General features: G+C 63.0%; 44 protein-coding genes and 1 pseudogene (1 of these 45 running past the window's edge). 19 read left to right on the top strand and 26 right to left on the bottom strand.

Features of this window, described 5'->3' with window-relative positions; all coding sequences use genetic code 11:
• Both AB6O04_RS05975 and AB6O04_RS05970 read left to right on the top strand, forming a co-directional pair.
• Window positions 1-583, top strand: partial view of a D-hexose-6-phosphate mutarotase gene (locus AB6O04_RS05975; RefSeq protein ID WP_368562920.1) — the 3' portion only. The gene continues 284 nt to the left of window position 1, outside the view; the window shows 583 of its 867 coding nt (coding positions 285-867); the start codon falls outside the window, past its left edge; the stop codon is at window positions 581-583.
• Window positions 584-652: 69 nt separating this feature from the next.
• The gene (locus tag AB6O04_RS05970) at window positions 653-1897 is read left to right on the top strand and encodes a TCR/Tet family MFS transporter (RefSeq protein ID WP_368562919.1); all 1245 of its coding nucleotides are present in this window, start codon (window positions 653-655) and stop codon (window positions 1895-1897) included.
• Between the two features lie 147 nt (window positions 1898-2044).
• Here AB6O04_RS05970 and AB6O04_RS05965 read toward each other — a convergent pair whose 3' ends face one another.
• The 7 genes from AB6O04_RS05965 to AB6O04_RS05935 all read right to left on the bottom strand — a co-directional run bounded on the left by AB6O04_RS05965 (window position 2045) and on the right by AB6O04_RS05935 (window position 13453).
• Window positions 2045-2491 carry a PepSY domain-containing protein gene (locus AB6O04_RS05965; protein ID WP_368562918.1) on the bottom strand — a complete coding sequence of 149 codons (447 nt, stop codon included), beginning with the start codon at window positions 2489-2491 and terminating at the stop codon, window positions 2045-2047.
• Between the two features lie 107 nt (window positions 2492-2598).
• Entirely contained in the window at window positions 2599-3780 is a 1182-nt protein-coding gene (locus tag AB6O04_RS05960) for a benzoate/H(+) symporter BenE family transporter (RefSeq protein ID WP_368562917.1), read from the bottom strand.
• A 371-nt stretch (window positions 3781-4151) separates the two neighbouring features.
• Complete coding sequence (locus AB6O04_RS05955) at window positions 4152-5036, bottom strand: methylglyoxal synthase (RefSeq protein WP_368562916.1); 885 nt, start codon at window positions 5034-5036, stop codon at window positions 4152-4154.
• Between the two features lie 279 nt (window positions 5037-5315).
• On the bottom strand, window positions 5316-6299 hold the full coding sequence (locus AB6O04_RS05950) for a glycoside hydrolase family 5 protein (protein WP_368562922.1): 984 nt from the start codon (window positions 6297-6299) through the stop codon (window positions 5316-5318).
• Between the two features lie 198 nt (window positions 6300-6497).
• Window positions 6498-7943 carry an FAD-dependent oxidoreductase gene (locus tag AB6O04_RS05945; RefSeq protein ID WP_368562915.1) on the bottom strand — a complete coding sequence of 482 codons (1446 nt, stop codon included), beginning with the start codon at window positions 7941-7943 and terminating at the stop codon, window positions 6498-6500.
• A gap of 178 nt (window positions 7944-8121) precedes the next feature.
• The gene (gene gltB, locus AB6O04_RS05940) at window positions 8122-12597 is read right to left on the bottom strand and encodes a glutamate synthase large subunit (protein ID WP_368562914.1); all 4476 of its coding nucleotides are present in this window, start codon (window positions 12595-12597) and stop codon (window positions 8122-8124) included.
• A gap of 490 nt (window positions 12598-13087) precedes the next feature.
• Window positions 13088-13453 (bottom strand): I78 family peptidase inhibitor, encoded by a 366-nt coding sequence (locus AB6O04_RS05935; RefSeq protein WP_368562913.1) that lies wholly within the window; start codon window positions 13451-13453, stop codon window positions 13088-13090.
• 88 nt (window positions 13454-13541) lie between these two features.
• Between AB6O04_RS05935 and AB6O04_RS05930 the strand changes: the two genes are divergently transcribed.
• Window positions 13542-14642 carry a DNA topoisomerase IB gene (locus AB6O04_RS05930; RefSeq protein WP_368562912.1) on the top strand — a complete coding sequence of 367 codons (1101 nt, stop codon included), beginning with the start codon at window positions 13542-13544 and terminating at the stop codon, window positions 14640-14642.
• 110 nt (window positions 14643-14752) lie between these two features.
• On the opposite strand, the gene AB6O04_RS05925 is transcribed toward AB6O04_RS05930, so the two are convergent.
• From AB6O04_RS05925 to AB6O04_RS05900, 6 genes are all read right to left on the bottom strand, one after another.
• The gene (locus AB6O04_RS05925; protein ID WP_368562911.1) at window positions 14753-15079 is read right to left on the bottom strand and encodes an I78 family peptidase inhibitor; all 327 of its coding nucleotides are present in this window, start codon (window positions 15077-15079) and stop codon (window positions 14753-14755) included.
• 191 nt (window positions 15080-15270) lie between these two features.
• A complete protein-coding gene (locus AB6O04_RS05920; RefSeq protein ID WP_368562910.1) occupies window positions 15271-17106 on the bottom strand; it encodes a carboxypeptidase regulatory-like domain-containing protein in 1836 nt (611 codons plus the stop codon).
• Window positions 17103-19346 carry a hypothetical protein gene (locus AB6O04_RS05915; protein WP_368562909.1) on the bottom strand — a complete coding sequence of 748 codons (2244 nt, stop codon included), beginning with the start codon at window positions 19344-19346 and terminating at the stop codon, window positions 17103-17105. Before AB6O04_RS05915 ends, AB6O04_RS05920 begins: the two co-directional genes overlap by 4 nt.
• A complete protein-coding gene (locus tag AB6O04_RS05910; RefSeq protein ID WP_368562908.1) occupies window positions 19343-20515 on the bottom strand; it encodes a BatA domain-containing protein in 1173 nt (390 codons plus the stop codon). The genes AB6O04_RS05915 and AB6O04_RS05910 overlap by 4 nt, the downstream gene beginning before the upstream one ends.
• On the bottom strand, window positions 20512-21414 hold the full coding sequence (locus tag AB6O04_RS05905) for a DUF58 domain-containing protein (RefSeq protein WP_368562907.1): 903 nt from the start codon (window positions 21412-21414) through the stop codon (window positions 20512-20514). The genes AB6O04_RS05910 and AB6O04_RS05905 overlap by 4 nt, the downstream gene beginning before the upstream one ends.
• A 13-nt stretch (window positions 21415-21427) precedes the next feature.
• A complete protein-coding gene (locus tag AB6O04_RS05900) occupies window positions 21428-22447 on the bottom strand; it encodes an AAA family ATPase (RefSeq protein WP_368562906.1) in 1020 nt (339 codons plus the stop codon).
• A gap of 107 nt (window positions 22448-22554) precedes the next feature.
• Between AB6O04_RS05900 and AB6O04_RS05895 the strand changes: the two genes are divergently transcribed.
• Window positions 22555-22902 carry a hypothetical protein gene (locus AB6O04_RS05895; protein WP_368562905.1) on the top strand — a complete coding sequence of 116 codons (348 nt, stop codon included), beginning with the start codon at window positions 22555-22557 and terminating at the stop codon, window positions 22900-22902.
• 85 nt (window positions 22903-22987) lie between these two features.
• On the opposite strand, the gene AB6O04_RS05890 is transcribed toward AB6O04_RS05895, so the two are convergent.
• The 4 genes from AB6O04_RS05890 to AB6O04_RS05875 form a co-directional block, all read right to left on the bottom strand.
• Window positions 22988-23695: a DUF4159 domain-containing protein gene (locus tag AB6O04_RS05890; RefSeq protein ID WP_368562904.1), complete on the bottom strand. Its 708-nt coding sequence runs from the start codon at window positions 23693-23695 to the stop codon at window positions 22988-22990.
• A gap of 115 nt (window positions 23696-23810) precedes the next feature.
• A complete protein-coding gene (locus AB6O04_RS05885) occupies window positions 23811-25145 on the bottom strand; it encodes a TldD/PmbA family protein (RefSeq protein WP_368562903.1) in 1335 nt (444 codons plus the stop codon).
• Between the two features lie 109 nt (window positions 25146-25254).
• A complete protein-coding gene (locus AB6O04_RS05880) occupies window positions 25255-26889 on the bottom strand; it encodes a TldD/PmbA family protein (protein WP_368562902.1) in 1635 nt (544 codons plus the stop codon).
• A 322-nt stretch (window positions 26890-27211) separates the two neighbouring features.
• Window positions 27212-28840, bottom strand: a complete 1629-nt coding sequence (locus AB6O04_RS05875; RefSeq protein ID WP_368562901.1) for a TldD/PmbA family protein — start codon at window positions 28838-28840, stop codon at window positions 27212-27214.
• 190 nt (window positions 28841-29030) lie between these two features.
• Between AB6O04_RS05875 and AB6O04_RS05870 the strand changes: the two genes are divergently transcribed.
• From AB6O04_RS05870 to egtD, 6 genes are all read left to right on the top strand, one after another.
• Entirely contained in the window at window positions 29031-29882 is an 852-nt protein-coding gene (locus tag AB6O04_RS05870; RefSeq protein ID WP_368562900.1) for an NYN domain-containing protein, read from the top strand.
• Window positions 29883-30027: 145 nt separating this feature from the next.
• Window positions 30028-30624 carry a DUF938 domain-containing protein gene (locus AB6O04_RS05865; RefSeq protein WP_368562899.1) on the top strand — a complete coding sequence of 199 codons (597 nt, stop codon included), beginning with the start codon at window positions 30028-30030 and terminating at the stop codon, window positions 30622-30624.
• 222 nt (window positions 30625-30846) lie between these two features.
• Entirely contained in the window at window positions 30847-31584 is a 738-nt protein-coding gene (locus tag AB6O04_RS05860; protein WP_368562898.1) for an ATP-binding cassette domain-containing protein, read from the top strand.
• Window positions 31581-33077 carry a glycine betaine ABC transporter substrate-binding protein gene (locus tag AB6O04_RS05855; RefSeq protein ID WP_368562897.1) on the top strand — a complete coding sequence of 499 codons (1497 nt, stop codon included), beginning with the start codon at window positions 31581-31583 and terminating at the stop codon, window positions 33075-33077. Before AB6O04_RS05860 ends, AB6O04_RS05855 begins: the two co-directional genes overlap by 4 nt.
• 74 nt (window positions 33078-33151) lie before the next feature.
• Complete coding sequence (egtB, locus tag AB6O04_RS05850; protein WP_368562896.1) at window positions 33152-34453, top strand: ergothioneine biosynthesis protein EgtB; 1302 nt, start codon at window positions 33152-33154, stop codon at window positions 34451-34453.
• Window positions 34450-35430, top strand: coding sequence for an L-histidine N(alpha)-methyltransferase (gene egtD, locus AB6O04_RS05845; RefSeq protein WP_368562895.1), 981 nt, complete (start codon window positions 34450-34452; stop codon window positions 35428-35430). The genes egtB and egtD overlap by 4 nt, the downstream gene beginning before the upstream one ends.
• A gap of 114 nt (window positions 35431-35544) precedes the next feature.
• On the opposite strand, the gene AB6O04_RS05840 is transcribed toward egtD, so the two are convergent.
• Complete coding sequence (locus AB6O04_RS05840; protein ID WP_368562894.1) at window positions 35545-35895, bottom strand: NirD/YgiW/YdeI family stress tolerance protein; 351 nt, start codon at window positions 35893-35895, stop codon at window positions 35545-35547.
• Window positions 35896-36199: 304 nt separating this feature from the next.
• Between AB6O04_RS05840 and AB6O04_RS05835 the strand changes: the two genes are divergently transcribed.
• A complete protein-coding gene (locus AB6O04_RS05835) occupies window positions 36200-36703 on the top strand; it encodes an MgtC/SapB family protein (protein WP_368562893.1) in 504 nt (167 codons plus the stop codon).
• A gap of 147 nt (window positions 36704-36850) precedes the next feature.
• Here AB6O04_RS05835 and AB6O04_RS05830 read toward each other — a convergent pair whose 3' ends face one another.
• Complete coding sequence (locus AB6O04_RS05830) at window positions 36851-37270, bottom strand: VOC family protein (RefSeq protein ID WP_368562892.1); 420 nt, start codon at window positions 37268-37270, stop codon at window positions 36851-36853.
• Window positions 37271-37278: 8 nt separating this feature from the next.
• Entirely contained in the window at window positions 37279-38001 is a 723-nt protein-coding gene (locus AB6O04_RS05825) for an iron-containing redox enzyme family protein (RefSeq protein ID WP_368562891.1), read from the bottom strand.
• Between the two features lie 506 nt (window positions 38002-38507).
• Between AB6O04_RS05825 and AB6O04_RS05820 the strand changes: the two genes are divergently transcribed.
• Entirely contained in the window at window positions 38508-39332 is an 825-nt protein-coding gene (locus AB6O04_RS05820) for a hypothetical protein (protein ID WP_368562890.1), read from the top strand.
• Between the two features lie 282 nt (window positions 39333-39614).
• Here AB6O04_RS05820 and AB6O04_RS05815 read toward each other — a convergent pair whose 3' ends face one another.
• Window positions 39615-43334 carry an indolepyruvate ferredoxin oxidoreductase family protein gene (locus tag AB6O04_RS05815; RefSeq protein WP_368562889.1) on the bottom strand — a complete coding sequence of 1240 codons (3720 nt, stop codon included), beginning with the start codon at window positions 43332-43334 and terminating at the stop codon, window positions 39615-39617.
• Between the two features lie 162 nt (window positions 43335-43496).
• On the opposite strand from AB6O04_RS05815, the gene AB6O04_RS05810 reads away from it, so the two are divergent.
• Window positions 43497-44129, top strand: a complete 633-nt coding sequence (locus AB6O04_RS05810; protein WP_368562888.1) for a tetratricopeptide repeat protein — start codon at window positions 43497-43499, stop codon at window positions 44127-44129.
• An 89-nt stretch (window positions 44130-44218) separates the two neighbouring features.
• A complete protein-coding gene (gene ggt, locus AB6O04_RS05805) occupies window positions 44219-45919 on the top strand; it encodes a gamma-glutamyltransferase (protein WP_368562887.1) in 1701 nt (566 codons plus the stop codon).
• A 204-nt stretch (window positions 45920-46123) separates the two neighbouring features.
• On the opposite strand, the gene AB6O04_RS05800 is transcribed toward ggt, so the two are convergent.
• The 4 genes from AB6O04_RS05800 to zwf all read right to left on the bottom strand — a co-directional run bounded on the left by AB6O04_RS05800 (window position 46124) and on the right by zwf (window position 51319).
• A complete protein-coding gene (locus AB6O04_RS05800) occupies window positions 46124-47863 on the bottom strand; it encodes an ExeM/NucH family extracellular endonuclease (protein WP_368562886.1) in 1740 nt (579 codons plus the stop codon).
• 306 nt (window positions 47864-48169) lie between these two features.
• The gene (locus tag AB6O04_RS05795; RefSeq protein WP_368562885.1) at window positions 48170-48688 is read right to left on the bottom strand and encodes a cytochrome c5 family protein; all 519 of its coding nucleotides are present in this window, start codon (window positions 48686-48688) and stop codon (window positions 48170-48172) included.
• A gap of 267 nt (window positions 48689-48955) precedes the next feature.
• Window positions 48956-49663: a 6-phosphogluconolactonase gene (pgl, locus tag AB6O04_RS05790; RefSeq protein WP_368562884.1), complete on the bottom strand. Its 708-nt coding sequence runs from the start codon at window positions 49661-49663 to the stop codon at window positions 48956-48958.
• Window positions 49664-49801: 138 nt separating this feature from the next.
• Complete coding sequence (gene zwf, locus AB6O04_RS05785) at window positions 49802-51319, bottom strand: glucose-6-phosphate dehydrogenase (RefSeq protein ID WP_368562883.1); 1518 nt, start codon at window positions 51317-51319, stop codon at window positions 49802-49804.
• 96 nt (window positions 51320-51415) lie between these two features.
• On the opposite strand from zwf, the gene AB6O04_RS05780 reads away from it, so the two are divergent.
• Entirely contained in the window at window positions 51416-52165 is a 750-nt protein-coding gene (locus AB6O04_RS05780) for a GntR family transcriptional regulator (RefSeq protein WP_368562882.1), read from the top strand.
• A gap of 241 nt (window positions 52166-52406) precedes the next feature.
• Here the strand turns inward: AB6O04_RS05780 and AB6O04_RS05775 are convergent, their stop codons facing one another.
• On the bottom strand, window positions 52407-53426 hold the full coding sequence (locus tag AB6O04_RS05775) for an NAD(P)-dependent alcohol dehydrogenase (protein WP_368562881.1): 1020 nt from the start codon (window positions 53424-53426) through the stop codon (window positions 52407-52409).
• Between the two features lie 150 nt (window positions 53427-53576).
• On the opposite strand from AB6O04_RS05775, the gene AB6O04_RS05770 reads away from it, so the two are divergent.
• The 4 genes and pseudogenes from AB6O04_RS05770 to AB6O04_RS05755 all read left to right on the top strand — a co-directional run.
• The gene (locus AB6O04_RS05770; RefSeq protein WP_368562880.1) at window positions 53577-54488 is read left to right on the top strand and encodes a LysR family transcriptional regulator; all 912 of its coding nucleotides are present in this window, start codon (window positions 53577-53579) and stop codon (window positions 54486-54488) included.
• 361 nt (window positions 54489-54849) lie between these two features.
• On the top strand, window positions 54850-55314 hold the full coding sequence (locus AB6O04_RS05765) for a DUF1772 domain-containing protein (protein WP_368562879.1): 465 nt from the start codon (window positions 54850-54852) through the stop codon (window positions 55312-55314).
• A 604-nt stretch (window positions 55315-55918) separates the two neighbouring features.
• Complete coding sequence (xylB, locus tag AB6O04_RS05760) at window positions 55919-57412, top strand: xylulokinase (RefSeq protein WP_368562878.1); 1494 nt, start codon at window positions 55919-55921, stop codon at window positions 57410-57412.
• Window positions 57413-57455: 43 nt separating this feature from the next.
• Window positions 57456-57671, top strand: a pseudogene (locus AB6O04_RS05755) (xylose isomerase); the annotation flags it as partial.

Below are 57671 nucleotides of genomic sequence, written 5' to 3'. Positions count from 1 at the left end.
AGCCGATGCGCAGCACGACGAAGACGGCACCGTGATGTTGGAGTTCGCATTGCCGAACGAAACCGGCGCTGCGCTCGACCTGTCCATGACCGTGCGCATCGGCCGCGCGCTGGAACAATCATTGACCACGCACAATCGCAGCGCAGAACCGCAGCGCCTTACCCAGGCGCTGCACACCTACTTTGCCGTCGCCGACGCCGCCCAGGCGCGCGCCATAGGGCTGGATGGCCTGACTTACGCCAACAAATACGACAGTCGCGACTACGTGCAAGAGGGAGAATGGAACCTGCACGATCCGCGCGACCCGGGCCGTAGCGACCGCATCTATGCCGATACCGGCAATCACTTCGAACTGCTCGATCCCGCCGCCCGCCGCCGGATCACGCTGCGGACTTCGGGCAGCCGCACGCTGGTGGTGTGGAACCCCGGCGCGGAAGGCGCCCGCACATTCACCGACATGCCGCCCGAAGGCTGGCGCCGTTTCGTTTGCCTGGAAGTCGCCAATGCCGGCACCGATGTGATCGAGCTGGCACCCGGTGCCCAGCACACACTCGGTCAAACGATCACCGTCTCAGGCCTGTAACCGCGTGGCCTACCCGAGCACGGGCGACAGGCCCTAAACTGCCGCACCTCTTATCGTCCGGTCACCTGCGTGAATTCAGAACCCCAGGCCGTCGGCGGACGCCGCGCGGCGCTCATCTTCATCTTCATCACCGTACTGATCGATATCCTGTCGTTCGGTGTGATCATTCCCGTGCTGCCCGGGTTGGTGCGCGAGTTCACCGGCGGCGATTTCGCGCAGGCGGCGTGGTGGGTGGGCACGTTCGGCATGTTGTTCGCCGCCATCCAATTCGTTTGCACGCCAATCCAGGGTGCGCTGTCGGATCGCTTCGGCCGGCGGCCGGTGATCCTGCTGTCCTGCCTGGGCTTGGGCGTCGACTTCATCCTGATGGCGCTGGCGCAATCACTGCCATGGCTGCTGATCGCACGCATCTTCTCCGGCATGTTCTCGGCCAGCTTTACCACGGCCAATGCCTATATCGCCGACATCACCCCGCCGGAAAAGCGCGCGCAGGCGTTCGGCATGATCGGTGCCGCGTTCGGTGTGGGCTTCATCATTGGTCCATTGTTGGGCGGGTTGTTGAGCAAGCACGTCGATCTGCGTGCGCCGTTCTGGTTCGCGGCTGGACTCGCGCTGCTCAATTTCCTCTATGGCTACTTCGTACTGCCGGAATCCTTGCCGAAGGAAAAGCGCTCGCCGCGGTTCGATTGGTCGCATGCCAATCCGGTGGGATCGATGGTGCTGCTGAAGCGCTACCCACAGGTGTTCGGATTGGCCGCCGTGGTGCTTATCGCCAATCTGGCGCATTACGTCTATCCCAGCGTCTTCGTGCTGTTCGCCGAATATCAGTATCGCTGGGATGAAGATCAGGTGGGCATGGTCTTGGCCGCCGTCGGTGTCTTCAGCGTGATTGTCCAAGCCGGCCTGATGGGCAAGATAGTGCCGAAATTAGGCGAACGCCGCACGCTGTTGTTCGGCCTGGCTTGCGGCGTGGTCGGCTTCATCATCTATGGCATGGCGGACGAGGGTTGGATGTTCCTGATTGGCCTGCCGATCAGTGCGTTATGGGGATTGGCGGGACCCGCGACACAGTCGCTGATCACACAGCAGGTCGGCGCCGATGTGCAGGGCCGCATCCAGGGCGCGCTGATGAGTCTGGTCAGTTTGGCGGGCATTGCCGGACCGATGATGTTCGCCGGCACATTCGCGTTGTTCATCGGCAAGAGCGCGCCCGCACATATACCCGGCGCGCCTTGGTTGCTGGCGTCGCTGTTATTGTTCATTGGATTGCTGGTGGGTTGGCGGTATGCCAGGCCGGCGCCGGTGCAGGCGTGAGCTATACCTTGCCTTTTGTAGAGCCGAGCTTGCCGGCTGCTCTTCGTGACACATCAAAAACAGCGGAGCAAGCTCCGCTCTACATAGTAAAAGAAGGCCGCATAGCGGCCTTCTTGTCTACAGGAAGCGGAAGATCATCAGCGCGAATCAATCATCCTCCTCGTAGACGATTCTTCCGGTCGAAGCATCCAGGTGGATTTCCCGATCGTCGCCATCCGCGCGCTCGGCTTCTGCTTTCCACATGCCGTCGTCAAAATCGACGTCGTGTATTTGCGAGTAGCCAGCAGCGGTCAGTTTCGCCTTCACGTCGTTTTCGGTCAGGTTCGATACCAGCCGGTCAGCCTTGATATCGCTGGTAGCGGGATTGACACGCACGTCGACCCGTTTGCCGTCCGCGCTGGTGGCGTCGGTTTCCCACATGCCGTCCTCGAAATCCAGATCGTCGATGTTGGTATAGCCCTTCTCCGTCAAAAGCGCACGGACCTGCGGTTCGGTGAGGGTGTCGGCTGCGGGTTGTTGCGACTGCGCCAGAGCGGCGGCGGAAGCCAGGAGCAAGCCAGTGACGACAAATAGCCTATTGCGGACAGTCTGCATGGAAATCTCCTGCAGTGGAGGTACCAAGATACTGCCTAGGTCCGCATCACTCGCCGATGAACTAACGGCGCTTCCACGCCCCCTTCACGCCAGAAGGGGCGTTCTGTTTATCGCCCGGTTCGCCACATCAACATCGTGATCACGCCCGCGACCAATCCCCAGAATGCGGAACCGATACCAGCCAGCGACAAACCCGAGGCGGTGACCAGGAAGGCGACCAATGCTGGTTCGCGATCGGCTTCTTCACGCAGGGCTGCTGCCAGACTGTTGCCGATGGTGCCCAGCAAAGCGATGCCGGCGATCGCCATCACCAGTTCCTTGGGAAACGCTGCGAACAGGGCTGCAACGGTCGCGCCGAACAGTCCGATCAACACATAGAAAAATCCTGCCGCCATCGCCGCGACATAGCGGCGGTTCGGATCCTCATGCGCTTCGCGACCCATGCAGATCGCCGCGGTGATCGCCGCCAGGTTCAGCGCGAACGCACCGAACGGCGCCAGCAGCAAGTTGGCGATGCCGGTCCAGCCCACGACGGGCGAGATGGGAATGGCGTAGCCGGAGGCACGGATGACCGCGACACCGGGGACGTTCTGCGACGTCATGGTGACGACGAACAGCGGCAACGCGATGCCGAATACCGCGGCCACCGACAGCGACGGCATGATGAAGATCGGACGCGCGAGTTGCAGCTGCAATCCGTCCGTATGCATCAGTCCCAAGCCGGCAACCAGGGCGATGCCAACCAGTAACGTGATGATGACCGCATAGCGCGGCATCGTTCGCCGCGCCAGCAGATACACCGCAAACATGCCCAATGCGACGGCAGGTTGTGTCTTCATGGCGACGAACACATCCAGGCCGAATCGCAGCAATACGCCAGCAAGCATGCCCGATGCCAGCGACACCGGAATGCGGCTGAGCATGCGTTCGAAGAAACCAGAGAACCCCACCAGCGCAATCAGCGCCGCCGACAGCACGAACGCGCCGATGGCATCGGACAGCGGCAAACCCGCCGCGCTGCTGATCAGCATGGCTGCGCCTGGCGTGGACCAGGCGGTCACCACCGGCATGCGGTAGCGCCACGACAGCGCGAAGCAGGTCAGCCCCATGCCCAGTCCCAGTGCCCACATCCACGAACTGATCTCAGCCGGAGAGGCGCCCAGCGCTTGCGCCGCCTGGAACACGATCACTGCGGAGCTGGCGAAGCCGACCAAGACCGTGACGAATCCGGCGGCTATGGCGGAGAGGGAAAGATCACGCAGCAGGTGGCGTGGCGTGGGGTTCTTCATGGACTAGCTGTTGTGGGAGCGACGTGAGTCGCGACCGTGAAAACAGGTAAAGCGTTGACACGGATTAACACGGATAAACACAGATAAACACAGATAAGGCATTGAATGTTTTCATCCGTGGCTATCCGCGTAACCAGCATCCTAGGTTCCTTTTAGCGAAGCGTTGGGTCGTTATGACTATGGGCGGCAAATCGTTCCGCTTACCTGTGGGAGTGGTGCTGTCATGCCAAAACCGGTGAGTCGCGACCGGAAAACTGATAAAGCTGGACACGGATCATCACGGAAAGAAGCGGATAAAGCATTGAATGTTCTTATCCGTGTTCATCCGCGTTGATCCGTGTCCAAGGTTTCTTTTAGCATCCGGTCGCGACTCACGTCGCTCCCACAAGGACACGCCGTTTCTCCACTGCCGCACACCACCGCTGGGCCACGGCAGGCGACGTCGTACAGACCGCATCATCGGTCACTGTGGTGACGGCGCGTTCCAGCAGTTGGATGTCGGCTTCGTGCTGGCGCGCCACGTGCGGATCCTCGAAGAAGATCACACGCTGACAGCGGCGCTCCAGTACGCAGTCGGCGATCTGCGCATCGCCGCCCATGGGGCCGCTTTGATAGCGCTCGGTCCACGAGCGGCCCTGTGGCCAACCGCGGCTCCAGGCCAGTTCGTTGAGTCGCTGACCGGTGGTGCCGGTGGCGACGCGTCGCCCAAAACGGGAAAGCACATCGAAGTGTTCCGCCGCGAACGACAGCATCTGCGGCTTCATTGCGTCATGCGCGATCAACGCCAGCGTCTGCGTCTCCAGTGCATGGAAGCGATCCGCACCAGGATCGGGCGCCAGGCCGGCGTGCACGCGTTCCATCTCGATCCAGTCGCGTGCCGAGGCCACGGTGGACAGGAAAGGTTTGCCATGGATAACGCATTGGCGCTTCAGCGCCGCTGCCTCTGGAAATATCGACGAAGGATCGACCGGGTTTATCAGGTAGATCGCCCCCTGCAAATTGCGCTCGGCGCCTTCCAGCCCCACCACTTCCGCCACCAATTTCATCAGGCCGCCATCGCGGCCATACGGATAACGGCACAGCTCTGGGTAGTTGGCCAGCATCCGAGCCGCCGCGATGGCATCGTAAGTACGGCCTACCGCATGCAGTCCGAGGTTCAATTCGCGAATACCGGATTCGCATGCGCGCAGCCAGCGAAATAGCCCGGCATCTTCGTTGCGGTGATGCAGTCGGTTGGCGGCAAGGCCCAGGCGCATGGGTGGGGTCTTCGGGGTGAAGGAGAAGACAGTCTAAAGCGGGTCGCGGCCTTTGGGATAACGGATTAAATCCTTGTGGGAGCGACGTACGTCGCGACCGGAAGAACAAAGCACTTGACACGGATTAACACGGAAAGAAGCGAATAAAGCATTGAGTATCTTTGTCCGTGTTCATCCGCGTTGATCCGTGTCCAAAGTCTCTTCTTAGCATCCGGTCGCGACTCACCGGTGCCAGCATGCCGGCACCACTCCCACAGGGGCAGTATTTCGCGCCAATCACTACTCGATGAACTGCTTCGCCATCGGCGTCAGGACCGACATCTGCGGCTTTTCGGTGCCGTCTTTGCCCGGTTGCACATTGAACGGATAGGTCGTTGGCCACCAAGCGCCGGCAGCCCAGTAGGTCCAGGCCAGCCAGACGTCGTCGTTGGCTTCCATGTGCTCCAGCATCTGTTTCAATGCTGCCATGCAGGTCGCATTGTCGCTGGCGCCGAACTCGCCAAGGAACCCACGCTTGCCATGCTCGCGCAGCCACGTGGTGAATACGTTCAACTTGCGTACGCCGATGTCTTCGCTGACGCATTCGCCCGAGGTGCCGGAAAAGTCCGCGTCCAAGTACTGATGCGCTTCGAACGCGATGCGGTTAGCGGGATCGGTGATCTTGAGCAGCGCGTCGGCGTTGGACGTGCCACCGTACCAAGTGCTAGTCCAGCTATGCGCACCGCTGTAGGCGGTACCGGGCACCAGCACCAGATTGTTGGCGCCAACGGCGCGGATCGCATTCAGCGCCGCCTGCGCGGCATCGGCCCACTCGGTGGCACCGATACCGTTGGGCTCATTCATTAACCCGAAGATCACGCTGTCGTCGTTCTTGAATTCATTGGACAGCCGCCGCCACAGATCGACAAAAACCGCGACCGGTACCTCGCTGCCGCCAATCCGCACGCCGTTGTATTTGGCGTAGTTGTGCACGTCCAGCACCACCACCATGTTCTTCGCCTTGGCCCGCTCTACGGCGGTACGCAGCAACGACAACTGCGTGGCGTCCAACTCGCCGCTCGCCTGCGGCTGCAAGCGCTCCCACAGGAACGGCAGCCGGATGATGTTCATGCTCTTGGAGGCGAAGTACGTGTAATCGGATTCGCTGGGATAGGTGTAGTCCTTGAACAGCGTTCCCGGCTTCTTCGACGAATTGAACTCGGCACCGGCTAGGTTGACGCCGGCATAGCGGACACCACGCGCGTCTTGCGCTACAGCCAGCATGGGCAGGACGCCCAGTAACAGACAAAGTGCGGTGATGACTATCGAGTGGCAGCGGTGAGAAACACGTGGGCGCATTCGAATCTCCATTTCTCCAAGATCCTGCTCAAACTCTGTCGCATGCGCCAGATGGCAAGCGCAGCAAGACGTTGAACAAGTTTTAGCAAAAGATCGGACACGCGTGATTCCACGCGTGTCCGATCAGTTTTGCAGCATCAGCGCGATGCTGTCGGCCGCGTCGCGGCCCTCGGCTACTGCGGTCACAACAAGATCGGCGCCGCGCACGGCATCGCCGCCGGCAAACAACTTGGCATGCGTGGTCTGGAATGGAAGACGACCATCGCCGCCGACCACGATGCGCCCGTTGGGGCTGCCTTCCACGCCCTGCGTGGCCAGCCATTCCGGCACCGTGGGCGAAAAGCCGAACGCAATGATGACCACGTCCGCTTCCAGCAGCGATTCGCTGCCGACAATCGGCACCGCCTGCTGGCGGCCACGCTCGTCCGGTTCGCCCAGCTGGGTTTCCACCACCTGCACACCGACCACATTACCGTCGGCATCGCCTTCGATCGCCTGTGGTTGGCGATTGAACAGGAAACGCACGCCTTCTTCGCGCGCATTGGCGACTTCGCGCGCCGAGCCCGGCATGTTGGCCTCGTCGCGGCGGTACGCACAGATCACCTTCGCGGCGCCCAAACGGATCGCACTGCGCACGCAATCCATGCCGGTATCGCCACCGCCCAGCACCACCACCCGCTTGCCGTGCAGATCCGGCACCGCCAGCTTGTCTTCCCAGCCGGCGATGGGCCGGCCCCACGGATCGTTGCCGCTGACGATGCGTCCGTTCTGTACCAGGAACGGCAGCGCCGGCAGCACGTTGGCCAGATCCTGGCCGGGCAAACCGCCATCGGTGTAGCGATAAGCGCCGGTACCCAGGAACACGGCGTCGTATTCTTCCAGCAGTTCGGCCAGCGTCACGTCCCGGCCGATCTCCACGCCCAGGCGGAACTCCACGCCCATGCCTTCCAGTACCTCGCGGCGGCGCGCGATGATGCTCTTCTCGAGCTTGAAGCTGGGAATGCCGAACTGCAGCAAACCGCCAATTTGTTCGTAGCGGTCGAACACCACCGGATGGATGCCGGCACGCGCCAGTCGATCCGCGCAGCCTATGCCAGCCGGCCCGGCGCCGATCACCGCCACACGCTTACCGGTGGGCTGCACATGGCTCAAATCAGGACGCCAGCCGTTTTCCAGCGCGGTGTCCACGATGTACTTCTCCACCGCGCCAATGGTGACCGCGCCGAACTCCTCCAGCGTGCAGGAACCTTCGCAAAGGCGGTCCTGCGGGCAGACGCGGCCGCAGACTTCCGGTAGCGGATTGGTGGTGTGGCACAGCGCCGCGGCTTCTTCGATGCGGTTTTCCTGCACCAGCTGCAGCCATTGCGGAATCGCGTTGTGCACCGGGCACTTCCAGCTGCAATACGGATTGCCGCAATCCAGGCAACGGCCAGACTGGTACTGCGCGTCGGCTTTGTCGAGCTTGCCGTACAACTCGCCCCAATCGCCGGACGTGCGCAATTCCAGCGGGATGCGTTGCGGCATCTGCCGGGGGAGTTCCAGGAATTGAAAGACTTGCTTCTTGCTCATGGCGAAGGTTCTGCAGTTCCTTCTCCCCCCGGGAGAAGGTGCCCGAAGGGCGGATGAGGGAATGGAAATTCAGCGGCTAAAGAACGCTTCCTGGCGTGGAGGTCTCCCTCCCTCATCCGGCGCTGCGCGCCACCTTCTCCCGGAGGGAGAAGGGACAAGCGCGGCTTGCGACGCATCATCACGCCGCCCGCCTCAACGTTTCCGTCAGCGACTCAATACTGGCCGCCTTCGGTTTGACCAGCCAGAACTTGCCGACGTAGTCGCGGAACTCATCCAGGATCTGCTGCGCCCAGATGCTGCCGGTGAGCTCGCGGTGACGCTGGATCAATGTGTGGATGTGCTGGCGATAGTTTTCGAAACCTTCCGGCGAAATGCGGTGGATGTCGATGAGTTCGTGGTTGTAGCGGTCCACGAAATCGCGATCCAGGTCCAGCACATAGGCCAGTCCGCCTGTGAAGCCGGCGCCGAAATTCAGGCCGGTGCGGCCCAGCACCATGACAATGCCGTCGGTCATGTATTCGCAGCAATGGTCGCCAGCGCCTTCGATCACCGCCAGCGCGCCGGAGTTGCGCACGGCGAAGCGTTCGCCAGCGCGGCCGGCCGCGAACAACTCGCCGCCGGTGGCGCCGTACAGGCAGGTGTTGCCAAGAATTGGCGTGCTGCGCGCTTCGAAACGCGCACCGCGCGGCGGCCGCACGACCAAGCGGCCGCCCGCCATGCCCTTGCCGACGTAGTCGTTGGCTTCGCCTTCCAGTTCCATCTGCAGGCCACCGGCGTTGAACGCGCCGAAGCTCTGCCCGGCGGTGCCGCGGAAGCGCAGGTTCAACGGCGCGTCGGCCATGCCCAGGTTGCCATGGGCGCGCGCGATGGCGCCGGACAGGCGCGCACCTATGGAGCGGTCGGTGTTGTGAATCAGGAAGCGGTGGTCGCCACCGGTCTTCTTCGCGATGGGCTCGGCCAGCAAGCCGTCGAGTTGCGTCGCCAGGCTGTCGGGCGATTCGTACAGGCGCTGTGCGGCGCAATGGCCGGCATCGTATTGCGCGCCCTTCAACAAGCGCGACAGATCCACGTGCACGCCTTCGCGCGGCGAGACCTGCAGCTGCTCCAACAGATCGGTGCGGCCGACGATTTCATCCAGCGACTTCGCGCCCAGGTACGACAACCACTGCCGGACTTCCTCGCTCAACAGACGGAAGAAGGCTTCGACCCGTTCCGGCAGCCCGGTGAAGTACTCGGAGCGCAGCCGCTCGTCCTGTGTCGCCACACCGGTGGCGCAGTTGTTGAGGTGGCAGATGCGCAGATACTTGCAGCCCAGCACGATCATCGGCGCGGTGCCGAAACCGAAACTGTCGGCACCCAGCAGCGCGGCCTTCACCACATCCAGGCCGGTCTTCAGGCCGCCGTCGGTCTGCAACACGGCGCGATCACGCAACTGGTTGTTCACCAGCGCCTGGTGCGATTCGGCGATGCCCAACTCCCACGGCACGCCGGCATAGCGGATGGAGCTGAGCGGGCTGGCGCCGGTGCCGCCGTCATGGCCGGAAACCGTGATCAGATCCGCGCCGGCTTTGACCACGCCCGCGGCAATCGTGCCCACGCCGGCATGCGACACCAGCTTCACCGATACCAGCGCCTTCGGGTTGACCTGCCTAAGGTCGTAGATCAGCTGCGCGAGGTCTTCGATGGAATAGATGTCGTGGTGCGGCGGTGGCGAGATCAAACCGATGCCCGGCTTGGCATAGCGCAGCCGCGCGATCATCTCGTTGACCTTGTGGCCGGGCAGCTGGCCGCCTTCGCCGGGCTTGGCGCCCTGCGCGATCTTGATCTGCAGCACTTCGGCGTTGACCAGGTATTCCGGCGTGACACCGAAGCGGCCGGAGGCCACCTGTTTGATCTTGCTGCGTTTTTCGGTGCCGTAGCGTGCGGGATCTTCGCCGCCTTCGCCCGAATTGCTGCGGCCACCCAGGCGATTCATCGCGATGGCGAGTGCTTCGTGCGCTTCTGGCGACAGCGCGCCCAAACTGATCGCGGCGGTATCGAAGCGGCGCAGGATGTCGCCAGCATCGGCGACTTGTTCCAGCGGTGTCGGCGTATCGGCTTTCTTTAGCTGCAGCAGGTCGCGCAATGCCGAAGGCGGACGCGAGTTCACCACGTCGGCGTACTGCTGCCAGTCGCTCTGTTGGCCGGTGCGAGTGGCGCGTTGCAGCGTCATCACCACGTCGGGGTTGTACATGTGGTACTCGCCGCCATGCACGTACTTCAGTAAGCCGCCGATCTCAGGCGGCTGCAGTTCGTTCCAGGCACGCGCGCTCAGCTGCCGTGCTTCGGTATCAAGACGAGCGAAACCCACGCCACCGATGCGCGCCGGGGTGTCGGCGAAGCACAGGTCGACGACTTCCGGGTCCAGACCGACGATCTCGAACAGCTGCGCGCCGCGATAGCTGCTGATGGTGCAGATGCCCATCTTGGAGATGATCTTGGACAGGCCCTTATAGATGCCCTTGCGGTAGCTGCGGCCGATCTGCGCCTGTTCGCCGCCTTTCTTCAGATGCAGGATGCCGCGGCGGCCCAGGTCGAACAGCGTCTGGTAGGCGAGATACGGATAGACCGCGGTCGCACCGAAGCCCAATAGGCAGGCGATATGGTGCGGGTCGCGCGCGGTGCCGGTTTCGATGATCAGGTTGACGTCACAGCGCAGACCGACGCGCGACAGATGATGATGCACCGCACCGGTCGCCATCAGCGCGTGCACCACCGGCATGTCCTTCTGCGGGCGGCGGTCGCTCAGCACCAGCATTACCATGCCTTCGCGCGCGGCTGCTTCGGCTTCGCCGCAGATGCGCTCGATGCCGGCCTTCAGGCCTTCGTCTACGCGGTACGACAGATCGATATAACGGTGCTTGGCGTCGTACGGCGCCATCTTCACGATCTGCCGCAGCTTGCGCTGCGACAGCACCGGCGAATTGAGGATCACGTGGCTCACCGTTTCCGGGCCCGCGTGGAAGATGTTGGTTTCCTTGCCCAGCTGCGTCGCCAGCGACATCACGCAGTCTTCGCGAAGCGGATCGATCGGCGGGTTGGTGACCTGCGCGAACGCCTGGCGGAAATAGTCGTACAGCGGACGCGTCTGCCGGCTCAGCACCGCCATCGGCGTGTCGTCACCCATTGAGCCGGTGGCCTCCTGCTCGGTTTCAGCCAGCGGCCGCAGCACCTCCTCCACTTCCTCGATGCTGAGCTGGAACAGCTTGTGATAGCCGCGCAGCGTCTTTTCGTCGAACGGTGCATCGGTCAGCGACGGATCGATCAACTCCGTCTGCAAATAAGTCACGCCTTGATGCAGCCACTGCTTGTACGGCGCACGACCGCGGTTGATGCGGTCGATAGCGTCGCTGTCCAGCAGATCGCCGCGCTTCAGATCGATCGCCATCATCTCGCCGGGACCCAGCTTGCCCTTGCGGGTGATGCGTTCGGCGGGCAACTCCCACACGCCGGCTTCGGAGGCGACCAGGAAATGGCGGTCGCTGGTCAACATCCAGCGTGCGGGGCGCAGGCCGTTGCGGTCCAGCATGCAGGCGGCGTAGCGGCCATCGCAGGCGACGATGCCAGCCGGACCATCCCACGGCTCGGTATTCAAGCCGTAGAACTCGTAGAAAGCGGCCAGATCCGAGTCCTTGAACTCCAGCGACTGTGTAGCCGGTGGCACCAGGATGCGCAACGCCTGCAGCAGATCCATGCCGCCTGCGATCAGCAGTTCCAGCATGTTGTCCAGGCTCTGCGAATCCGAGCCGTGCATGGAGATGACCGGGTCGAATTCGGCGATGTCGAAGCGCGGTGTCTTCCACACCTTGCTGCGCGCTTGCGCCCAGCGGCGGTTGCCTTCAATCGTGTTGATCTCGCCGTTGTGCGCCAACAGGCGGAACGGATGCGCCAACGGCCAACGTGGCAGCGTGTTGGTGGAGAAACGCTGGTGGAAGACGATCGCGCTGCTGCTCAGGTCGCTGCGCTGCAGATCCGGAAAGAACACCGCCAGCTTGTCCGGCAGCACCATGCCTTTGTAGCCGATGGCGTAAGGCGACAGCGTGACCACGTAGAAATCCGCGGTGACGTCACGCAGTTTCTGCTCGGCACGACGACGCGCAAGAAACAGCGCCAACGCGAAGGTATCGTCGTCCTGCCCATCACCGGCGTCGACGAAAAGTTGTTCGATATGCGGCAACGTGTCTTTCGCCAACTGGCCGCAGACGCTGTCGTCGGTAGGCGGCACGCGCCAGCCTTTGGGCGTGGCACCGGCGCTGTGGATTTCTTCTTCCACGATGCGGCGGCATTGTGCGGCGAGTTCGGCATCGCGCGGCAGGAAGATCAGGCCGGCGGCATAGCGAGATGAAACAGAGATGCCGGCGTCGGCGGCAAGCGCGCGCAGGAAGGCATCGGGTTTGCGGATCAGCAGACCACAACCGTCGCCGGTCAGACCGTCGGCGGCAACGCCACCGCGATGGGTCATGCGTGATAGCGCCGCGATGGCGGTGTCCACCAGCGAACGCGAAGGCTGATCGTCCAGCTGCGCGACCAAGCCGAATCCGCACGCGTCGCGTTCGTCATTCGGGTCGTACAGTGCCTGGCGATCACGGGCTTGGCTACTGCGAGGGGGGACCATCTGCGCCTAAACCTTTCAGTGACGGCGACACCGTGCCCTGCCCCGCAGCGGCACTTCGAAATGTCTCCGGAAACCCGACTAAAGCACAGATGGTGCGGTGCCGCAACCAAGCTCTTGGTAGGGCGTATTTAGTTGCAGAAGCAACTTTTGCGGGCTGTGGGTATCGCGGGGGAAAAGCGCCGCTGAGGCAGGTTTATTGCTTCAGCAAAGGTATTCAATTGGGCGCTGTCGGGCAGGGTTTATCTGTTCCTTGACAAGCTGTTAGGAGCGACGTGAGTCGCGATGAGGCTTACCGGTAGAGCCTCATCGCGACTCACGTCGCTCCTACAAGGACTTGTTCCATGCTGCCGAGTTTGCGGGGCTGCGCGACGAGCGCCTTTAAGCGGCTATTCGCCATCAGCTGCCGTTGCGACGGCATCATTGTTACCGACTCGGTGTTATCGCGGGGCGCGGCGAGAGATGAACAACCATGCCCCCGCCACCATTCATCTCAACCGCACCGCACCGCGGTCACGACGCCCTTGTCATCCAGCTCTACATTCAGGCGGCTCTCGTTGAACTCCAGGGTGACGGCCTGGCCGGGTTTCAGCTGGCGAACCAAGGTGGCTTTGGCATCCGTGCGCGCTTGTTCGACGTCGGCCTCCGTTGCCGGTTTGCCGACCAGCCATTGCGCCTGGACATCGTCGCAACCGCTTTCGCTGACCGGTGGCGGGGTGCTGGCAGTGGCGGCAACTGGCTCCGTTGCCGCAACCGCGGCAGCCTGCGACCGTTCGGTGGCCTCGGTTTGCTCGTCGCGATCAGGTGCGCAGGCGGCCAGTGACAGGGTCAACAGCAGAGGGATCACCAAACGGGTCATGCAGGTCTCCAAGCGAAGGAAGGAATGCGCAGAGCATCGCTGAATCCGCATTCGCATGTCGTTAACCGCCGCGCGCCAGAATCCGGCCATGTCCGTCCAGCGCGTCGTCTACTCCCATGCCGGACCAAATCCCGTCCAGGATGCCGCTGCAGCGCAGGCGGCGGATGCGGGACTGAGATACGTCAGCGATCAAGCGCCGGGCATCAGCCGGCGGCGGGTCGGCAAAGGTTTCAGCTACCGGGCGGCGGACGGCAGCGCCGTGCGCGATGCGGCGACGCTGGCGCGAATACGTGCGTTGGCCATTCCGCCGGCCTATACCGAGGTATGGATCTGCCCGCATCCGCGCGGGCATCTTCAGGCGACCGGCCGCGATGCACGTCTTCGCAAGCAGTACCGGTACCACCCCGAGTGGAGCGCGGTGCGCGGCGACGGCAAGTTCGAACGCATCGTCGCTTTCGGCAAGGCACTGCCGCGGCTGCGGCGTCGGCTGCGACGGGATCTGGCCAAACCCGGCTTCCCGCGAGACAAGGTGCTGGCCCTGGTGGTGACGATCATGGCCGAGACTTTGGTGCGCGTGGGCAATCCCGAATATGCACGCGACAACCGCTCCTTCGGTCTGACCACGCTGCGTAACCGGCATGCGGCGTTCACCCGGGGTGGTCGGGTCAGGTTGCGGTTCAACGGCAAGGGCGGGCAGCCGTATGACCTGGAGGTCAACGATAGGCGTTTGGTGAAGCTGATCCGTCAATGCCAGCAGTTGCCGGGGCAGGCGCTGTTCCAATACCGCGACGACGATGGCCAGGTGCAGCCGGTGGATTCGGGCGACGTCAACGAATACCTGCGCGAAGCCATGGGTGATGCGTTTACCGCCAAGGACTTCCGCACCTGGGGCGGCACGTTGGCGGCCTTCCAGCGCCTGGCCGCGACCGAGCCACCGGCCGACGCCAGCGAACGGGCGCTGGCGCAGTTGCAGAACGAAGTGATCAAGGCTGTCGCGCAGGCGTTGGGCAATACGCCCGCGGTGTGCCGCAAGGCCTATATCGATCCGCTGGTGTTCGAAGCGTGGCGACGAAACGAGCTGCTGCGCGCCGCCGAGGGCGCGCGCGGAGACCGCCAATGGGAAGCGGCGGCGTTGAAGTTTCTGGCCAAGGCCAAGCGGCGGGTGGGACGCAACGGCAAGTCCAAATAGGCGCCGTAGGTGGGTTGTAGGATGGGTCGAGCGTAGCGACACCCATCGATCGCAATGATGGGTGTCGCTACGCTCGACCCATCCTATCTAGCCCGCCCGCCGCCGTCGTGTCAGCCGCAACTGACCTTGGTGATCAGGTTCTTGTCGTCCAGTTCCACATTGACCCGGTCTTCGCGATAGTCCCGGGTGACGGCCTGGTTGGGGCCGATGGGACGAATCAGCCCGGCGCCGCTCTCGCGCCAGACGCGCCCCATATTCGCCTGATTGCCTTCCTGCCCAACGGCCCACTGGACTTTATCGGCCTGACAAACGCCGGATGCGTTGGGTGCGGCGGACGCGGAATCCTGCGCGGCTGGCGAGGATGCGCAGGCGGACAACGAAAGCGCTGTGATCGAAAGAACGGCGGCGAACAACGGACGATAGGTGGGAGAGGTCATGCCACATCTCCGGTGGATAAGAAGCGATCGCCATCCTCTCATCCCCTGCGCCAGAAATTCCGCTTTACGCTGACCGGTGGTCGGAAATCAGGGCGTGGGATGGATTGGGCGCAGCGAGACCCATCGGCTCGGATTGCATGGCGCGGGTGATGGGTGTCGCTGCGCTCGACCCATCCTACGTTTACGTTGCATCATTCGTGGCCGACGTGCCGGCCCCAGCGCGATCGTTCGAACCACCACAACACGGCGCTGATCGAAAGCCACGCGAAGAACCAAGGCCAGGGTGAACCGCGGCGCTCCGGTGAGGCAGCCGACGATCGTGTCGCTTGGTCCAACGTTTTTTCTCCGGCCAGGTTCAGCGTGGCTTCGCGCAACGCCGCGCGGTGTAGGCCGGGCGCTGCAGTTGGGTTGCGAACGTAGAACGGCCAAGTGCGTTCGCCTTGTCGCAACAGATGCCAGCCCGACTGGCGTGGCCAGTAGCCGGCGCAAGGCGGAATACCGCTGGCGGGATCGGACAACAGCACCGTGGCCGCGCCGCCGGGAACGGTAACTTCGGCACCCTCTGCGATACCGCAAATCGACACGCGCTGTTGTTCACGCGCATCCCGGTCGATTCGCGGGGTGAGCCCTGGGTGCGCGCGCACGAGCGTTCCGAAGGCATCGCTCCATAGCGCACCATAAAGATCGTCGCGGCCGGAGAGCGACAGCCGGAAGCTGTCGGTCAGCGGCCATACCGCGACGCGGCCGCGACCTTCCGCGCGCCAGTAAGCCAATGCCGTTCCCGCTGCATCACGCAGCAGGGGTACGGCGTCGGTCGATGCGACGCGTAGCGTGCGGCGGTTCAACGTGGGCGCCGCGGCATCAGCTTCCGATGAGCGGTCAGGTGTGTCGATATCGTTGGAAGGCGCTTCTTCATCGCTGGCCGTGCTCGCCAGCGTAACCGGCGCCGCATCGCCGCCGCCGCTAACGGCAAGGCCAAGATTGCCCAGCTGCCTTCGCGTCGCTTCAGGCATTGAGCCTCCGACTCGCAACAGCATGCCGAGCCCCGCACGCACCGCCTCGCCCAATGCGGCGCGTTGGCGCTCGCTGAGCGATGCCCAGGCGCGTTCGTCCAGCACGACCAGGTCAAAGCGGCCGAAATCGGCGGTGTTCAACGCCAACGGCGCATCGCCCAGCTGCAGCCCGCCGCCCACGCCGATCTGCGTGTGCAGCGATAGCCCGGCGTCGGTGGCCCAGCGGCGCAGGTACTTCCATTCTGGATTCGGCGCGCCGGCGAGCAGCAGCAATCGCGGCGGTGTTTCATCGCGCGTCCATAGCGGTACTTCGACGGTGTCCACGACTGCGCGTTGAGCATCGCGCACACGCAACAGGAACGTCGCCGGACCTGCGGCGCGCGCCGTGCCGTTCACTGCGAACTCGCCACCGTCCGTCAGCGCCGCGGAATCGATACGACGGCCGGCGGGATCCAGCAGTTCCACCAAACCCCGCGTCACGCCTTCGACCTTGCCGCCCACGCGAAAGGTGCTGCCGATTGCGACAGCCTCGGGGATGTCCAGCCGCACCATGCCGCGCGGCATTGGCGGCGGATCGAAGCGCAGCGAATACCCGTGCGTAGCTTCGCGATCACGCGCTTCCAGTCCGGCGCCCACGACGTGCAGCCGGCGGGTACCCGGATAGCGTCGTAGCGCGGTGGCAAGGTCCGGCACACGTTCGGCACCGGCCAGCGCGGGTGCTTCCGGAAGCGCGATGACGCGATCTCCGGCATGTGCAGGTGGTGAGGCGGCGCCCGCGGTCGCGACGATCATCGTGCCCGCCTGGGTTGGCAGCGTGGGCGGCAGCAGAGTGAAGTAGAGCAACAGCGCGCTTGCCGGCTGCGCGATCAGCAGCAACATCAAACGCCATGATCGGCTTCGGGACGTTACCGGCGCACGCCGCTGCCAGCGGATCAGGCGAGTGCAAGCCAGCAGGACCGCCAGGGCCAACAGTGCGCCGAGCATCCACGACAGATTCACGATCTCTGCTGTCATGGTGCTTCCTCGCGCTGCAACGCTTCCAAATAGCGGCGACCCGTCGCATCGCCTTCCGCACGGCGCGGTACCTGCGCCGGTGGGCGCGGCAGGACGGTCCACAACAGCGCGCGCAACTGCTGGCGGCACGCTTCGCACTGTGGATCATTGCGTGCCGCGTCGATGGCAGCGACGAACGCGAGCGGATCCGGCACCCGCGCTTCGTTCTGGCGCAGCCAGCGTTCCAGCGCATCAAGATCCGCGCTTTGATCGGTTGCCAAAACCGGTGCGTCCGCCAAGGCAAGCCAGAGTTCTGCAGGTGTCTTGTCTGGATCGGTCGCCGCGGTGGATGGCAAGACGCGGCGCGCCAACCCCGCGCGATCACCGCTCAAGCGGCGGCTTTCATCGATGGGCGGCAGTTCCGGACCCACCTTGGCCAGATAGATACGGCTGGCTTGCTGTACGCGCTTGATGAATTCAAGCGCCTTGTACGCGTACGGCAGTGCGGCGTCGGGATTACCCTGGCGCAAATTCAGTTCCGATTGCCACATCTGATCCAGCGCCTGCTTCAGGATGCCTCGGGTCTCCGGATCCAATAGCGTGGCCGCTTCCGCGTGATCATGAGTGTGGCCGTATTCTTCCAGCACGTCGGCTTCGCGGCCGAAGCCGGGACTGGGCTCGTCCGCCGCATGGCCGTGATCGTGATCGTGATCGTGATCGTCGGTAGTCGCGGCTATCGGCGGCTCGTGATCATGCCCATCGCCTTCGTGATGCTTTTCATCGGCGTGCTTTTCGTCAGAGTGATCTTCATCAGCATGCGCTTCTTCGGCATCGTTGGTCGGCGGCGGCTTGGGTGCGCCCTCGGCTTCTTCGCCCAGGAACTGGCCATAGCGCAGGCGTAGGAGGCGCTGGTCCACGCCGATCTCGTCGGAACGCTGGAGGTAGCGTTCGGTGCTGAGTTTGCGCTTCTCCTTCAGCAGAGCTTCGGCGTCGATGATGATCTGCCGTTGGCTGCGGAAATACGCCGGCATGACCTTCTTCACCAAGCCTTCCAAGCCTGAACTTTCATTGCCAAGATCGGAGGGCCAGCGCAGGATCAGGCTGGAACTGCGTACCCACTGCGGGTGCGGCGATCGGTTGTCGCTCACGCTCAGCTGCGCAACCAGATCGTCGCCCACCGCCAGACCTTGCGCAGCCAGGTCCAGCGATACGTCGAAGCGTTTCACTGTGGCGTTGCCGCGGCCGGCGACCGACAGCGTGCGCTCGCGAAAGGTGATGTTTTCGCCGGTGCCCTGCGCCAGCGTGATCCGCAGCGATGCGGTGGCCGCTACGCCGTAGTCGTCGCTGGCTTCGAACGACAAGGGCCACACGCGCTGGCCGGCGCTTACCAGGCTGAGGCTGCGGTCCGGCGCCAGGATCTTGATCTGCGGTGGCCGGTCGATGACCGCATCCAGCCGATGCAGGCGCGGCGCGTTTGCAGCGGTTCCTTGCGGGACGACGCGGTAGAGCGTCGACTTGTCCAGCTTGTCGCGCGCGGTCCATAGATCGCCCTCGCGGATCAGGCCGACACGGCGGCCGTCATGAAACACCAAATCGGCACTCGCGGGTTGCGGTTCGAAACGCAGTGTCCACTGCAAAGTCGAACCCTGTGGCGCGCGCGCAGCCAGGCTGTCTTCGTCGCGCGCCGGCAGGCGGGTATAGGCCGGCGGCGCGATCCGCAGCCGCTGTCCCACCAGTCGCGGCACGCCCGCAACGACAGGCGCGGTTTCCTCGCTGGGAGCCAAAGCAGCGGTCCGCGTGGCTTCGCGCGACGGCCAAAGCAGAATGCTGGCAATGGCAACGATGCTCACCAGCCAAGTCGCGGTGATCCGCCGCCAAGACCAGGGTGCACGTAGATCGGGAGCAGGATGTGCAGCCAAGCGCTGTTGCAGGCGGTCGCGCTGCAATCGTTGCAGGGGATTCAGTGAGCTCAGCGCGACGTTATCGGCGAACAGCAGATCGACGCTGTCGTCCAAGTCCCGGCGACGCTCATTGAGCGCACGGATAATCCAATGGTTGTCGTAACGGCGTGCTCGGCCCAGCGCGAGCGCAGTCAGTGCGATGGCGCCAGCAATGCCCACCAAGAAAGCGGGGCCTGCACCCAACCAGCGCCACGCCAGCGCCGCAACCATGATGACCAGCGGTAACCACGTCATTACGACGTCGGCGACAAAGCGTTTACGCACGGACGTCTGTAGCGAGTGCAGCGCGGAAGCGTTCATGGCGCAACCGCCCGCTTGGTGCGGCTCGCCAGCCAACGTTCGACCAGCAGCACCAGCGCGATCAATAGCGCCAGCCAAGGTTGCAGATCGCGTGGCGGCAGCGGATACGACGCACCGCCGGTGAGCGGTGCGTAATCGCGCGCGACGACCCGCGATGGCGCGGGCAACGCTGGGTCGAACAACGTGCGCAATCGTTGCGGGAAGTCCGTTTCCAGCAGCGATGGCATGTCTGATGGACGCAACGGCCGAGTGAAACGCAGCACGCGGCCGCGACCCCACGCGGCGCCTTCGACCAGCGGCGCACCTTGCGTATCGCGCCAGCGTACGGTCGTGACGATGGTGGCCGGCATTTTGGCTTGCGCGTCCAACAAGGCGGTGCCGCCGTTCTCTATCCACTGCAGAACGGATGCCGGCAACGGGCCCGGCGCCAGCCACACCAGGTGTCGTGCGTCCGCGGCCAGCGGCTGCGCGACGGGGGCGGCGGAAAAATTATCCACTTGCGCTGTTGCCGGCGGAGCCGGAAGCCAGGCAGCGGCAGCGGCGCGCAGATAGCGCACGGCGGACTCGCGGCCCGCGGCATACCGCACGCTCAGCGAAGGTGGTGCAATGCGTGGCGATTCGCCGGTGGGCATAGTGCCAGGCAGTACGCGCCACTTGACCGTTCGCGACAGCACCGGTCTTTGCGCGTCTGCGCCGGACAGCTGCTCCGGTACGAACACAGTCAGCTTGGCCGATGCCGGCAGTTCGGTATCCAATTGCCGCAACAAACTGGCGATTGGCACCGTGCCGATGGGTGGCGCCTGATCCAGCGGCGGAAAACCCGGCGCCAGCCAGCGCTGCTCTGTATTGTTTTCGCTGATGGCCGCGCGCAACTGCGACGGGTCCACTCCAGGCACCGCAATCACCCACGGCGCATCGCTGGCGCTGCCGAACAATACCGGTTTCGCCAACCACAAGGCCATCAGCGCCAACAGCAGCAGGCGCGATAGCAGCAGCGGCCATTCGTCGAAGCGGATGCGGTGACGCGGTTTGGCTTTCTGACGCAACCAGCGCAGCGCGGCGAAGTCCGTGGGCCGCTGCTCGCTGCGCCGTGCCAGGTGGATGAGCAGCGGCAATATCAGCGCCGCTAGCGCGGCCAGCGCGACGGGCAGCAGCAGCGCCAGGTTCATGCGTACTCTGCCGCGTCCCGTGCGCCGAACAATCGGCGCAGCGGCTGATCCAGTTCCTGATCCAGGAAATAGCGGGCGTGGCGAATGCCGCTGGCGTCCAGCCGGGCGTCCAGCGCGTGCTGTGCTTCGCCGAAGCGGGCCAGGAATTCGCCGCGCATCGCGTTGCCGTCGCCCAGCAACTCTTCGCCGGTTTCCGGATCGCGGAATCGATGGCCGCCCTTGAACGGAAAGTCGCGTTCTTCCGCGGTCAGCAGCTGGATCACCAACACTTCGCGTCGCGCCGCTGCCAACCGTTCGGCCAGTGCGATGCCCGCTTCGTCGAAGCAATCGCCAAGCAGTATCACCAGGTCGCCGGCGGCGATGCGTTCCCACAGTGGCGTCAGCCGTTCGGTGCTGGGAAATTCTCCCTGCGCGTCCAGCCCATGCATCTCCAACAACAAACGGTCGCGCTGGCGGGCACCGCCACCGGGCGGTGCGAGGCGCAGCCCTTCGCTTTGCAGTGCGACCAAGCCAAAGCGGTCACCTTGCCGCAACGCCAATTCGGCGATGCATGCCGCCAGTGCTTTGGCCGCATGCAATCGCGACCAACCGCGACGGGCGGCATCCTGCTGCGCCATGGACGCGCTGGCGTCGATCAGTATCCACACCGTCAGCGGACTTTCGCGCTCGGCTTCGCGTACGAAGAAACGGTCCGAACGCGCGTACAGTTTCCAATCGATCTGGCGTAGCTCGTCGCCGGGTTCATACGCGCGGTACTGCGCGAACTCCAAACCGGCACCGCGGCTGCGGCTGTGGTGCAGGCCGATGCCGTGCAAGCCAACCGCGCGCCGCGATGTCAGCCGCAGGTCTTTCAAGCGGCTGCGTACCTGCGGCGGTATCGGATCGTACGGCGACGGCATGCGCTAAAGCCGCTCAGGCGCGGGTGAAAGGCACGCTGCGCAACAGCGCGGCGATCACGTCATCGGCGCTCTTCTGTTCGGCTTCGGCGGCGAACGACAGCAGCAATCGATGGCGCATCACCGGTGCGGCCAAGGCGACGATATCCTCGCGCGTGGCCGCCAGCCGGCCGTGCAGCAGCGCGCGCGCTTTGGCTGCGAGCACCAGCGATTGCCCGGCGCGCGGGCCAGCGCCCCAGCGGACGTACTTGCGTATTTCATCCGGTACCGCGCTTTCTGGCGATACTCCGCCGGGACGACTGGCGCGTACCAGCCGTGCGATCCAGGCCAGCAGATCCTCGCCCAGATGCACGTCGCGCACGCGCGCCTGCAGCGCCAGCACTTCGCTGCCGTGCATGACCTGCGGTACCGCGCTGCTATGGCTGCCGGTGGTCTGCGCCAGAATGTCGCGTTCTTCCTGCTCGCTGGGATAGTCCACGCGGATGTGCAACAGGAAACGGTCGAGCTGCGCTTCCGGCAGCGGATACGTGCCGGCCTGTTCCAAAGGATTCTGTGTAGCCAGGACGAAGAACGGCGCCGGCAACGGATAGGTGGTGCCGGCATAGCTGACCGTGCGTTCCTGCATCGCTTCCAGGAGCGCGGCCTGGGTCTTGGGCGGTGTGCGGTTGAGTTCGTCGGCCAGCAGCAGGTTGGTGAAGACGGGGCCTGGCTGGAAGCGGAAGTGGCGGTGGCCGGTGCCGTGGTCTTCTTCCAGCAGTTCGGTGCCCAGGATGTCGCTGGGCATCAGGTCGGGAGTGAATTGCACGCGGCGGAACTGCAGTTCCAGCGCCTGGCCCAGTGAGCGGACGAGCAGTGTCTTGCCCAGGCCGGGTACGCCTTCGAGCAGGCAGTGGCCGCCGGCCAGTAGGCCGATCAGGAGTTGTTCGACTACGTCTTGTTGGCCGACGATGGCTTGGGCGATGGCTTGGCGGAGGTGGGTTAGGCGGGTTAGCTGTTGTTGGAGGTCGGATTCGGTGAGGGGTGATTCGTTAGTCATGAGGGGCTCGCCGATTAAAAGAAGTTTTAGGAGCCAAAGCCAAAGCTGAAGCGAAGGCATAAGCAAAAAGCAAAAGCTTTCGCGCTGAAGCGCGAGCTACTTTTGTCTTGGCAAAAGTAACCAAAACCGTTTGCGCCGGACACTCGCCGATGCGATGGAGCCGCATCGGTGCCCTGTGCTCCTCGCCTGGCGCGGCACGGCGCCCAAACTCGCTGCGCTCGGACAAGGGCGCCTCTGCGGCCGCGTCAGGCTGTGGTGCTCGGCTCGCTTTAAGGCGCAAGGAGGCAAAAGCCAGAGCAGAAGCAAAAGCAAAAGCAAAAGCAAAAGCAAAAGAAAAAGAAAAAGAAAAAGAAAAAGAAAAAGAAAAAGAAAAAGAAAAAGAAAAAGAAAAAGAAAAAGAAAAAGAAAAAGAAAAAGAAAAAGCAAAAGAAAAAGCAAAAGCGTCTTTGGCGTAACGGGTTGCTTGGGTGCCGCTGGGAGTCGGCAGAACTAGGCCAGCTGCCATCGATTCCCCATTCCCGATTCCCCATTCCCGTACCATCAGCTATTCAACGCGTACATGACGATATTGACGCCGAACTTGGTGTTGTCTTCGGCCAGGAAGCGTTTGTTGCGCCAGTCGTAGTCCCATTCGCAGCCGTAGTCTTTGTTGCTGTAGAGCACGCCCAGGCGGCCGTCGATTTCGATGCCTTGCAGGTAGTCGTGCACCAGGTCGTCGCCCCAGCCATTGAGTTCGAAGCCGGTGGCGGGCGGGCCGTCGAAGACGAAGAAGCTGCGGTAGATGGCGTGTTGTTTGGGCAGCTTCTTGATCGCCTTGGCGCCGAAGATGGAAGCCATCTGTGCTTCGAATGATTTGGCGAACAGGCCGTCGATATCGTGGTTGCAGTCGTCGACGAAGACGAAGCCGCCGTTGCGGATGTAGCGTTCGAAGTTGCGGCGTTCGGCGGGGTTGAATTCGACCAGTTTGTGCCCGGACAGGTAGCAAAAGGGCGCGGTCAGCATGCGCGGGTCGGACAGCGACAGCACGTGCTCCTTGGGGTCCACGCGCAGGTTGGTGTAGTCGATCAACGAAGTGATGAGATTGGCCGGCATGCGCGCGTCCACGTCCCAGTCGCCGGAGTCGTATTTCAGGCGGGTGAACCAGAAGTCGTATTCCGCGGTTGCTGCCGATGCTGCGCGCATTGGCCCGGCCAGCAAGGCGCCGGCGAGTCCGCCGGTCATCAGACGGAGGAATTGCGAGCGGTTCATGGACGGCCTGCAGCTTGTCTTGCGAAGGTAGGAGCGCCCCATGGGCGCGAGCTCTTCACGATGAACCTGTTGAAAAAGCTCGCGCCCATGGGGCGCTCCTACCGTGAATCATTGACTACACCGCATCCGACAGCGAAGTGAAGGTGAAGTCGCGCAGTTTCATCGGCGGAATCATCATCACGAAAGAAGATTCGTCGCCCGATACGCGCACCGGCTTGCCGAGTTCTTCGATGTTGTTGAGCATGATCACCGGCGATTCGTTGAAGCGGAAATTCTTCACCGGGTATCTGATCTCGCCGTTCTCGATGTAGAACGTGCCGTCGCGGGTCAGGCCGGTCAGCAGCACCGTCTGCGGGTCGACCATCCGGATGTACCAGGTGCGGGTGACCAGGATGCCCTTCTGCGTGCTCTTCACCAGTTCGGCGGTGGACTTGGTGCCGCCGGACATCAGCAGGTTGCCCGGTTCGCCGATCGCGCGCTTGCCCTGTTTCTGCGCCCAGAAACGGGAGTACTGAAGATTGGCGATCTTGCCGTTTTCGACCACCGCCATCTTCTCGCGCGGCAGGCCTTCGGTGTCCCACGGCAGCACAGCGGCGTCCGGGTGCCAGGGGTCAGCGGTGATGTTCACGCGCGGGTCGTAGACCTGTTCGCCCAGCTTGTTGCCGCCGCCTTTCTTGGACAGGAAGCTGCGGCCTTCGTCAGCCTGGCGCGCATCGAAGAAATTCATCATGAAGGAGATCAGGCCCGCGGCGGCGGCCGGTTCCAGGATCACCGTGTACTTGCCCGGCTCCAGTGCCTTGGCTTCGGCCGATTCGGTGGCCTTGCGCATGGCGGTGCGGACGTCGCTGTCGGCCTTGAACGCGCTGGCGTCCTTCAGATTGCGGCCGACCCAGCCGGAACCGCGGCCGTCTTCGGTGCGTACCGTGCAGGTGTAGTTGAAGTTGGTCGCCTTCTGATAGCCGAAGTTGCCTTTGCTGTTGGCGAAGGCGACGAAGCTTTGCCCATCCTCCAGGAAGCCGGCGGCGATCAGTTTTTCCGCCTGACAGGGACCGATGGAATCCGCTGCCACCTGGGCACGGAATTCCGGCGTGATGGCGGCGGTCGAATCGCTGAAGGTGGGGCTGGCGGTGTAGGTCTGCTTGTCGATGGCCGGCATGAACTCCGGGTTTTCCGGCGCCAGGCGCGCCAGATCTTCGGCGCGGCGAACCACGCGTTCCAGCGCGGCGTCGTCGAACTCATTGATGCTGGCCGTGCCCATGCGCTTGCCGAAGGCCACCTGTACCGCCAGATCGGCGTTGCTGACGATGCCGCTGGTGGAAATGTTGTTCAGCGCGAAGCGGATGTTGCCGTCGATGGAGCCCGTGAGTTGGGCGGTGCATTCGTCGGCCTTGGACAGCGCGATGACCTTGTCCAGGATGGCCTTGGCCTGCTGTTCGGTGAAGATGCTCATGTTCTGGATATCTCCTGGTAGAGCGGAGCTTGCTCCGCTGCTCTTCGTTCTAATGTTGGGAAAAAAGCAAAACAAAGCAGCGGAGCAAGCTCCGCTCTACGAGATTTGCTCAGCCCAGACTGCGGGCGGTGTTGATGACGTTGATGCCGTTGAAGCGCGCGGTACTGGAACCGTGCGACACCGCCGACACTTGTCCGGGTTGGCCTTTGCCGTCGAAGAACGAACCGCCCAGGCGGTAATCGCTGTCGTCGCAGATCGCGGCGCAGGCGTTCCAGAATTCCGGCGTGCGGATCTGGTAGGCCACGTCCTCGATCTGGCGAGTGATCTGGCCGTTCTTGATTTCGTAGAACAGCTGGCCGCCGAATTGCGCGTTGTAGCGTTGCTGGTCGATGGAGAACGAACCATCGCCGATGATGTAGATGCCGTTCTCGACATCCTTGATCATGTCCGCCACACCCAGCTTGCTCTTGCCCGGTGCCAGCGAGACGTTGGCCATGCGCTGGAACTGCACGCTGGACCAGGAGTCGGCGTAACAGCAGCCGTCGGATTCGTTCTTGCCCAGGATGTGGGCCTGATCGCGGATGGTCTGGTAATCGACCAGCTTGCCGCCGGCGATCAGGTCCCAGCGCTTGGTCTTCACGCCTTCATCGTCGTAGCCGACCGCGCCCAGGCTGCCCGGCTGCACCTTGTCGGCGAACACCGTGACGATATCGCTGCCGTACTGGAATTTCTCCTGGCGCTTGTCCAACGTGGCGAAGCTGGTGCCGGCGTAGTTGGCCTCGTAGCCCAGCACGCGGTCCAGCTCCAGCGGATGGCCAATGGACTCATGGATGGTCAGCCAGGTGTGCGATGGATCCAGCACCAGATCGTACTTGCCGGGTTTCACCGAGGGTGCCGTCAGCTTGGCGCGCGCCTGTTTGGCGGCGGCGACGGCGTCTTCCTTCATATCGTAGGAAAGGCCGTAGTTGATCACGCCATTGGGCGAAACTACCTTGCCTGAGGCGGCGCCGTCCAGGTACTCGTAACCCATACCCATCGGCGAAGACAGCCCGTCACGGGTGCGGAATTTGCCGGTGGTCTTGTCGATGGCGGTAACCGTCATCGGCGCCCAGATCCGGTGCACATCCTGATCGATATAGGAGCCATCGGTGCTGGCGAAGTACTTTTGCTCGTTGACCAGGAACAGCATGGAGTTGACGAAATCGGCGCCAGCGTTGACTGCATCGGCGTTGACGCCCAGCAGCAGGTCCACCTTCTCCTTGAGCGGCACTTCCATCGCGTTCTTCTTGATCGGCGTCTTCCAGGACACTTCACCGACACCTTTCACCGGCGCCAACTGCACCGGCGAGGTTTGGCTCTTGCTGTTGGCCTTGGCGATCAAGGCAGCCTGCTGCGCCGCTTTGGCCACGTTTTCGGCGGTCAGCTGGTTGGTGGCGGCGAAGCCCCACGCCCCATTCACGATCACCCGGACGCCGGCGCCGGTGGACTCGGTGTTCACCACGTTCTGCACTTTGTCTTCGCGGGTGATCACGAACTGGCGCAGATAGCGGCCGATGCGCACGTCGCAGTAACTGGCGCCGGCCTGGTTGGCAGCGGCCAGTGCGGCGTCGGCGAGCCGCTTCTTGAAGCCGGCATCCAACACCGATTGAAGTTGCTCGGCGGCGATGGCCTGCCCGAGGAAGGACGGCACGATCAGGCCGCCCAGGCTGAGGCCGCTCAGGGCCAGGAAGTCACGTCTTTGCAAGGCTTTTCTCCACCGGTGAAGCCCGCGTCAACGCGCGGGACGAACTGGACTGAGCTGGAATGGAACACGTCGCGCATGCAGGAAAGCAGAACAGCATGCAGTCCCGATTCTTGCGCTCCAGTGGAGAAGCCGTCAAATGACTTTTGGCATATAAGAGGGAATTCGCACCTGCGGCGCTGCGAAGGGTGAAGTCGCACCTGCGGTGCTGTTAATGGCAAAAGCGGCGTAATGCAGTGCCTGGCGCGTGCGTGGCTACACTCTTCTCCATTGCCAGCGCCATCGGCGCGACTTCACAGGCTGCGTCGCAGCCGACTTCATCCGCTCACCCCAAGCTGCGCGCCGTATTAATGACATTCACACCATTGAAGCGCGTGGTACTTGAGCCATGCGAGACCGCGGACACCTGACTCGGCTGGCCTTTGCCGTCGAAGAACGACCCGCCCAGGCGGTAGTCGCTTTCGTCGCAGATCGCCACACAGGCGTTCCAGAATTCCGGTGTGCGGATCTGATAGGCCACGTCTTCGATCTGCCGGGTGATCTGGCCGTTCTTGATTTCGTAGAATAGCTGGCCGCCGAACTGCGCGTTGTAGCGCTGCTGGTCTATCGAATAAGAGCCGCGGCCGTGGATATAGATACCGTTCTCCACGTTCTTGACCATGTCGGCGACGCTCAGCTTGTTCTTGCCTGGCGCCAGCGACACGTTGGCCATGCGCTGGAACTGCACGCTGGACCAGGAATCGGCATAGCTGCAGCCGTGCGATTCGGATTCGCCCAGGATATGCACTTCGTCGCGGGTGGCCTGGTAGTTGACCAGCACGCCGTCCTTCACCAGATCCCAGCGTTTGGTCTTGACGCCTTCGTCGTCGTAGCCGACCGCGCCCAGACTGCCCGGCTCGGTCTTGTCGGCGGTGAAGTTGACGATCTCGCTGCCCCAGCGGAATCCGGCCTCGCGCTTGTCCAGGGTGGCGAAGCTGGTGCCGGCGTAGTTGGCCTCGTAGCCGAGCACGCGGTCCAGTTCCAATGGATGTCCGACGTTCTCGTGGATGGTCAGGAACAGATTGGACGGGTCCAGCACCAGGTCGTACTTGCCGGGCTTGACCGATGGCGCGGTCAGTTTGGCTCGCGCCTGCTTGGTCGCCGCGACCACATCTTCCATGACGTCGTAAGAACGGCCGTAGCCGACCACGCCGCCCGGCAGCGCGAACTTTCCGGCGGGGTCGGCGTCCAGATATTCGTAACCCAGGCCCATCGGCGCGGACAGGCCATCGCGGGTGCGGAACTTGCCGCTGGCCTTGTCGATGGCGGTGACGGTGAACGGAAGCCAGATGCGGTGCACGTCCTGATCGATGTAGGAACCGTCGGTGCTGGCGAAATACTTCTGTTCGTTGATCAGGAACATTCGCGAAGCGACGAAATTGGCGCCGGCGTTGAGCCCGGCGGCATTGACGCTCAGCAGCAGCTCGACCTTCTCCTTGACGGGTACTTCCATCGCGTTCTTCTTGATCGGGGTCTTCCACGCGACTTCGCCCACACCTTTCACCGGGGCCAGTTGCACGGGCTGGCTTCGATGCCCCGCATTGGCGTTGGCGATAGCGACCGCCTGGCGTGTGGCGGCGGCGACCGCATCGGGTTTGGTCTGATGCGTGGCGGCGAAACCCCAGGCGCCGTTGACGATCACGCGAATGCCGACGCCGGCCGATTCGGTGTTCACTACGTTCTGCACCTTGTCTTCGCGGGTGATCAGCGACTGGCGCAGATAGCGGCCGACGCGTACGTCGCAATAGCTGGCACCGGCGTGGGTGGCGGCTGTCAGCGCGGCGTCGGCCAGGATTTTCTTGGCGGCCACGTCCATCGGCACCATCAAGGCTTCGGCCGCTATCAGGCGCGTATGCGGCAGGATCAGTCCGGCCAGGCTCAGGCCGGAAAAACTCAGGAAGTCGCGTCGCTGCACAAGGAGGGTTCCGGCAAGGAGACTGGATCTGGCACTGTGCTTAGCCGGACGCATGCCCGTCAAGTGACGGCGGTCATGGACAAAGGATCGATGCTTCGCGCCTGTAAGGATGCCGACATAGTCGGCAAACCGCGTCGCCCAATACGATGTGGTGCACAATCGCCGTTGCACAACGGCAGCGGAGCTCGCCATGAAATCACGTCCCAGCGGCAAACCGGAATCCGATGACGAACAGCGGCGACTGGCCGTACTGATCGATGCCGACAACGCGCCGCCGACCGCCATCGAAGGCCTGTTGGCCGAAGTGGCCAAGTACGGTGTGGCCAGCGTGAAGCGCATCTACGGCGATTTCACCAGCACCCGCATGACCCAATGGAAGCAGGCACTGCTGAAGCATTCCATCAGCCCGGTCCAGCAGTTCGCCTACACCAGCGGCAAGAACGCTACCGACAGTTCGTTGATCATCGACGCGATGGACCTGCTGTATACCAATCGGTTCGACGGCTTCTGCCTGGTATCCAGCGACAGCGACTTCACCCGCCTGGCGCAGCGCCTGCGCGAGGAAGGGCTGACCGTCTACGGTTTCGGCGAACGAAAAACACCCGACGCGTTCGTGCAGGCCTGCGACAAATTCATCTATACCGAAGTGCTGCGGGCACAGACGCCGGTGGTGGTGCCGGCAAAGCCCGTGAAGTCCGCTCCAGAGCCCGCCAAGCCCAAGGCCAAAGCCAAGAAAAGCACGCCCGTAGCCGCCGCCGAACCTACCGCGGTGCCAGCGCCAGAACCGGCTGGTAAGTCCGAAGCCTTGCCGCTCGACCTGATCCGCCAGGCCATCGAAGAAGCTTCCGACGACCAGGGCTGGGCGTTCCTCGGCACCATGGGCAGCTATCTCAACAAGATTCGCCCCAACTTCGATCCGCGATTGTATGGGCACAAGAAACTCAGCGATCTGCTGAAGCAGCATCCCAAGCATTTCGAGATACAGGAGCGGGGCGGCGACGGCGGCACGGGAAAGCGTATTTATGTGCGTATTCGTGGTTAGCGCTTTTCCACATTGAGGGATGTGTCATGTCTGACAGGAAGGCGCCAGAGGCACGCACGGTTTCCTTGTGGGAGCGACGTGAGTCGCGACCGGAAACATCAACGTCGCGACTCACCGGTCCCGGCATGCCGGTACCACTCCCACTATGAAGCCACACTCACCCGCCAGTGATCGCAACCGCGATCCCATCCTGGCCGTTCTACTTCGCCACTTCAGCGCCGCACGCACAGTACTGGAGATCGGCAGTGGCACCGGCCAGCACGCCGTGTATTTCGCACAGGCCATTCCGGGCCTGATATGGCAATGCTCTGATCGGGCATCGTATCTGCCAGGCATCCGTGAGTGGCTGGACGAAGCGCAACTGCCTAATACACCACCGCCACTTGAACTGGATGTCGCAGCGGGTCCATGGCCCAGCATGAAATTCGATGCGGTGTTCAGTGCCAATACGCTGCACATCATGAGCTGGGAAGAAGTACAGGCGTTCTTCCGTGGATTGGATGTGGTGCTTGCGAACAGCGCGACGCTCGTCATCTACGGGCCGTTCAACTATGGCGGAGCGTTCACCAGCGACAGCAATCGTGAATTCGATGCATCTCTGCGCGCGCGCGATCCACGCATGGGCATCCGCGATTTCGAGGCAGTGGATACGTTGGCCCGGAATATCGATCTGCAGCTGATCGAGGATGTGGCGATGCCAGCCAACAACCGTTGCCTGGTCTGGCGGCGTTCGCCGTTATAGGAGAGTCTTCCGTAGGAGAAGCTCCCGTAGGAGCGTCGTCCCGACGCGAGCTCTTCCTGTCAGCTCGCGGCATGGCAGGAAGAGCTCGCGCCGAGACGGCGCTCCTACAAGAGCCCGCATGCATATAGCGTGCGCTATGCGCACGACGCCGAAGTGTCACCGGCCGTGCGCACGGCGCACGCGACGATCCAAAACACCGGCCAAGGGCGCTAAGCTCATCCGATGTTCGAGCTAAGACACGTAAGCAAGCGCCACGGCGCGATCATCGCGCTGGACGCCATCGACCTGTCCATTGCGGCAGGACAGACGACAGCGTTGATTGGGCCAAGCGGCGCGGGCAAGTCCAGCATATTGCGCATGCTGATCGGGCTGGAGTGGCCGGATGCCGGCGAAGTACGCTTCGATGGCGTGCCGCTGCGACGCGAGACATTGTTGGAACAGCGGCGGCGTATCGGCTATGTGATCCAGGAGGGTGGACTGTTTCCGCATCTCACGGGCGCCAGCAACGCAGCGTTGCTGGCACGCACGCTGGGCTGGGAAACATCGCGGATCGAAGCACGCCTGCGTGAGCTGGCGGAACTGTGCCAGTTGCCGTTCGCCGCGCTATCGCGCTATCCCGCGGAACTCTCGGGCGGGCAGCGCCAACGGGTCGGCTTGATCCGTGCGTTGATGCTGGACCCGGCGGTGCTGTTGCTGGATGAGCCATTGGGGGCCTTGGACCCGATTGTTCGCCATGATCTGCAAACGCAGATGCGCGAACTGTTCGCGCTCTTGAACAAGACCGTGGTGCTGGTGACGCACGATGTGGCCGAAGCCGTCTGGCTGGGCGACACGCTGGTGCTGTTGCGGGCGGGCAAGATATTGCAGAAGGGTGGTATCGATGAGCTGCTGGATGTGCCGGCCGATCCATTCGTGCATCAGTTCATGAATGCGCAGCGGCGTTTGCGGGAAGACGCATGAAGCGACGTCTACTCACATGGATATCAGCGTTTCTGTTGGCCTGCTTCTGCGCTTGCCCGACGCTGGCGCAAACACAGAAACCAGCGAAGGTAATCATCGGCTCCAAGAACTTCACCGAAGCGGTAATTCTGGGCGAGATCGGCGCGGGCGTCGGGCGCCAAGCGGGCGTGACGGTTGAGCATCAACGGCAACTGGGAGGCACCCGCATTCTATGGCGCGCGCTGGAAACCGGCGCTATCGACGCATACGCCGAATACACCGGCACGCTGGCCGAGGAGCTGCTGAAGATGCCAGGTGCCGACCGCGACGCGTTGCGCCGCGCGTTGGCGCAGCGTGGCTTGGCGATGACGGAGCCACTGGGCTTCGACAATACCTACGCGTTGGGAATGCGCGACGAACGTGCGCAGGCGCTGGGTATTGCGCGGATCTCGGATCTATCCGCGCATCCGCAATTGAAAGTTGGGCTGAGCAACGAATTCCTGTCGCGCGCCGATGGCTGGCCTGGATTGCGCGCCGCCTATAACCTGCCGCAGCGAGCCGATGGCCTGGACCACGATCTCGCTTACCGCGGCTTGGCCAGCGGCGCTATCGACGTGACCGATCTCTACAGCACCGACGCAGAGATTCCTCGCTACAAGCTGCGAGTGCTGGTCGACGACCGTGGCTATTTCCCCGACTATGAAGCGGTATATCTGTATCGCGCGGACCTGGCGCAGCGTGCGCCAGCCTGGGTGCTTGCCTTGGAGGATTTGGCCGGCCGGATGGACGCCTCGACCATGCGGCAGCTCAACGCCAGGGTGAAGCTGGACCGTGAGGCCGAAGCCGCGGTTGCCGCCGACTGGCTGGGGGTAGCCGCGCCGGAAACACGCGGCCGTGCGGCGCGAATCCTCCAACGCACCTTCGAACACCTGGCGTTGGTCGCCGTATCGCTGGGGATGGCGTTGTTGGTTGCCTTGCCGCTGGGCGTGCTGGCCGCGCGGCAGCCACGCTTGGGACAAGCCGTCCTGTCGGCGACCGGCTTGCTGCAGACGTTGCCTTCGCTGGCGGTGTTCGTCTTCATGATTCCGCTGTTCGGCATCGGGGCGAAGCCCGCCATCGCGGCGCTGTTTCTGTATAGCTTGCTGCCTATCGTGCGCAATACCCATGCCGGACTGACCGGCATTCCATTGGAGTTGCGCGAAACCGCCGCCGCGATGGGCCTGCCACCGCGAACGCGGCTATGGCGAGTGGAACTGCCGCTGGCGCTGGGAACGATTCTGGCGGGCATCAAAACCGCCGCGGTGATCAATGTCGGCACGGCCACTTTGGGCGCGCTGATCGGCGCAGGTGGCTATGGTCAGCCGATTCTTACCGGTATTCGTCTGGATGACATTGGTTTGATTCTGGAAGGCGCCGTGCCGGCGGCAGTGTTGGCGTTGCTGGTGCAGGGTGTGCTGGATGTGGCGCAGCGTCTACTCACGCCACGGGGGTTGCGGCTGGCGGCTAGAACGTAGAGCGAAGCGCGTACGCATAAGCGACGGCGAAACCGCATAACAATGCTTTCACATTGGTCTCCTATGCTCGTTCGATGCTTGGGTCCACTGCCCCTGCCGGCATGAGCTACGACGGCGTCGCCGAGCCGCGGACGTTGCTTGCGCGCTATCTCGCCGTCCGCGCGGCCAGCCTGGCGCTGGCGGCACCGTTGTCGCCGGAAGACGCCATGGTGCAGAGCATGGACGACGCTAGTCCTGCCAAATGGCATCTGGCGCACACCACCTGGTTCTTCGAGCGCTTCGTGCTTTCCACGCGCGCTGGCTACGTACCGGTGAACGCCCAATGGGATTATCTGTTCAACAGCTACTACCAGAGCGCTGGATCCATCCATGCGCGGCCGCGGCGCGGATTGCTGTCACGGCCAACATTGATCGAGGTGCTGGACTACCGCGCGCAGATCGACGCACGCGTACAGCGGCGCTTTGCCGATGGCGATCTTCGGGAAGACGATCTACGTACGCTGCTATTGGGAACCCACCACGAGCAACAGCACCAGGAACTGCTGCTTACCGATATCAAGCACGCGTTCTGGTCGAACCCGCTGGCGCCGGTCTATCGTGGCGATCTTCCCACGCATCCCGGCCACGCCGTGCCGTTGAGATGGGTCGCGCGCGATGAAGCCATCATTGAGATCGGCGCCGCGCCCTGGCCGCAATCACAAGCTTTTGCGTACGACAACGAGTCCCCGCGGCACCGTGTGCTGGTGCCGGCGCATGCACTGGCCAGTCGGCCCGTCAGCAATGGCGAGTACCGGGAGTTCATCGCCGACGGCGGCTACCGGACGCCGGACCTGTGGCTGAGCGAAGGCTGGGAGCAGGTACGTGCCCAAGGATGGCAGCGGCCGTTGTACTGGAGCGAGGACCGCGAGCGCGAGTTCACGCTGGGCGGCTGGCGTCCTTTGGTCCCGCATGCGCCCGTCTGCCACCTGAGCTACTTCGAAGCCGATGCCTTCGCGCGTTGGGCCGGTGCACGCTTGCCCACCGAGACCGAATGGGAACAGGCGGCGGCCGGCGCCAGCATCGCGGGCAATTTCGCCGACACCCAAACCGCCGCGCTGCATCCGCAGGCGCTGGCCACGCACGGCGCGGGCTTGTGCCAGTTGTTCGGCGATGTGTGGGAATGGACGTCCAGCGCGTACACCGCTTACCCGGGCTTCCGTCCGCTATCGGGTTCGTTGGGCGAGTACAACGGCAAGTTCATGTGCGGCCAATGGGTGCTGCGTGGCGGCAGCTGCGCCACACCGCGCGATCACATCCGTGCGAGCTATCGCAACTTCTTCCCGCCGCCGGCTCGTTGGCAGTTCTCCGGTGCGCGCCTTGCCAAGGAGGTGGCATGAACGCCGCGATCCCTCGCCCCCGCATGTCGTCGCTCACCGATCTGCAACCGCCAGCGGACGGCTTGCTGGAAGACGTGCTGTCCGGTCTGTCGCGCTCGCCGAAACGGATTCCCTCGAAGTACTTCTACGACCATCGCGGGTCGGAGCTGTTCGAAGCGATCACCCGGCAACCGGAGTACTACCTCACGCGGGTAGAGCAGGCCCTGCTGGACGCGCGCATGCCGGCCATCGCCGACGCGGTCGGCACCGGCGCGCATGTGGTGGAGTACGGCAGCGGCAGTGGCCGCAAGACGCGGCAGCTGTTGCGCGGCTTGCGCGCGCCGGTGGCTTATACGCCGGTGGAAATCTCGCCTACCGCGCTGGAGGCCACCACCACAGGACTGATGAGCACCTTCCCCTTCATCGAGATGCTTCCGGTCTGCGCGGATTTCACTCGATCCGTGCCGCTGCCGCGAGCCAAACGGCCCGCTCGGCGAACGCTGGTGTTCTTCCCTGGCTCCACGCTCGGCAATTTCACGCACGATGAAGCCGTCGATATCCTGACGGGAATGCGCCACATCCTGGGGCAGGACGGGCGGGCACTGATCGGTATCGATCTACAGAAGGATCCGGCACTGATCGAAGCGGCCTATAACGATGCGGCCGGCGTCACCGCGGAATTCACGCTCAACCTGCTGGTGCGTTTGAATCGCGAATTGGGCTGCGACTTCGACCTGGCCGGCTTTCGCCATTGCGCCCGCTATGTTCGCGAACAAGGCCGCATCGAAACGTTTCTGGTCAGCCTGCGTGCGCAGGAAGTACATGTCGCCGGCCGCGCTTTCCGGTTCGGCCAGGATGAAGCCATGCGGGTCGAATACAGTCATAAATACAGCAGGGGCGGTTTCGCGGCACTGGCCGCGGCGGCGGGGTTGGCGGTGGCCGAGGAATGGAACGATCCCAAGGACTGGTTCGGATTGCGGTTGCTGCGGCCGGTGTGACGAATTCGGTGTCGCGGTGATACTCATGGCGCACCCTACGCCATGGACATCTTTGGTACGAAGGCGAATGCCGCATCCGGATGCAGATGCGCATTGGCCCTCGTGTAACCGGCCCTAGTTCAAAACTTCCATTCGCTCGACGTCGATTTCCACCTTGCCCCAATCCTTCTCCACCTCGCCGATCAAGCGCACTGGGGTGGTGGCTTCGATGGGAGTGCCGAGCGGGAAATCCTCCGGGTCGATCTCGACGCGCACGGTGCCGCTGGCATCCTTGAATTCGTAGGTGTCATTGCCGATATGGCTTGCCAGCACGCCTTCCAGCACCACGGGCGTGTTGTCGGCCGCCTTGCTGGCTGCTTCGGCTGTCGTGGCCGAACGGACTGCGCTGGGCCCCGTGTACTGGGCAAGGGCAACTGTCGATATCGGTAGTAGCAGCGCCGCGGAAAGAAATGCTCTGAAGTTCATCGTGAATCATCGTTTCAGGGGGGCACTCACCTTAGGCACCTGAAACGAGCACATCCATCGAGATTCTCCTAAAAACAGGAAGCCCTCGGGCTTCCGATGCGCTCAAGTCCATTCAAATCAGCGGACGGGCATTTCGATGAACGACACGGGTGCGAAAAATCCGGAGCAGCATGATTTTTCACGTCGGACGCATGCGCCATGGCTTACACCCGGGATACGCACCTACTTCCGGAGCATTCATGACCGCGGCCGCATTGAGTGACCATGTCGCTTCCCTGCCCAATCATCGCCTGGGTGATGCGAGATGACCGGATTCAGCACCATGATCGAACAGGATCTATGGATTCTGGTGCGGATTGCCGCAGCCATGCTGCTGGGTGGGGTGCTGGGCCTGGAGCGTGAAATGGGCCGGCACGCCGCAGGATTGCGCACGCATATGCTGATCAGCGGGGCGGCGGCGCTCATCGTCGGCTTGGGTGACGTGATCGCGCAGCATTTTTCGCACGAGCAATATCGCGAACTGCTGCGGGTCGATCCGGTGAGACTGATCGAAGCCGTCGTTGCGGCGGTGGGTTTCGTCGGCGCCGGCGCCATTTTGCGATCGGGAAAGAGCGATAAGGTGCATGGCCTTACCACCGCCAGTTCGTTGTTGATGGCGGCGGCCATCGGTATCGCAGCCGGGTTGGGCAACTACCTGCTGGCGCTGGGCGCGTCGCTGATGTGCGTGGTGGTGCTGGCGCTATTCCGTCGGTTCGAACGCGCGGTGCCTCCCGCGAGCGACGTAGGGAAGGACAAGCCGAAGCGCTGATTTCACCGATGCCCCTGGATCGACCGATCTTCCTGTAGGAGCGCCGTCCCGGCGCGAGCTCTTCAATGATATGCCGGGATCCAGAAGAGCTCGCGGCGGGACGCCGCTCCTATATTCAATCGACGGCGCTCCCACATTCAATGGCAATCAGGGAATAAAGGTCTGCTCGGGATCGTCGAATGACTTGAATTCCAGCGCGTTGCCCGACGGATCGAACAGGAACATGGTCACGTGCTGGCCAGGCTGGCCTTTCAAGCGCAGATGCGGTTCTTCGTGGAATGCGACCTCGGCGGCCTTCAGCCGTGTGGCGAGCGCTTCCCACGATTGCCGGTCCAGGTTCATGCCGAAATGCGGCACCGGAACCGCTTCACCGTCGAATCGCCCGCTCTGCAGCGGCTGGCCATCACCGGAGATATGCGCGACCAAGTGATGGCCGAAAAAATCGAAGTCCTGATAAGAAGTGTCAGTGCGGCCTTTGGGGCACCCAAGCACCTCGCCGTAGAAGTGCCGCGCCTCGTCCAGGTCGCGCACGGGAAACGCCAGGTGGAACTGCGAGATCGTGCTCATCGCCGCGCTCAAGAAGCCGCCTCCAGCTGTGGCACGCAGGCGTCGAAAATGTTCTCCCAGAACAGGTTCCAGGCGGTGATGCTGCGCTCGTAGCCTTTGGCCAGTTCCGGCAGCACGCTGGGATCATCGCGCAGGTAGTCATCGATGGCGCGACGGGTGAGCTCGCCATGCACGATATCTTCCTCGCCGGTATGGATCGTCCAGAATTCCCAGTCGATATGGTCCGCATTCGCGACGAAGTACGGATTCTCTCGCATGTGTTCGAACATCACCGACAGATAGGTCTGGCACAGGCATTCGCCGCCCATTCCGCGCAAACCGACACCGTAAGCGATCGGGTTGCGGGACATATCGCGCGTCAAGCTCTTCAGGATATGTTCGTTCGCCGGGAGTGGGCTCTGCAACGCCTCGTCAGTGACACCGATGGTGGCTAGAAAGCGATCGTATACCGTCGGGTGGGCTTTTTCCGGATCGCCTTCGCCTAGTTCCTCGGCCAGGATCTGGCCCAGCAAGCTACGCAGCCCACCAAAAGGTAGGCGCGCCACCAGCAATGCAAGATCGCCGATATAGTCGATGGTGAAGAAGCGGTATTGGATACAGACTTGGCGCAGAGCTTCGATGGGAAGCTTCCTGAGTATCGCCATTCTCTGTGCCGCCAGAATCTCGGTCGCCTCTTTGGCTTCGTCAGCGAAACGCCAGAATTGCTCCCGAGTCATCGGTTGGACTTGCATCGCGGTAATTCCTGGGGGAATGGGCGGGAGGCATGCACCTTCGGAGTCCGTACGTACCCTCCTCTTTCACGAATGATCGTTGTCGAGTGCGTGAATGGAATGTGTAGACAGACGAAAAGAACACGAAGAATCGCGTGAGACCGATAGTCGGCAGCCGAGATATTCGTGCCGCTTACCGGCAAGACAGCTGCGTTACAGGCGAGGCTTACAGACACGAGCACTCAGTGCCAACCGATAGCCGAATATCCGCGAAGAAACGACCAGGAAATATGAGGTGCAACGCACAGTTTCCAGAGTCCGCGCCCAATGTGACGAAATGCTGAAGAGGTCGACGCGCGGTGAGTGATTTTGGCCAGCTTTGTTCTATGCGACTGTGCGCGTGCTTGTGAAAGGCGCGTGCACGCCGAGTGTTCGCATGCGGGGTAGCATCACAAAGCGTGATTAAGTTCTTTGGAGTTTCCAAAGGGCCGACCATTGTCTTCCGATACCGAGGTAAGAGCATCCCTATGCATGATGGAAACAACAGGCATGACCACTCCCGGGCGACGGAGCCCGCATCGATAGAAGAAGCGGGGGTCAATCTGTTGTGGACCAGCGGCTGGGATTCGACATTTCAGTTGTTGCAGCTGTTGTTGAAGCATCGGCTGCCGGTCACCCCGTACTATCTTGAGGATTCGAGTCGCGCTTCCACCTCGACCGAACTGCAGGCCATGCAGCGCATTCGCGACGCGCTGTACGATGCGTTTCCCGAAACGCGCGCACTGCTGCGGCCGTTGCGCAGGTTTCGCGTCGCAGATCTCGACTCTGATCCGGATATTTCGGAGGCCTTGCGCACCATCCGATCGCGCGTCTACCTCGGTAGCCAGTACGAGTGGCTGGCGTTGTTCTGCAAGCACCATGGCATGGCCGATATCGAACTGAGCGTGCACATAGACGACAAGGTGCAGGCGGTCCTGGCCCCCTTCGTGCGCGCCTACGATCAGGGCGGCAAGTACCGCAGCTTCCGGATGGATCCCTGCCATGCGGATAAGGCCGAGTACACGCTGTTTCGCTATTTCAGCTTCCCGCTATTCCAGATCGACAAGCGAGCGATGGCGCGCGACGCCGAACGAGCGGACTGGAGCTGGATCATGGACATGACCTGGTTCTGTCACCGACCGGTGCGCGGCATGCCATGCGGCGCCTGCGCGCCGTGCGTCTACACCATCGACGAAGGACTGGCCTGGCGCGTTCCGCGTTCCCGGCGCGCGCTGTCGTATCTGTATCGGAAACTGGCGCTGCCGCTGAAGCCGCCGCTTCGTGCGGCGTTGGCGTCGGTGCGGCGGCGGTAAGTTTTCTGCCCCGATCACAAAAACTTCGTCATCCCGGCGAAGGCCGGGACCCAGCGGCTTTCTGCAGGCAGCTAAAGAAGCAAAGTGTATCCAAGGATTGATCGGAATCAGAATCCCGCCATCATCAAAGTCCAGGGCGCGAGGCACTGGGTCCCGGCCTACGCCAGGATGACGAGGCCCTATTGATTCAGCAACAAATGATATGAGCACGTCGAGAGGTATGGAAAGGCATGCGCCACCACGCCTGTAGAACGAACCGTAGCCAAGAACACCCCGATCACATCAAGCGATCCGCGCCAATGGAATCTCCCGCGGGTTGTTCCACTTGGCCAACAGATCCGCTTCGCGGGTCTTGGCCTTATGCAGGTGAGCATCCTTGACGTGGCCGTAGCCGCGGATGTGCTCGGGAATGCTGGCGATCTCCACGGCCAGCGGCAGCTTATCGGCGCTCAACGACGACAGCAGTGACTCCACGGTTTTTTCGTAGTCAGCGATCAGCTGCCGCTCGCCTTTGCGTTCCTCGGTGTAACCGAAGATATCCAGCACACTGCCTCGCAGGAACCGCAGTTTGGCCATCAGTTTGAACGCGGTGAACACCCACGGGCCGTACTCCTTTTTCATCAGTCGGCCCTGCGCATCCTTCTTGGCCAGTAACGGCGGCGCCAGGTGGAAGTGGACCTTGTAGTCGCCGTCGAACTGCTGCTGCAGGCGGCGCTGGAACTCGCCACTGGTGTAAAGGCGAGCCACTTCGTACTCGTCCTTGTACGCCATCAGTTTGAAGTAGTAGCGCGCTACCGCCTCGGTCAGTGCGGTGGAGGCGGGCGCACGCAGGTTCTCGGCGGCGCGCACCTTGGCGACAAGATCGGTGTATCGCTCAGCGTAGGCGGCGTTCTGATAATCGCTGAGGAAGGCGGAACGACGCGCGATCAGTTCGTCCAGCGAGCGCGACAGGCGCAGATCGTCCAGCGGCAGGAAAGCGACATTGTTGCCGTTGCCGGCGCTGCCCTCTGGCAGGCCGCGCAGTTCGCTCTCGTTGTCCGGATTGCGAGGCGCGGCGTTGGCGCCCCATTCGGTGCTTTCCCATTCGCCCGGCGGCAGTATCTGCAGGTTGCGTGGGATGCGTTCGTTTTCGGTTTGCGTGTTGTGGATCAGGCCCGACGCTTCCTGCACGGCTTGCGGATTGACCACCGCCAAACGGCCCCAGGCGAATGCCTGCTTGTTCATTTCAATCGCCGCGCCATTCAACTCCACCGCACGCATGATGGCGTCGAAGGAGATCGGCACCAGTCCCTGCTGCCAGGCATAGCCCAGCATGAAAAGGTTCGCCGCGATGGCATCGCCCATCAAGGCGGTTGCCAATCGCGTGGCGTCGACCTGCATCGGATCGCGTCCGCCCAGTGCGACTTTCACACCAGCAACAATCTCGCTGGCGGGGAACTGCATGTCCGGACGGGTGGTGAACGTGCCGGGCATCGCCTCATAGGTGTTCAACACCACGTGCGAGCGTTCGCCACGCACTTTGGACAACACCCAGTAGTCGTTGACCACCACCATGTCGCAGCCCAGCACCAGGTCCGCTTCACCCGCGGCGATGCGCACCGCGTGGATGTCTTCCGGCGTGCGCGCGATGCGGATGTGCGTGGTTACCGCGCCGCCTTTCTGCGCCAAGCCGGTCTGGTCGAGCACGCTGGCGCCCTTGCCTTCCAGGTGGCCGGCCATGCCGAGCAACGCGCCGATGGTCACCACGCCAGTACCGCCGACACCGGTGATCAGGATGTTCCAGGGTTGTGTCAGGTCCGACTTCACCATCGGCGGTGGCAGCTGGTCGAACAACGATGCGACGTCCGCTCCGCTTTTACCCAGTGTGCCGCCTTTGCGCGGAGAACCCCCATGCACGGTGACGAAGCTGGGGCAGAAGCCGTTAACGCAGCTGTAGTCCTTGTTGCAGTTGGATTGATCGATCTCGCGTTTGCGCCCGAATTCGGTCTCTTTGGGCAGCACCGACACACAGAAGCTCTTCACGCCGCAGTCGCCGCAGCCTTCGCACACCAGCGTGTTGACCATTACCCTCTTCTGCGGGTCGACCATCTTGCCGCGCTTGCGGCGGCGGCGCTTTTCGGTGGCACAAACCTGGTCGTAGATCAGGATGGAAACGCCCTTTACTTCGCGCAGTTGTTTCTGTACCTCATCCAGTTGCTTGCGGTCGAAGAACTCCACGCCGGACGGGAAGATTTCCGGCTGGCTCCACTTTCCGATCTCGTCGCTCACCACCACGATCGTCTGCACACCCTCGGCGCGCATCATGTGCGCGATCTGCGGCACGCTCAGGGTGCCGTCCACCGGCTGGCCGCCGGTCATCGCCACCGCGTCGTTGTAGAGAATCTTGTAGGTGATGTTGACGCCGGTGGCCACCGACTGCCGTATCGCCAGCGAGCCGGAATGGAAGAAGGTGCCGTCGCCCAGGTTCTGGAACACATGCGGCGTTTCGGTGAATGGCGCCTGCCCCGACCACGTCACGCCTTCACCGCCCATGTGGGTGAAGGTGTCGGTGTCGCGGTCCATCCACGTCACCATGTAGTGGCAGCCGATGCCACCCAGCGCGCGCGAGCCTTCCGGCACCACGGTGGAGGTGTTGTGCGGGCAGCCGCTGCAGTAATGCGGCACGCGCGGGAAATTGGCGCGCGGGAGCGCCAGCTCAGCTTCCTTGTCTTCCATCCAGCGCAGGCGCTGTTCGATGGATTCACTCGTGAAGAAACGCTGGATGCGCTTGCCGATGACGGCGGCGATCGTGGCAGGCGTCAGTTCGCCGGTGCTGGGCAGGATCCATTCGCCTTGCTCGTCGTACTTGCCGACGATGGACGGCCGCGTGCCCAGCGACCAGTTGTACATGTATTCCTTCATCTGCCGCTCGATGAAGGCGCGCTTCTCCTCGACGACGACGATGTCTTCCAGGCCCTTGGCGAAGCTGGCGATGCCCATCGGCTCCAGCGGCCAGGTCATGCCAACCTTGTAGACGCGGATGCCGATGTCGGCGCAGGCGCGTTCGTCCAGGCCCAGGTATTCCAGCGCCTGCAACACGTCCAGATAGCTCTTGCCGGTGGTGACGATGCCCAACCGTGCGCGCGGAGAATCCAGCACAACGCGGTCCAGGCCATTGGCGCGCGCGAACGCCTGCGCGGCCTTCACCGCGTAACGATGCAGGCGCATCTCCTGGTCCAGCGGCGGATCAGGCCAGCGGATGTTCAAACCGCCGGTGGGCAGTTCGAAATCCTCCGGCAACAGGATCTGCCGGGCGAACGGGTTCACTTCCACCGACGCCGACGATTCCACCGTCTCGGCAATCGTCTTGAAGCCCACCCAGCGGCCGGTATAGCGGCTCATCGCCCAGCCGACCAGGCCCATGTCCAGGATGTCCTGCACGCCGGCCGGGTTCAGCACCGGCATCATCGCGCTGACGAATTCGTCTTCCGAACCGTGCGGCAAGGTAGAACTGCGGCAGGCGTGATCGTCGGCGGCCAGCGCCAGCACGCCACCGTGCTTTGAGGTGCCGGCCGCATTGCCATGCTTGAAGACGTCGCCGCAGCGGTCAACGCCGGGGCCCTTGCCGTACCACATCGAATACACGCCCTCGACCTTGGCGCCGGGGAACAGGTTGGTCTGCTGGGTGCCCCACACCATCGTGGCGCCCAGGTCTTCATTGAGTCCGGGGGTGAACTTCACCGCCGCGGCTTCCAGGTGTTTGCGCGCGCGCCACAGCTCCAGATCGAAACCGCCCAGCGGCGAGCCGCGGTAGCCGCTGATGAAACCGGCGGTGTTCAGGCCGGCAGCCTGATCGCGCAACCGCTGCATCAAGGGCAGTCGCACCAGCGCCTGCACGCCGCTCAGGTAGATGCGGCCGTCGGTGCGGGTGTACTTGTGTTCCAGGGTGTAGTCGTTGTCCAGCATCCCGATCTGCGGAGTGTTGGCGGAAGAGGGCGAGATGAGTTCGGCGGTGCTGGTCATGGCTGGCCCATACTGGAAGGCTGGCGTGCCCGAAGATTAAGCGGGCGCGAAGGTCGCAAATTGTAGCAGCGGGATATTTTGTGATCCCGATCACTGCGTATTTGTGCGTTGCAGCGGTTAGGATGACGGCCGGGGAGGAAATGGTGGTCGGGGGACTACGTGATGACTTTGAATAAAGGCTTGCTGGCGGTTGTGCTGGCACTGTGGGGTTTTGTCGCCAGCGCGCAGACCCTGTCCAAGCCGAAAGAGTTCTACTTCGATGAAGACCGCGCGGTCACGCGCCCGATCGTGGTGGTGGAAGGATTGCAGGGCGATGAGTTGGCCGAGGCGCTGGTGAAGATCCGCGAACGCGGCCGCAAGGCGATCGAGGCCAGTGTCCAATTGGCTCACGTTGCCATTGCCGGTGGTCGCACCGAGTTGGGCAAATCCCTGTATCAGCAGGCCTTGAACAGCACCCAGTCGGGCGGGACGCTGTGGCGTTCCATCAGCTGGAACTACGCGTGGGACTTGTACCGCCTAGGTGAATTTGAACCGGCGCTGACACAATGGACCGGTGCGATTAACGTCGTGGGTGCACCGGCATGGGTGCCACCCACGCTGGCCTTGAGCTTGTGGAGCGTGGACCGCAAGACGGAAGCTGTGCAGTGGTACGCCGCCGCCGTGCGCACCGAGCCGAACCTGTGGAACGACCCGGCGAATTTCGCCCGGCTACTGCCGACGTGGAGCGAAAGCGAACGCAGCCGGTTGGCGGAAGTGCATGCCGCATGGCAGGCGAATCCGCCGGCTTGGCCGTAGAGCGCGTCTTCGGCAAGCCCAGGACGGGCGCTAACACGTAACATTGGCGATGAAGGCGCGCACCCAGCGCGCCACACCGCGATATCGCCATGCGCGTTTTCCTGTTCTGTTTCGCACTGACGTTGGCGTGGCCGTCGGCCGCCGCCGACCGCATCACTGGCCGCGCCTTCGCCACCCGGTCGGAAGTCATCGCACCGAAGGCAATGGCAGCCACCTCGCACCCGCTGGCGACGCAGATTGCCTTGGACGTGATGAAGCAGGGCGGCAGCGCCGTCGATGCCGCGATCGCCGCCAACGCCGCGCTTGGGCTGATGGAGCCCACCGGCAACGGCATGGGTGGCGATTTCTTCGCCATCATCTGGGATCCCAAGACCCGGAAACTCCATGGCTACAACGGCTCGGGGCGGTCGCCAAAATCCCTGACGCTGGAGTACTTCCAGCAAAAAGGCATCACCGACATTCCGCCCACCGGCCCACTGCCGGTCAGCGTGCCGGGCACGGTGGACGGGTGGTTCGCCCTGCACGGGCGCTTCGGTAAGCTGCCGATGAAGCAGGTGCTGGCGCCCACCATCCGCTATGCGCGCGACGGACACCCAGTGGCTGAAACCGTTGCCTACTACTGGAACCGTTCGGTACCCAAGCTGTCGCAGTACCCGGGCTTCAAGGAACACTTCACCATCGGCGGCCGCGCGCCGCGTACCGGCGAAATGTGGAAGAACCCGAGCCTGGCCAACACGCTGCAGAAGTTGGCCGATGGCGGCCGCGATGCGTTCTACAAAGGCGACATCGCTCGCACCATCGATGCTTATTTCAAGGCCAATGGCGGCTTCCTGAGTTACGAAGACCTGGCCGCCCACCAGGGTGAATGGGTCGAACCGGTAAGCACCAACTACCGCGGCTACGACGTGTGGGAATTGCCGCCCAATGGCCAGGGCATCGCCGCCTTGCAGATGCTCAACGTGCTGGAAGGCTACGACTTCACCAAGATTTCGTTTGGCAGCCCCGAGCATGTGCATCTGTTCGTGGAGGCCAAGAAGCTGGCCTTCGCCGACCGCGCGCGCTGGTATGCCGATCCGGCGTTCCAACCGGCACCCGTCGCCAAGCTGATCTCCAAGCCGTACGCCGCACAGCGCCGCAAGCTGATCACGATGGAGAAGCCGCTAAAGGAAGTGCAGCCCGGCACGCCGCAGGAATTGCAGGAAGGCGACACCATCTACCTGACCACCGCGGATGCCAACGGCATGATGGTCTCGCTGATCCAGTCGAACTACCGCGGCATGGGCAGCGGCATGACGCCGCCAGGGCTGGGCTTCATCCTGCAGGACCGCGGCGAGATGTTCGTGCTCAAGCCCGGCCATCCCAACAGCTTCGAACCGGGCAAGCGGCCGTTCCAGACCATTATTCCGGCCTTCATCACCAAGGACGGCAAACCGTTCGTCAGCTTCGGCCTGATGGGCGGCGCCATGCAGCCGCAAGGCCATGTGCAGATCGTGATGAACCTGGTCGACTTCGGCATGAACCTGCAGGAAGCTGGCGACGCGCCGCGCATCCAGCACGAAGGCTCCACCGAACCCACTGGACAGAACACCGCGATGAGCGACGGCGGCGTGGTGCAGTTGGAGTCCGGCTACCCGTATGAAACCGTGCGCACGCTGATGGACATAGGCCATCACGTGGAATGGGCACTGGGACCGTATGGCGGCTACCAGGCCATCCGCCGCGATCCGGAAACCGGCGTGTACTACGGCGCCAGCGAAAGCCGCAAGGACGGGCAGGCGGCGGGGTATTGAGGAGACGGAAGCGGTAGCCGAACGCGGGCTGCCGTTGTGGGAGCGACGTGAGTCGCGACCGTATGCCATGGCGCTCGTCAACCATGAAGAATGCGGTTGGTTGCGGGTCAGCACTAAACAGAACGGTTTAACTGCGCGCTCCTGCGTTGTCCCGACACTTCTCATTTCACGGTCGCGACTCACGTCGCTCCCACAAGGGAAAAGTCAGAGATCAAATCCTAATAGCAATGGATCATGATCCGAACTGCGATAAGGCGTGGTGCTGCCGCTTTCCGCATAGCCTTCGCGTTCGGATTCGTCGGCATTGATATGCCACTCGGCCGCGCCGCGGATCTTCTTCGCCAGCGCGGGGCTCAGCAGGGCATGGTCCAGCCGTCCGGACAGGCCGTTGTAGACGTAGCTGTAAGGATGCTCGACCTTGGCGGCGACGAACGCATCCACCCAACCTGATTGGCGCAACCATCGCATCGGGTCTTCCATCGCATAGGCATTGAAGTCGCCCAATAGCACGGTCATGTCGCTGCGGCTGCCGGTGGGATCGGTTTTTATCCAAGCGTCCAGCCGCTTGCTGGCGTCCAGCCGCAGCGCATTCCAGCAGCCTTGCCCGTCGTTCTGATCCGCATCTGCACCGGTGGCTTCGGAGCAACCCTTGGACTTGAAGTGATTGGCGACCACCACCACCGGCAACCGATCTTCGCCGATGGGCATGAACGCCTGTGCCAGCGGAACCCGGCTGCGTTCGCCGAAAGGTCCGTCTTCCAGCACGGCCGGCTTGCCCTGGGGCGTCACCCGCGACGCCCGATAGATCAGGCCCACCCGAATGGTGTCGGGACCAGGACCTTGGCCTGCATCGATGAAGCGCCAGTCGCCGCCGTCGGCGTTCAAGGCGGCGACGAACTGCGTCAGGCTGGATTCCGGACCGTAGCCGTCGTTTTCCAACTCCATCAACGCGGCAATATCCGGGTTCAGTCCATGGATCGTCGCCACCAGCTTGACCGTCTGGGCCTGCAATTGCTGTGGCGTTTTGGCGCCACGCGATGTTGGAAAGCCGCCGCCGCGACCGTCACCGTTGAAGAGGTTTTCCAGATTGAAGGCGGCGATCTTCAACGTGCCCGGCACCGTGGGTGGCGTGGGCCGCTGCGGGTCCTTCAATTTCAATGGCGAGCTCGTTTGCAGCCGATATCCACCATGCCGCTCATCGACAATGCCTTCCACGCCGTCCAACGCCGTACCGGCGCGCGGCGCGTGCTCCCCGGTGAGATAGCTGATTGATTTCGGATCGCGATCGCCGCTGCCGTCATCCAGCAGCAAGCGCCGACGCTTGTTGTCCGTCACCACTTGCTGGAATGCCGGACTACCTGGCGCCGCCACTTCACTGGGCTGCCATAAGCGGCCGTCGAACGCCACGCTGAGCTCTCCGTAGCGATCCAGCTGATCGGTGCCGGCGACCGTCAGCGGCGCGGATATGCGCACCTTCATGCCTTCCAGCGATTCCCAGTTTGCGGGAATAGCCTTCAGTTCGGCTGTCGCGATGAGCGGCGCGGCTTCCGCTACGGCTTCGATGTGGGAAGGAGATATCGCGGTCAGCCGGGTGCCCTGGCGACCGACCTCGGTCTCGACCACCTTGCCTTCAATGCGCACGCGTTGGCCGACGCGAACAATTTCGCCGTCCACCACCGCATCGAACGCATGCATCACGAAAATGCCATCCGAGGTCTCCGCATTGCCATCGCCTGCGTCCTGCAGGAAGAACCCGCCCAGGCCCTCGCGTAGATCCGCCGTCACCACGCCTTCGACGATGACCGTCTGTCCTTCCAGCGGGCTGCCGTCGCCGCTTCCTTGTACGGCGCCGATGGCAAGGGGCGCGCTGCTGCCGTCTGCCGCCGTGGCTGGACCGGTGGTTAGCGTGGTAGCGATCAATAAAGGCAAAAAAAGGACTCGCATCGGAGAGGAGTTCCGGCCGGAAGTATCAAAGTAGAACATTCTCGCATCGACTGCTGGCTTGCTGGCCGGCCGCGGCGAGGATCCGGGAGCTAGAGCGACTTCGCGTCGGTTAGCTGCTCGGACCATATCCATCGTCACCCCGGCGCAGGCCGGGGCCCAGTGCCTTGCACTCGGGATGGCAAAAGTCGCTAGGCCCCGGCCTGCGCCGGGGTGACGATCCGTTATGACTTAGCGTGGAAACGTGAAACAGCCCAAAACAAAAACGCCGCCCGGAGGCGGCGTTCTGCGCGTCGGCAACGGCCGGACTTACTTTACGTTGGCCATCATCCAGTCGACCGTCGCGTGGATCTGCTCGTCGGTCAGCGCCGGATTGCCGCCCTTCGGAGGCATGATGCCGCCGTCCGGACCGGTGAAGCCTTCGATGGCGTGCTTGTAGAGCGTTTCCTTGCCCTTGGCCGCACGCGCGCCCATGCCGGCGGCGGTCAGCGTCGGGGCCATGCCCACGCCGTTGGTGTGACAGGCACCGCAGAGGTTCTGGTAGATGACCGCGCCGTCGGTGGTGCCGCCATAGGCAACTTGCGCCGAGGCAGCCGCCAGTGCCGCTGCCTTGGCGGCAGCCTGAGCGGCGGCACCGGTGCTGCCTGCGTAGGCCGCGCCGCTCGGCGCGATGCGCGATTCGGTGCGCTTGGCGGCGGCCGGGTCCACTTCCGGCGGCACCGAGCCGTGCAGGAAGTAGGCGCCTGCCATCAGACCCACGGTGACCAGCATCAGGAAGCCGATCACCATCGAGAAATGCTTGAGGAATTCGAGGTCGTAATTACGCACTTTCCACCTTATGGCAGCACGGCACTCAAGCCGTGCATGGCTACGAAAACAGGAGTCCGCCCAGCCGATTCATGGCCGCCGGCGGGGGCGCATCCGGACGCGGACGCCGCGGACAAGGCGGCCATTATAAGCAGGGAGGGCCTGCGCGGGATATTTCCCGGCTTCTGGCCTGCATCGCGAGACGGATGGGGAAGGTCAGTCGCCGTGGCTGAACGTACGGATTGGAGCGGATGCTGGTTATCCGCACGCCGTACGAATGCGAGGACACTACGGACAGCTGAAGACAGCGACCGGCCTTGCGACATGCGCCAGCACGGCGCGCACGGGATAGTCCTTGCCCTCGCCTTCGCCCGTCAGCGCGTGCTGCAGCACCGTCTGTTTTTCCGCACCTTCGATATGCAGGTACAGCCGATTTGCAGCTAGCAGCACGGGCAGGGTCAGCGTGATGCGGGGCTCGCCCGCGCCCGGTGCGCGCATGGGGAGTACCCGGGCGATGCCGGTCGGGTCCAGTGCTTCCACCAAATGGTCGCCGCCGGAAAAGAATGAGGCGGTATGGCCGTCGGCACCCATCCCTAGGACTATCGCATCGAAGGATTGCGGTAGACCCGCTTCCAACTCCGCCACTGCGGCTTCCGGTTCCGGCATTTCCCGATAGAGCGGCACAAACCGCGCTGCGGCCGCGGGACCTTGCAGCAGGTTCTCCTGCACCAGCTTCGCATTGGAGCGTTCGTGCGTGGCGGGGACCCAGCGCTCATCCACCAACGTCACCACGATCTTCTCCCAAGCCAGCGGATGTCGCGACAAGGTCTGCATGAAACGCTTGGGCGTATTACCGCCCGATAGCGCCACCGTAGCGTTCCCGCGCGCGGCGATGCCTGCGCGCAAGTCGTCGGCGACCGCTGTCGCGAGTCCTTCGGCAAGCGCGGCACTGTCGGCGAAGCTGTGGAGTTGGATATTGGGGGAGAGGTCGGTCATGAACTAGTGGCATCCAGCGCTGTTTCCTTCTCCCTGCGGGAGAAGGTGCCCGAAGGGCGGATGAGGGAATGGACTTTCAGGCCGACGGATGAGTTTCCATCCCAGGAGTTCTTCGCCCCTCATCCAAAAACAAAAACATCAAGCCGAATCCTCATGCCAGGTGCGGCCATCGCGCTCGACCAGCGCCACAGCGGCGCTCGGCCCCCACGACCCGGCGGTGTAGGTCTTGGGCGCATCGCGCAGGTTGTTCCAGGCGGCGAGGATCGGGTCGATCCACTTCCACGCCGCCTCCACTTCGTCGCGGCGCATGAACAGCGTGGGGTTACCGCGCACCACGTCCATCAACAGGCGCTCGTAGGCTTCCGGCTGGTGCACGCCGAAGGCTTCGGCGAAGCTCATGTCCAATGGCACGTGTTGCAGGCGCAGGCCACCGGGGCCGGGATCCTTGATCATCAGCCACAACTTGACGCCTTCATCCGGCTGCAGGCGCAGCACCAGTTTGTTGGTCATCACCGGGCCGGCGCTGTCCTCAAAGATCGAGTGCGGGATCTGCCGGAAGGTGATGACGATTTCCGAAACGCGCTCGGGCAGGCGCTTGCCGGTGCGCAGGTAGAACGGCACGCCGGCCCAGCGCCAGTTATCCACTTCCGCTTTCAATGCAACGAACGTTTCGGTGCGCGAGTCCTCGCGTCCCAATTCGTCCAGATACCCCGGTACGGCGGCGCCATTCACGGCGCCAGCGCGGTACTGGCCACGCACGGTGACGTGAGCGGCATCGGCCGCGGTGATCGGCCGCAGCGAGCGCAGCACCTTCAGTTTTTCGTCGCGCACCGCATCGGCCTGCAACGCGGCCGGCGGCTCCATCGCCACCATGCATAGCAGCTGCAGCAAATGGTTCTGCACCATGTCGCGCAATGCGCCGGAGGTGTCGTAGTAGGTGGCGCGCTTCTCCAGGCCGACCGTTTCGGCCACGGTGATCTGCACGTGATCAATGTGGTTGGCGTTCCACAACGGCTCGAACAGGATGTTGGCGAAACGCAGCGCCAACAGGTTCTGCACTGTCTCCTTACCCAGGTAATGATCGATGCGGAAGATCTGGCTTTCCTCGAACGCACTGCCCACGGCGTCGTTGATCACCGCCGCGCTGGCGGAGTCGTGGCCGATGGGTTTTTCGATCACCACGCGCGCACCACCGGCATTCAGGCCGTGCGAACGCAGGCGGTCGCAGATGTTGACGAACAGCGTCGGGCTGGTGGACAGATAGAACACGCGGATGCGTTCGCCCTGCGTCTTCAACTGCTGGGCGAATTCTTCCCAGCCGTCGTCACGAGTGGCGTCCAGCGCGTGGTAGCCGAGCTTTTCCAGGAACGCTGGAATCTTCGCCTTCAGCGCTTCGTCGCTGGCAGCCAAACGCGTCAGCGCATCGCCCACCTTGGCGCGGTAATCGGCCGCGGACTGCCCGTCGCGGGCGACGCCGATGATGCGGGTCTCTTCGCGAATCTGGCCGTCGGCATAGCGGCGCAGCAGACCGGGTAACAGCTTGCGCATCGCCAGATCGCCGGTACCACCAAAAATCACGAGGTCGAAGGGGTCGACGGGCAGGGTCTTGGCGGTCACGTCAGCTCTCAGGGCGGTTGATCGGAAAGGTGGAACCATACCACCGCACTACCAGGTTTTGCCACGTAATCAGTCCACATTGCTGAATCTGCGAGACATCTTGTTAGATTGGTAGCCCAGTGGTATCTTCTGGCGATGCAAAAAGCTCTTGCCGATGAATACCAGCGCCTGCAGACCGGCGAATCCACCCGCGCGGTGGCTTATCTACGTTTGCGTCGCGCGCTGCAGAATCTGATGGATGCCGGTGTGCTCAAGCCCGGACAGGCGCTGCCTAGCGAACGCGATCTGGCTTCGCTGTTGTCGCTGTCGCGCGTCACCATTCGTAAAGCGCTGGCCGGACTGATCGAAAGTGGTCTGCTGGTGCAACGGCAAGGCGCAGGCACGTTCGTCGCCGAGCGCATCTTGCGGCAGTTCTCGCGTCTGACCAGTTTCACCGACGACCTGCGCGAACGCGGACTCAATCCACAAGTGCGTTTCCTGGAGCGCAGCGTGGGCGAAGTAACGCCGGAAGAATCGATGGCGTTGAACCTGTCGCCCGGCAGCGGCGTGGTTCGCATGTATCGGCTGCGCCACGTCGACGGTTCTCCGATCGCCATCGAGCGCACGCTGGTGCCGTATTCATTGCTGCCAGATCCCGACAGCGTCACCACGTCGCTTTACGAAGCGCTCGACGCCTACGGCAATCGCCCGAAGCGCGCGTTGCAACGACTGCGCGCGGTGGCATTGGATGAAGAGGCGGCCAAGCATCTGGAACTGCCGGTCGGCAGCCCCGGTTTGCTGGTGGAGCGTCGTGCGTTTCTGGAAGACGGACGCGTGGTGGAATCGACGCGTTCGTATTACCGCGGTGATGCTTACGATTTCGTGGCGGAATTGCAGAGCGATTGAGGCATCTTCTTGTAGGACCTAGTGGTGTCGAATTTCAGTTGCGTGTCTATTTAAGAGACTGGCACTCTCACGCGGGCAAGCGGCGTTTTTTCCCTTCTCCCATCGGGAGAAGGTGGCGCGCAGCGAAGGATGAGGGCATGAAAAGACTCTCGTAGGAGCGCCGTCCCCGGCGCGAGCTCTTTGCTTCTTATCGCGATCTGACGGGGAGAGCTCGCGGCGGGGACGGCGCTCCTACAACAGCCTAGTTGCCTATTTCGATAACCACCTTGCCGAAATGCCGCCCCGCCTTCAGATGCTCGTAAGCCTCACGCGCCTGTGCGAATGGGAATACGCGGTCGATCACCGGACGAATCTGGTTCACTTCGACGAAGCGGTTGAGGTCCTCGAACATCGCGCGGCTGCCGACAAAAATTCCAGTTAGATGCTGGGCGCTGACGATCAAGCCAATGGTTGAGATCGCTGGACTTCCGAAGCCGCTGACGCCGCCGATCACGGCCACGGTGCCGCCCATGCGTGCGGCGGCCAATGAACGGGTGAGCGTGTCTTCGCCACCGACCTCCACCACCAGATCGACGCCGCGGCCGTCGGTGAGGCGCCGTACTTCGTCTTGCCACTCCGGTACGTTGCGATAGTTGATGACGGCGTCGGCACCGAGCATACGAGCGCGCTCCAGCTTTTCATCGCTGGACGAGGTCACGATGGCACGCAGGCCGGCGGCTTTCGCCAATTGCAGCGCCCAGATCGACACGCCGCCGGTGCCGAGCAGCAGCACGGTCGCGCCGGGTGTCAGATTGCCGGCGACGAACAACGTGTTCCAAGCGGTGATGCCGGCGCAGCAGAGCGCCGCGGCTTCGGTGTAGTTCAAATGCGCGGGAATGGAAACCAGCGCGTCCTCGTGCGCGACGAACTGCTCGGCGAGCACGCCGGGGATGTGTGCGCCATAGGAATGGGCGAGCTTCTCCGGCGTCGGCGCGCCGTCCGACCAGTCGGGGAAATAGGTATTGACCACGCGGTCGCCAGGCTTGAAGCGCGTCACTGCCGCGCCCACCGCGATCACTTCGCCCGCGCCATCGCCGACCGGGATGAGCGGGTGCTCGGGCACGTTGACGTAATCGCCGCGCGCGAACATCAAGTCGCGATAGTTCAACGACACCGCATGGATCCGCACCAGTACTTCATTGTCGGCGGGCGTGGGAGGTGCGATATCGATCTGCTGTAAGCCAGCGACACCGTCGCCGGCGCGTAGTTGGTAAGCCTTCATGAGTGCTCCGCAGTGGGGGAAACGAACAGAAGTAGCGCGGGAGGGACCGGCTTGCGGCCGCATGGCTGCGCTGGCGGATAAGATATAGGTGCCCATCAGTACGCAGTGGCGCATCTTGTTTCCAGCTGTGTAGCTAAAAAGGAACCAATCATGATCAACGAGCGCCTCAGCGGCGTGACCGCCTTCGTCCAGGTCGTGGAGGCGGGCAGCTTTGCGCTGGCAGCGGCACGCCTGCGGGTGACGCGCTCGGCAGTCGGCAAAACCATTGCTCGGCTGGAACAGCGCCTGGGCGCTCGACTCTTCCATCGCACCACGCGCCGCCAAAGCCTCACCGATGACGGCCAGGCGTACTACGAACGCTGTGTGCGTGCATTGGCGGAACTGGATGCGGCCGAGGCGGCCTTCGAAACCGGCCGCCGCGAACCGCTGGGACGCTTGCGGGTCAGCGCGCCGGTGCTGTTCGGCCGTCATTGCGTGGCACCGGTATTGCGGGACCTGATGCGCATGCATCCGCGGCTTGAGATCGAGCTGTCCTTCAATGATCGGGTAGTCGATCTGCTCGAAGATGGTTTCGATGTCGCTGTGCGCGTGGGCGCGCTGGCCGACAGCGCCAATCTGGTCGCGCGTCGCCTGGGCACTCAGCACATGTCGATCTGCGCGTCGCCGGCCTACCTGGCCGAGCACGGCCATCCCACCAGCGTGCAGGCCATGGACGGACATATCGGCATTGCCTACGGCCGCGCCGGTTACGACCTGCCTTGGCGCGTGCGCGACGCCGATGGCCGTATCGAAGAACCGAAGATCAAAAGCGCATTGCGGTTCGACGATCTGCAGGCGATCGCAGACGCCGCCGTCGCCGGTGCTGGTTTGGCCTGGCTGCCTTGTTGGCTAGTGTCGCGGCACGTGCATGCCGGCGAACTCGTGTTGGTGATGGATAGCGAACTGGTTGTCGCCAGCGACATACACGCGGTCTGGCCGAAGATGCGGCACCTGCCATCAAAAACGCGGGTGGCGATTGATGCGTTGGCGGCGGAGATTCCCAAGATGATTGGCGTCCGGTAGGAGTGGCGTCCCGCCGCGAGCTTTTCCTGTCAGATCACGCAAAAAAAGCGATTGAAGCCCCGCCATTCGCCATCCGGACGCGCTGCGGCGCGTTCTTGATCTTGTTCACTGAGAGGCTATCGCGGCGCGGAGCGGCGTTCCGCCGCGAGCTCTTTCTGTCTGATCGCGATAAAGCAAAGAGCTCGCGCCGAGACGGCGCTCCTACAAGAGCGAGCTCCTGCAAGAGTCTGTTGTCATGACGGCATTCGCTAACGCGCAGACTCCGTCACCGGCTCGACAACAACCGCCCTACGAATAAACGCCTGCGCCGATTTCCTCTCGCGCTCGACCTCGCCGCGTGATGATTCCAGCTTCCATCACTATGCTTCTCTGGTTCAATGCCATCGGTTGCGGACTGATGGCCGGTCTGTTTTTCGCCTTCTCCACCTTCATCATGAAGGCCTCGGGCCGTATCGCTCCCGCAGCCGGAATCGCTGCGATGAATTCGATCAACGAGGTGATCCTGCGCTCGTTATTCATGCCGCTATTCTGGAGCACGACGGTGGCGAGCGCGGTGTTGGCCGTCTTCGCGGTGGCGGTTTGGGATGAAGCGGGCGCGAAAGCAGTGCTGGCGGGTGGCGTGGTCTATCTGATCGGCATGTTCGTTTGCACGCTCGCCATCGAAGTGCCGCTCAACAATCAGCTGAAGTCCGCCGCTGACAGCGATTCGGCGCTTCCCATGTGGCAGCGGTATCTGGCCCGCTGGACTCAATGGAATCATGTGCGCACGGTTAGCTGCACATTGTCGTGCGCGCTCTTCATCTGGGCGCTGGTGGAAAGAGGCTAAGGCGAAGAGCTCGCGCCGGGACGGTGCTCCTACCAGAGCCATTGCTTTCATGTGCGATGGCCCATTTCCTTGTTCGCTGTTGTAGGAGCGGCGTCCCGCCGCGAGCTCTTCCCTCAGATCGCGCAAAATGGAGAGCGGTTGAAGCCTGCCATTCGCCATCCGGACGCGCTGCGGCGCGTTCTTGATCGCGCGCACGGAACGGCCATCGGGGCGCGGAGCGGCGTCTCGCCGCGAGCTCTTCCCTCAGATCGCGCAAAACGGAGAGCGGTTGAAGCCTTCCATTCGCCATCCGGACGCGCTGTGGCGCGTTCTTGATCGTGCGCACGGAACGGCCATCGGGGCGCGGAGAGGCGTCCCGCCGCGAGCTCTTTTCACCAGATGGCGGCAGGAGCGAAAAGCTCGCGCCGAGACGGCGCTCCTACCTAAGTGCTTGTTCTGCTGGGCATTCCGCACCGCAGCAAGCACTTCTCGGCACAGCTGGTAGAGTGCGCGCATCCCCGGCTTTCCCAGATCACTTCCCCATGTTGCTGGCCTTTTTACCCAGTGCGGTCACGTCTTCCGTAGAAAATGGTAGCGCTAACTTTTCTGCTGCCAGGGGGCAACAATGACCCTGTTTGCCGGTATTGACGCAGGCACCCAAAGCATCAAGCTGGTGGTCTACGACCCTGAGCAACGCCAGGTAGTCGCCGCCACCAGTGCACCGCTGGAACTGATCAGCGCTGACGACGGCAGCCGCGAGCAGCATGCATCGTGGTGGCTTGACGGCGTCCGCGCGTGTTTCGCGCAACTGGATGCGGCTACCCGTGCCGACATCGCGGCGATTGCGGTCTCCGGCCAGCAACACGGCTTCGTGCCGCTGGATGCCGAGGGCAATGTGTTGGCACCGGCGAAGCTGTGGTGCGACACCAGTAGCAGCGTCGAGTGCACCGAGATCATGGAGGCGGTCGGCGGTGCCGCGCGCTGTATCGAACTGTCCGGCAATCCGATCCTGGCCGGCTACACGGCGTCGAAGCTGCCGTGGACCCGCAAGTATCGCCCGGAGGTCTACCGCGATCTGGCGAGCATCCTGCTGCCGCACGATTACCTGAACTTCTGGCTCACCGGTGAGCGCTTCATGGAATACGGCGATGCTTCCGGTACCGGCTGGCTGGATGTGCGCACGCGGCAATGGTCGAAAGAACTGCTGCACGCGATCGATCCCCAACGTGACCTGTCGCAGTGCCTACCACCGCTGGTGGAACTGGGCACCACCTTCGCCCTGTTGCCGAACGTCGCCGACGAACTGGGCCTGCCGCCCGGTATCCGCGTCGCGGTCGGTGGCGGCGACAACATGATGGCGGCCATTGGCACCGGCGCGGTGGTGCCGGGCCGGTTGTCGATGAGCCTGGGTACCTCGGGCACGCTGTTCGCTTACTCCGACACGCCGGTGATCGACAAGGACGGTGCCTGGGCCGCGTTCTGCTCCTCGTCCGGCGGCTGGCTGCCGCTGATCTGCACGATGAACTGTACCGTTGCAACAGAAACCATCGCTCAATTATTCGGCTTCAGCACGCGCGAGGGCGATGCCCGCATCGCCGCCACGCCGCCGGGCGCGGATGGGCTGACGATGCTGCCGTTCCTCAATGGTGAACGTACTCCCGACTTACCGCTGGGCAAAGGCGTGCTGGCCGGACTGGATCCGCACAACATGAGCGAGGCGCACTTCTATCGCGCAGCGATGGAAGGGGCGACCTACAGCCTGAAGTACGGCTACGACGCGTTCGTGCGCGCTGGCATGGCGTTCGACCGCATCGTACTGACCGGCGGTGGCAGCAAGAGCGCGGCCTGGCGGCAGATGGTGGCCGATGTGTTCGGCTTGCCGGTGGACGTGCCGCAGCAGGCCGAAGGCGCCGCGTTCGGTGCGGCCCTGCAGGCGTTGTGGTCGCTGAAGAAAGAACAAGGTGAAGCCATCACGCTGGCCGAATTGGCGAACACCCATGTGGGTACCGACGATGCATCGGCCGCTACGCCCAATGCGGAATCCGTCGCCGCCTATCAAGCGCCGTACCAGCGCTTCCTGCATCACCTCGACGCCGTGCGGCCGGTTTACGCCGCCTGATCTTCCCTCATATTGCTACCGAATAAACACAGGAACACCGCACATGGCTACGCAACCCTACATCGGCAAACAAGAATTCTTCCCCGGCATCGGCCGCATTGCGTTCGAAGGCCAGGCCTCGGACAACCCGCTGGCGTTCAAGGTCTACGACGAGAACCGCAAGATCGGCGGCAAGACCATGCGCGAGCACCTGCGTTTTGCGGTGTGCTACTGGCACAGCTTCTGCAACGCCGGCCACGATCCGTTCGGTCCGGGCACG

This window comes from Pseudoxanthomonas sp. UTMC 1351, assembly GCF_040948865.1.
In the GTDB taxonomy this organism is placed as follows: domain Bacteria; phylum Pseudomonadota; class Gammaproteobacteria; order Xanthomonadales; family Xanthomonadaceae; genus Pseudoxanthomonas_A.
The sequence above is the reverse complement of the archived record's forward strand: the minus strand, read 5'-3'. Positions and strand labels throughout refer to the sequence as shown.

Bases quoted from the DNA above. Each gene is read 5' to 3' on its own strand.
- AB6O04_RS05965 (WP_368562918.1), bottom strand. From the start codon at position 2,491: ATGCAGACTGTCCGCAATAGGCTATTTGTCGTCACTGGCTTGCTCCTG.
- AB6O04_RS05960 (WP_368562917.1), bottom strand. From the start codon at position 3,780: ATGAAGAACCCCACGCCACGCCACCTGCTGCGTGATCTTTCCCTCTCC.
- AB6O04_RS05955 (WP_368562916.1), bottom strand. From the start codon at position 5,036: ATGCGCCTGGGCCTTGCCGCCAACCGACTGCATCACCGCAACGAAGAT.
- AB6O04_RS05950 (WP_368562922.1), bottom strand. From the start codon at position 6,299: ATGCTGGCTGTAGCGCAAGACGCGCGTGGTGTCCGCTATGCCGGCGTC.
- AB6O04_RS05945 (WP_368562915.1), bottom strand. From the start codon at position 7,943: ATGAGCAAGAAGCAAGTCTTTCAATTCCTGGAACTCCCCCGGCAGATG.
- gltB (WP_368562914.1), bottom strand. From the start codon at position 12,597: ATGGTCCCCCCTCGCAGTAGCCAAGCCCGTGATCGCCAGGCACTGTAC.
- AB6O04_RS05935 (WP_368562913.1), bottom strand. From the start codon at position 13,453: ATGACCCGTTTGGTGATCCCTCTGCTGTTGACCCTGTCACTGGCCGCC.
- AB6O04_RS05930 (WP_368562912.1), top strand. From the start codon at position 13,542: ATGTCCGTCCAGCGCGTCGTCTACTCCCATGCCGGACCAAATCCCGTC.
- AB6O04_RS05925 (WP_368562911.1), bottom strand. From the start codon at position 15,079: ATGACCTCTCCCACCTATCGTCCGTTGTTCGCCGCCGTTCTTTCGATC.
- AB6O04_RS05920 (WP_368562910.1), bottom strand. From the start codon at position 17,106: ATGACAGCAGAGATCGTGAATCTGTCGTGGATGCTCGGCGCACTGTTG.
- AB6O04_RS05915 (WP_368562909.1), bottom strand. From the start codon at position 19,346: ATGAACGCTTCCGCGCTGCACTCGCTACAGACGTCCGTGCGTAAACGC.
- AB6O04_RS05910 (WP_368562908.1), bottom strand. From the start codon at position 20,515: ATGAACCTGGCGCTGCTGCTGCCCGTCGCGCTGGCCGCGCTAGCGGCG.
- AB6O04_RS05905 (WP_368562907.1), bottom strand. From the start codon at position 21,414: ATGCCGTCGCCGTACGATCCGATACCGCCGCAGGTACGCAGCCGCTTG.
- AB6O04_RS05900 (WP_368562906.1), bottom strand. From the start codon at position 22,447: ATGACTAACGAATCACCCCTCACCGAATCCGACCTCCAACAACAGCTA.
- AB6O04_RS05890 (WP_368562904.1), bottom strand. From the start codon at position 23,695: ATGAACCGCTCGCAATTCCTCCGTCTGATGACCGGCGGACTCGCCGGC.
- AB6O04_RS05885 (WP_368562903.1), bottom strand. From the start codon at position 25,145: ATGAGCATCTTCACCGAACAGCAGGCCAAGGCCATCCTGGACAAGGTC.
- AB6O04_RS05870 (WP_368562900.1), top strand. From the start codon at position 29,031: ATGAAATCACGTCCCAGCGGCAAACCGGAATCCGATGACGAACAGCGG.
- AB6O04_RS05865 (WP_368562899.1), top strand. From the start codon at position 30,028: ATGAAGCCACACTCACCCGCCAGTGATCGCAACCGCGATCCCATCCTG.
- AB6O04_RS05860 (WP_368562898.1), top strand. From the start codon at position 30,847: ATGTTCGAGCTAAGACACGTAAGCAAGCGCCACGGCGCGATCATCGCG.
- AB6O04_RS05855 (WP_368562897.1), top strand. From the start codon at position 31,581: ATGAAGCGACGTCTACTCACATGGATATCAGCGTTTCTGTTGGCCTGC.
- egtB (WP_368562896.1), top strand. From the start codon at position 33,152: ATGCTTGGGTCCACTGCCCCTGCCGGCATGAGCTACGACGGCGTCGCC.
- egtD (WP_368562895.1), top strand. From the start codon at position 34,450: ATGAACGCCGCGATCCCTCGCCCCCGCATGTCGTCGCTCACCGATCTG.
- AB6O04_RS05840 (WP_368562894.1), bottom strand. From the start codon at position 35,895: ATGAACTTCAGAGCATTTCTTTCCGCGGCGCTGCTACTACCGATATCG.
- AB6O04_RS05835 (WP_368562893.1), top strand. From the start codon at position 36,200: ATGACCGGATTCAGCACCATGATCGAACAGGATCTATGGATTCTGGTG.
- AB6O04_RS05830 (WP_368562892.1), bottom strand. From the start codon at position 37,270: ATGAGCACGATCTCGCAGTTCCACCTGGCGTTTCCCGTGCGCGACCTG.
- AB6O04_RS05825 (WP_368562891.1), bottom strand. From the start codon at position 38,001: ATGCAAGTCCAACCGATGACTCGGGAGCAATTCTGGCGTTTCGCTGAC.
- AB6O04_RS05820 (WP_368562890.1), top strand. From the start codon at position 38,508: ATGCATGATGGAAACAACAGGCATGACCACTCCCGGGCGACGGAGCCC.
- AB6O04_RS05815 (WP_368562889.1), bottom strand. From the start codon at position 43,334: ATGACCAGCACCGCCGAACTCATCTCGCCCTCTTCCGCCAACACTCCG.
- AB6O04_RS05810 (WP_368562888.1), top strand. From the start codon at position 43,497: ATGACTTTGAATAAAGGCTTGCTGGCGGTTGTGCTGGCACTGTGGGGT.
- ggt (WP_368562887.1), top strand. From the start codon at position 44,219: ATGCGCGTTTTCCTGTTCTGTTTCGCACTGACGTTGGCGTGGCCGTCG.
- AB6O04_RS05800 (WP_368562886.1), bottom strand. From the start codon at position 47,863: ATGCGAGTCCTTTTTTTGCCTTTATTGATCGCTACCACGCTAACCACC.
- pgl (WP_368562884.1), bottom strand. From the start codon at position 49,663: ATGACCGACCTCTCCCCCAATATCCAACTCCACAGCTTCGCCGACAGT.
- zwf (WP_368562883.1), bottom strand. From the start codon at position 51,319: ATGGTTCCACCTTTCCGATCAACCGCCCTGAGAGCTGACGTGACCGCC.
- AB6O04_RS05780 (WP_368562882.1), top strand. From the start codon at position 51,416: ATGCAAAAAGCTCTTGCCGATGAATACCAGCGCCTGCAGACCGGCGAA.
- AB6O04_RS05775 (WP_368562881.1), bottom strand. From the start codon at position 53,426: ATGAAGGCTTACCAACTACGCGCCGGCGACGGTGTCGCTGGCTTACAG.
- AB6O04_RS05770 (WP_368562880.1), top strand. From the start codon at position 53,577: ATGATCAACGAGCGCCTCAGCGGCGTGACCGCCTTCGTCCAGGTCGTG.
- AB6O04_RS05765 (WP_368562879.1), top strand. From the start codon at position 54,850: ATGCTTCTCTGGTTCAATGCCATCGGTTGCGGACTGATGGCCGGTCTG.
- xylB (WP_368562878.1), top strand. From the start codon at position 55,919: ATGACCCTGTTTGCCGGTATTGACGCAGGCACCCAAAGCATCAAGCTG.